Annotated in this window: 47 protein-coding genes and 1 tRNA gene (1 of these 48 cut by a window edge); 33 read left to right on the forward strand and 15 right to left on the reverse strand. The window is 68.1% G+C overall.

Annotated elements, in window-relative coordinates; genetic code table 11:
• From RVX_RS14955 to fliD, 24 genes are all read left to right on the forward strand, one after another.
• Positions 1-82: the end of a sialate O-acetylesterase gene (locus tag RVX_RS14955; protein ID WP_116307980.1), read on the forward strand. The gene continues 809 nt to the left of window position 1, outside the view; 82 of the gene's 891 nt are visible here — the last part of the coding sequence; its start codon lies off the left edge, out of view; its stop codon occupies positions 80-82.
• A gap of 939 nt (positions 83-1,021) precedes the next feature.
• A complete protein-coding gene (locus tag RVX_RS14960) occupies positions 1,022-1,402 on the forward strand; it encodes an NADH-quinone oxidoreductase subunit A (protein ID WP_007524319.1) in 381 nt (126 codons plus the stop codon).
• The gene (locus tag RVX_RS14965) at positions 1,378-1,941 is read left to right on the forward strand and encodes an NADH-quinone oxidoreductase subunit B (RefSeq protein ID WP_012612720.1); all 564 of its coding nucleotides are present in this window, start codon (positions 1,378-1,380) and stop codon (positions 1,939-1,941) included. The genes RVX_RS14960 and RVX_RS14965 overlap by 25 nt, the downstream gene beginning before the upstream one ends.
• Positions 1,938-2,543 (forward strand): NADH-quinone oxidoreductase subunit C, encoded by a 606-nt coding sequence (locus RVX_RS14970; RefSeq protein WP_116307981.1) that lies wholly within the window; start codon positions 1,938-1,940, stop codon positions 2,541-2,543. The genes RVX_RS14965 and RVX_RS14970 overlap by 4 nt, the downstream gene beginning before the upstream one ends.
• Positions 2,536-3,756 carry an NADH-quinone oxidoreductase subunit D gene (locus tag RVX_RS14975; RefSeq protein ID WP_116307982.1) on the forward strand — a complete coding sequence of 407 codons (1,221 nt, stop codon included), beginning with the start codon at positions 2,536-2,538 and terminating at the stop codon, positions 3,754-3,756. Before RVX_RS14970 ends, RVX_RS14975 begins: the two co-directional genes overlap by 8 nt.
• A gap of 6 nt (positions 3,757-3,762) precedes the next feature.
• Entirely contained in the window at positions 3,763-4,737 is a 975-nt protein-coding gene (nuoH, locus tag RVX_RS14980) for an NADH-quinone oxidoreductase subunit NuoH (RefSeq protein ID WP_007524327.1), read from the forward strand.
• A 206-nt stretch (positions 4,738-4,943) separates the two neighbouring features.
• Positions 4,944-5,552 carry a 4Fe-4S binding protein gene (locus tag RVX_RS14985; RefSeq protein WP_116307983.1) on the forward strand — a complete coding sequence of 203 codons (609 nt, stop codon included), beginning with the start codon at positions 4,944-4,946 and terminating at the stop codon, positions 5,550-5,552.
• A gap of 1 nt (position 5,553) precedes the next feature.
• Positions 5,554-6,060, forward strand: coding sequence for an NADH-quinone oxidoreductase subunit J (locus RVX_RS14990; RefSeq protein ID WP_116307984.1), 507 nt, complete (start codon positions 5,554-5,556; stop codon positions 6,058-6,060).
• The gene (gene nuoK / locus RVX_RS14995) at positions 6,057-6,371 is read left to right on the forward strand and encodes an NADH-quinone oxidoreductase subunit NuoK (RefSeq protein WP_007524333.1); all 315 of its coding nucleotides are present in this window, start codon (positions 6,057-6,059) and stop codon (positions 6,369-6,371) included. Before RVX_RS14990 ends, nuoK begins: the two co-directional genes overlap by 4 nt.
• Positions 6,371-7,870, forward strand: coding sequence for a monovalent cation/H+ antiporter subunit D family protein (locus tag RVX_RS15000; protein ID WP_116307985.1), 1,500 nt, complete (start codon positions 6,371-6,373; stop codon positions 7,868-7,870). Before nuoK ends, RVX_RS15000 begins: the two co-directional genes overlap by 1 nt.
• Before the next feature lie 9 nt (positions 7,871-7,879).
• On the forward strand, positions 7,880-8,137 hold the full coding sequence (locus RVX_RS15005; protein ID WP_116307986.1) for a hypothetical protein: 258 nt from the start codon (positions 7,880-7,882) through the stop codon (positions 8,135-8,137).
• The gene (locus RVX_RS15010) at positions 8,124-9,908 is read left to right on the forward strand and encodes a Na(+)/H(+) antiporter subunit D (protein WP_116307987.1); all 1,785 of its coding nucleotides are present in this window, start codon (positions 8,124-8,126) and stop codon (positions 9,906-9,908) included. The genes RVX_RS15005 and RVX_RS15010 overlap by 14 nt, the downstream gene beginning before the upstream one ends.
• A gap of 27 nt (positions 9,909-9,935) precedes the next feature.
• A complete protein-coding gene (locus RVX_RS15015) occupies positions 9,936-11,501 on the forward strand; it encodes a complex I subunit 4 family protein (protein WP_116307988.1) in 1,566 nt (521 codons plus the stop codon).
• Positions 11,498-12,925, forward strand: a complete 1,428-nt coding sequence (locus tag RVX_RS15020) for an NADH-quinone oxidoreductase subunit N (protein WP_116307989.1) — start codon at positions 11,498-11,500, stop codon at positions 12,923-12,925. Before RVX_RS15015 ends, RVX_RS15020 begins: the two co-directional genes overlap by 4 nt.
• 322 nt (positions 12,926-13,247) lie before the next feature.
• Complete coding sequence (locus tag RVX_RS15025; protein WP_116307990.1) at positions 13,248-14,459, forward strand: hypothetical protein; 1,212 nt, start codon at positions 13,248-13,250, stop codon at positions 14,457-14,459.
• 469 nt (positions 14,460-14,928) lie between these two features.
• Entirely contained in the window at positions 14,929-16,572 is a 1,644-nt protein-coding gene (locus RVX_RS15030; protein WP_116307991.1) for an FmdE family protein, read from the forward strand.
• A gap of 197 nt (positions 16,573-16,769) precedes the next feature.
• On the forward strand, positions 16,770-17,747 hold the full coding sequence (locus RVX_RS15035; protein WP_116307992.1) for an AraC family transcriptional regulator: 978 nt from the start codon (positions 16,770-16,772) through the stop codon (positions 17,745-17,747).
• A 250-nt stretch (positions 17,748-17,997) separates the two neighbouring features.
• Entirely contained in the window at positions 17,998-18,411 is a 414-nt protein-coding gene (locus RVX_RS15040; RefSeq protein WP_116307993.1) for a DUF2000 domain-containing protein, read from the forward strand.
• A gap of 473 nt (positions 18,412-18,884) precedes the next feature.
• A complete protein-coding gene (locus tag RVX_RS15045; RefSeq protein WP_116307994.1) occupies positions 18,885-19,121 on the forward strand; it encodes a zf-HC2 domain-containing protein in 237 nt (78 codons plus the stop codon).
• Complete coding sequence (locus tag RVX_RS15050) at positions 19,096-19,764, forward strand: flagellar hook assembly protein FlgD (RefSeq protein WP_043609001.1); 669 nt, start codon at positions 19,096-19,098, stop codon at positions 19,762-19,764. The genes RVX_RS15045 and RVX_RS15050 overlap by 26 nt, the downstream gene beginning before the upstream one ends.
• Positions 19,765-19,797: 33 nt before the next feature.
• Complete coding sequence (locus RVX_RS15055; RefSeq protein WP_116307995.1) at positions 19,798-21,375, forward strand: flagellar hook protein FlgE; 1,578 nt, start codon at positions 19,798-19,800, stop codon at positions 21,373-21,375.
• Between the two features lie 134 nt (positions 21,376-21,509).
• Positions 21,510-23,582 (forward strand): flagellar hook-associated protein FlgK, encoded by a 2,073-nt coding sequence (gene flgK, locus RVX_RS15060; RefSeq protein ID WP_116307996.1) that lies wholly within the window; start codon positions 21,510-21,512, stop codon positions 23,580-23,582.
• A gap of 37 nt (positions 23,583-23,619) precedes the next feature.
• The gene (flgL, locus tag RVX_RS15065; RefSeq protein WP_230404814.1) at positions 23,620-25,113 is read left to right on the forward strand and encodes a flagellar hook-associated protein FlgL; all 1,494 of its coding nucleotides are present in this window, start codon (positions 23,620-23,622) and stop codon (positions 25,111-25,113) included.
• A gap of 45 nt (positions 25,114-25,158) precedes the next feature.
• Positions 25,159-26,892, forward strand: coding sequence for a flagellar filament capping protein FliD (fliD, locus tag RVX_RS15070; RefSeq protein WP_116307997.1), 1,734 nt, complete (start codon positions 25,159-25,161; stop codon positions 26,890-26,892).
• 366 nt (positions 26,893-27,258) lie between these two features.
• On the opposite strand, the gene RVX_RS15075 is transcribed toward fliD, so the two are convergent.
• On the reverse strand, positions 27,259-28,143 hold the full coding sequence (locus tag RVX_RS15075) for a flagellin (protein ID WP_116307998.1): 885 nt from the start codon (positions 28,141-28,143) through the stop codon (positions 27,259-27,261).
• A 247-nt stretch (positions 28,144-28,390) separates the two neighbouring features.
• Positions 28,391-28,936, reverse strand: coding sequence for an RNA polymerase sigma factor (locus RVX_RS15080; protein WP_230404816.1), 546 nt, complete (start codon positions 28,934-28,936; stop codon positions 28,391-28,393).
• Between the two features lie 327 nt (positions 28,937-29,263).
• On the opposite strand from RVX_RS15080, the gene RVX_RS15085 reads away from it, so the two are divergent.
• Positions 29,264-30,070 carry a response regulator transcription factor gene (locus RVX_RS15085; protein ID WP_116308000.1) on the forward strand — a complete coding sequence of 269 codons (807 nt, stop codon included), beginning with the start codon at positions 29,264-29,266 and terminating at the stop codon, positions 30,068-30,070.
• Positions 30,051-31,916 (forward strand): sensor histidine kinase, encoded by a 1,866-nt coding sequence (locus RVX_RS15090; protein ID WP_116308001.1) that lies wholly within the window; start codon positions 30,051-30,053, stop codon positions 31,914-31,916. Before RVX_RS15085 ends, RVX_RS15090 begins: the two co-directional genes overlap by 20 nt.
• Before the next feature lie 211 nt (positions 31,917-32,127).
• On the opposite strand, the gene RVX_RS15095 is transcribed toward RVX_RS15090, so the two are convergent.
• The 5 genes from RVX_RS15095 to RVX_RS15115 all read right to left on the reverse strand — a co-directional run bounded on the left by RVX_RS15095 (position 32,128) and on the right by RVX_RS15115 (position 37,555).
• Entirely contained in the window at positions 32,128-32,520 is a 393-nt protein-coding gene (locus RVX_RS15095) for an EF-hand domain-containing protein (RefSeq protein ID WP_116308002.1), read from the reverse strand.
• An 89-nt stretch (positions 32,521-32,609) separates the two neighbouring features.
• Entirely contained in the window at positions 32,610-34,151 is a 1,542-nt protein-coding gene (locus RVX_RS15100) for an efflux transporter outer membrane subunit (protein ID WP_116308003.1), read from the reverse strand.
• Entirely contained in the window at positions 34,148-35,374 is a 1,227-nt protein-coding gene (locus RVX_RS15105; RefSeq protein WP_116308004.1) for an efflux RND transporter periplasmic adaptor subunit, read from the reverse strand. Before RVX_RS15105 ends, RVX_RS15100 begins: the two co-directional genes overlap by 4 nt.
• A gap of 98 nt (positions 35,375-35,472) precedes the next feature.
• The gene (locus RVX_RS15110) at positions 35,473-36,393 is read right to left on the reverse strand and encodes an ABC transporter ATP-binding protein (RefSeq protein ID WP_230404817.1); all 921 of its coding nucleotides are present in this window, start codon (positions 36,391-36,393) and stop codon (positions 35,473-35,475) included.
• Positions 36,394-36,406: 13 nt separating this feature from the next.
• Entirely contained in the window at positions 36,407-37,555 is a 1,149-nt protein-coding gene (locus tag RVX_RS15115; protein WP_116308005.1) for an ABC transporter permease, read from the reverse strand.
• Between the two features lie 347 nt (positions 37,556-37,902).
• Between RVX_RS15115 and RVX_RS15120 the strand changes: the two genes are divergently transcribed.
• From RVX_RS15120 to RVX_RS15130, 3 genes are all read left to right on the forward strand, one after another.
• A complete protein-coding gene (locus RVX_RS15120) occupies positions 37,903-38,694 on the forward strand; it encodes a response regulator (RefSeq protein ID WP_116308006.1) in 792 nt (263 codons plus the stop codon).
• The gene (locus tag RVX_RS15125) at positions 38,691-40,172 is read left to right on the forward strand and encodes an ATP-binding protein (protein WP_116308007.1); all 1,482 of its coding nucleotides are present in this window, start codon (positions 38,691-38,693) and stop codon (positions 40,170-40,172) included. The genes RVX_RS15120 and RVX_RS15125 overlap by 4 nt, the downstream gene beginning before the upstream one ends.
• A gap of 525 nt (positions 40,173-40,697) precedes the next feature.
• Positions 40,698-43,028, forward strand: a complete 2,331-nt coding sequence (locus tag RVX_RS15130; protein WP_116308008.1) for a methyl-accepting chemotaxis protein — start codon at positions 40,698-40,700, stop codon at positions 43,026-43,028.
• 223 nt (positions 43,029-43,251) lie between these two features.
• Here RVX_RS15130 and RVX_RS15135 read toward each other — a convergent pair whose 3' ends face one another.
• The 3 genes from RVX_RS15135 to RVX_RS15145 form a co-directional block, all read right to left on the reverse strand.
• The gene (locus tag RVX_RS15135) at positions 43,252-44,520 is read right to left on the reverse strand and encodes a type II toxin-antitoxin system HipA family toxin (protein ID WP_116308009.1); all 1,269 of its coding nucleotides are present in this window, start codon (positions 44,518-44,520) and stop codon (positions 43,252-43,254) included.
• Entirely contained in the window at positions 44,510-44,851 is a 342-nt protein-coding gene (locus RVX_RS15140; protein ID WP_116308101.1) for a helix-turn-helix domain-containing protein, read from the reverse strand. The genes RVX_RS15135 and RVX_RS15140 overlap by 11 nt, the downstream gene beginning before the upstream one ends.
• A 229-nt stretch (positions 44,852-45,080) precedes the next feature.
• A tRNA-Val gene (locus tag RVX_RS15145) sits at positions 45,081-45,156 on the reverse strand.
• Positions 45,157-45,445: 289 nt separating this feature from the next.
• Between RVX_RS15145 and RVX_RS15150 the strand changes: the two genes are divergently transcribed.
• On the forward strand, positions 45,446-46,600 hold the full coding sequence (locus RVX_RS15150) for a hypothetical protein (RefSeq protein WP_043609008.1): 1,155 nt from the start codon (positions 45,446-45,448) through the stop codon (positions 46,598-46,600).
• A 305-nt stretch (positions 46,601-46,905) separates the two neighbouring features.
• On the opposite strand, the gene RVX_RS15155 is transcribed toward RVX_RS15150, so the two are convergent.
• From RVX_RS15155 to RVX_RS15170, 4 genes are all read right to left on the reverse strand, one after another.
• Complete coding sequence (locus RVX_RS15155; RefSeq protein ID WP_116308010.1) at positions 46,906-47,148, reverse strand: hypothetical protein; 243 nt, start codon at positions 47,146-47,148, stop codon at positions 46,906-46,908.
• Between the two features lie 27 nt (positions 47,149-47,175).
• Positions 47,176-48,840 (reverse strand): polysaccharide biosynthesis/export family protein, encoded by a 1,665-nt coding sequence (locus tag RVX_RS15160; protein ID WP_116308011.1) that lies wholly within the window; start codon positions 48,838-48,840, stop codon positions 47,176-47,178.
• 106 nt (positions 48,841-48,946) lie between these two features.
• The gene (locus RVX_RS15165) at positions 48,947-49,348 is read right to left on the reverse strand and encodes a DVU3141 family protein (RefSeq protein ID WP_116308012.1); all 402 of its coding nucleotides are present in this window, start codon (positions 49,346-49,348) and stop codon (positions 48,947-48,949) included.
• Between the two features lie 266 nt (positions 49,349-49,614).
• On the reverse strand, positions 49,615-51,165 hold the full coding sequence (locus RVX_RS15170) for a sigma-54 interaction domain-containing protein (protein ID WP_116308013.1): 1,551 nt from the start codon (positions 51,163-51,165) through the stop codon (positions 49,615-49,617).
• Positions 51,166-51,686: 521 nt separating this feature from the next.
• On the opposite strand from RVX_RS15170, the gene RVX_RS15175 reads away from it, so the two are divergent.
• The 3 genes from RVX_RS15175 to RVX_RS15185 are packed head-to-tail and all read left to right on the forward strand — an operon-like array spanning position 51,687 to position 55,934.
• Positions 51,687-53,558, forward strand: a complete 1,872-nt coding sequence (locus RVX_RS15175) for a 4Fe-4S dicluster domain-containing protein (RefSeq protein WP_116308014.1) — start codon at positions 51,687-51,689, stop codon at positions 53,556-53,558.
• Between the two features lie 31 nt (positions 53,559-53,589).
• The gene (locus RVX_RS15180; RefSeq protein WP_116308015.1) at positions 53,590-55,302 is read left to right on the forward strand and encodes a tetrathionate reductase family octaheme c-type cytochrome; all 1,713 of its coding nucleotides are present in this window, start codon (positions 53,590-53,592) and stop codon (positions 55,300-55,302) included.
• A gap of 2 nt (positions 55,303-55,304) precedes the next feature.
• Positions 55,305-55,934, forward strand: coding sequence for a cytochrome b/b6 domain-containing protein (locus RVX_RS15185; RefSeq protein ID WP_116308016.1), 630 nt, complete (start codon positions 55,305-55,307; stop codon positions 55,932-55,934).
• Between the two features lie 366 nt (positions 55,935-56,300).
• Here RVX_RS15185 and RVX_RS15190 read toward each other — a convergent pair whose 3' ends face one another.
• Positions 56,301-57,509 (reverse strand): histidine phosphatase family protein, encoded by a 1,209-nt coding sequence (locus RVX_RS15190; RefSeq protein ID WP_116308017.1) that lies wholly within the window; start codon positions 57,507-57,509, stop codon positions 56,301-56,303.
• Positions 57,510-57,671 lie beyond the last annotated feature (162 nt).

A 57,671-nucleotide genomic window follows, 5' to 3' on the forward strand; every position in this document is an offset into this window, starting at 1 on the left:
CCACTTCACCGACGAGGGCGGCGACATCGTGGCCGGCCTGTGGATGGACGCCATGCTCGATGCGGAGCAGGCGGCCCGATAGACGTCGGCCTCGCCCGGCTCTCCCACCCCGCCGCATCCCATGGGATGCCCCGCCGCGCACGTCCGCCATGGAGCGCCATGCCGCCCCCTGGAACGCATGCCGCACCCCGTCGCGCCAGCCGCGCTCGCTGGCCTTCCGCCCTTTCCGCCTCCCTCCGCCGCCGTTCCCGGCGGTCCTTTCCACGCGCCGCAACCGGGTTCTCCATATAGGAAGCCACGGCGAAACCGGCATGCTCCCACAAAATAATCTTCTTTCGCCGTTCAACCAAAGCGGTTGTCCGACCAGACAATTTCTCGCGTTCCGCCGCGCAACACCCGGCATCCGGCCTGTTGCCCCGTTTCTTCCCTGCCGGGGCGTGGGGTTGCGCGCTGCGCAAGCCCAATCCCACGTGAATTTCCAAACATGGTAGCGGTTACTGACATTGCGTGTTATACGGATGATAGACCTTTAGTCCGTTCGGTACGCGAACCAGCCGCCGCCCCTCGCCGGGCGGGCCTTTTCGCGTACCCGGCAGATGCCGCGGCATCGTGTACCGGGCAATCGCCGCAGCATCGCGCCCGGCGGGCAGCAGTACCGCGCGTCCGTGACCCCCGTCATTTCCGGCAGGCGCTGGATGGGGCAACGGTACGGGCAAAAGGCGCGCCGCCAGACGGGCGCCCCGCCGCGCACAAACGCCGGGTGAACAGGCACCATGCACAGCGCAGCAGCACGCAATAGCCGGTAACACTAATTTGACAAACGTAACACCGTGAGGTAACCCACCAGCACTCCACCATCCTCCGCGTTCCGCCCACCATCGACGGGCGAACGCCAACCCGGCGGACACGGTCGCCGCCGGCGCGCACCGCATGTCAGGCGCTCCTGACATGGCATGCGCACGCAACGGGCAATCCAATGCCGCGGCCGCGCCGTGGTTTCACTGGTTTCCGGAGGTGACCGATGGTCTTCGACATCCTGCATCTTGCTATCATTCTCTTCCTCATCGCGGGGCTCGCGTTCGCGGGCGGCCCGCTCATCCTCGCCATGCTCGTGGCTCCACGGGCGCGCGGCGGCGACCTGGGCATGTCCTACGAATGCGGCATGCGCCCACACGGCAACGCCTGGTCCCGCTTCGGCATCAACTACTACGTCTACGCCCTGCTGTTCATCGCCTTCGACGTGGACGTGCTCTACCTGTTCCCCGCCGCGGCTCACTACCACCTCACCGTGGGCTGGTCCGCCTTCGTGGAGATCTGCCTTTTCCTGTTCTTTCTCGTGCTTGCCCTGATCTATTTCCGCGCCAAGGGGGTGTTCACATGGCCGCGCAAGATTGCCCTGTAAGACCGCCGGTCATCGCACCGGCCACGGGCGGGGTCGATGCGCCCATCGTCAACGTGGCGCCGGTGCAGAAGATCCTGGACGTGTGCCGGGCCATGTCGTTGTGGCCCATGACCTTCGGCCTGGCCTGCTGCGCCATCGAAATGATGGCCGTGGGCATGGCCCGGTTCGACATCTCGCGTTTCGGGGCCGAAGTGTTCCGCCCCTCGCCGCGCCAGTCGGACCTGATGATCGTGGCGGGCACCGTCACCCGCAAGATGGCCCCGGCGCTGGTGCGCCTGTATGAACAGATGCCCGCGCCGCGCTACGTCATGGCGCTGGGCAACTGCGCCATCTCGGGCGGGCCGTTCAACTTCGAGGGGCAGTACGCCATCGTCGAGGGCGTGGACAACCTGGTGCCCGTGGACGTCTACGTGCCCGGCTGCCCGCCCCGGCCAGAGGCGCTGCTGGAAGGACTGTTCCAGATCCAGCACAAGATCACCGGCCGCCGCTGGTGGCCGGTGCCCGCCGAAATCTCCGGCTCGATGGGGGGTGGCGCATGACGCCCGAAACGGCTTCCCAAACCCCCGACGTGCTGCTGGCCCCGCTGGACCCCGCCTACCTGGCCGATGAAAACCCGGCCCGCACCGGCCTTCGCTGGTCGGCCTTCCTGGCGGCCGACGCCCTTCCCCGCGCCGCCGCCCTGCTGCTGGAGGCGGGCTGGCACCTGGAGGACATCTGCGGGCTGGACGTGCGCGAAGGGCTGGCGGCGGTATACCACTTCGACCGCATGGCCGCGCCCGGCCGCCTGGCCATCCGGGTGATGGTGGACCGCGCCGCCCCCATGCTGCCCTCCATCGCCGACATCCACCAGGGCGCGGAATGGCACGAGCGTGAAACCGCCGACTTCTACGGCATCGCCTTCACCGGCAACCCCAACCCCGCGCCGCTGCTGCTGCCCGAAGGCATGGAGGGGTACCCCCTGCTGAAGGACGCGACCGCCCGCTCCCCGCTGGCCGCCCTGCTGGCCGTGCCCGGACGCGAGGACACGGTGCTGCGCAAGGCCGAGGGGTTCACCCTGCTGGAACCGACCGAGGACGCCAAACCCGCCAAGGCCGCCAAGGCCAAGCCCGCCGCTGGCGAGGAGGGTTCCGACAATGCATAGCGCCGACACCCTCCGGTCGCGCCCCACGTCCTGTCCCGCCGCTTCGGCGGACGGAGGCTGCGCCGACGACCAGATCGCGGGCGACGGCTACACCTGCCGCTTCGAGCGGGGAGCCCGCCCGGAATCGCTCATCCTCAACATGGGGCCGCAGCACCCCTCCACCCACGGCGTGCTGCGCGTGCTGCTGGAACTGGACGGCGAATACATCGTCCGGGCGGAACCCGTGCTGGGCTACCTGCACCGCATGCACGAGAAGATGGCCGAGGTGAAAACCCCCGCCCAGTTCATGCCCAACATGGGCCGGGTGGACTACCTGCACGCCCTGGCCTGGAACTGGGCCTACGTGGGCGCGGTGGAAAAGCTGGCGGGCATCGAGATTCCCGAGCGGGCCGAGTACCTGCGGGTGATCACCTGCGAGCTCAACCGCATTTCGTCGCATCTTCTGTGGTGGGGCGCGTACCTGCTGGACCTGGGGGCCTTCACCCCCATCATGTACGCCTTCGACGACCGCGAAATGCTGCTGGACCTGTTGCAGCTCATGACCGGCTCGCGCCTGACGTACAGTTCGTTCCGCTTCGGCGGGGTATACACCGACGCCAGCCCCGCCTTCGTGCAGGGCGTGCGCCAGTTCGTTCCGCACCTGCGTTCGCGCCTGCCCATGTACACCGCGCTGGTGACGGAAAACATCATCCTGCGCCGCCGCATCGAAGAGGTGGGCGTCATCCCGCCGGACATGGTCACCCGCTACGGGGCCAGCGGCCCGGTGGCGCGCGGCAGCGGCATCGCCTACGACGTGCGCCGGGCGGAACCGTACTCGGTGTACGACCGCTTCGACTACGAAATCCCCACCCGCGCCGAGCAGTGCTCCATGGCCCGCTACATGGTGCGCATGGCCGAAATCGAGCAGAGCCTGCGCATCATCGAGCAGGCCATCGAAAGCCTGCCCGAGGGCGAGCACATGCACCCCAAGGCCCCCAAGCCCAGTTTCAAGCTGCCCGCCGGGGAATCCTACTTCGCGGTGGAAGGGGCGCGCGGCAAGATCGGCGTGTGGATCGCCAGCGACGGCGGCAAGACGCCCTACCGCGTCAAGCTGCGCGCGCCGGGCTTCTCCAACCTGGCCCTGTTCGCCGAATGCGCGCGCGGCACCCTGCTGGCCGACGCCGTTGCCATTCTTGGCAGTCTCGACATGGTCATCCCCGAAATCGACAGGTAGGCCGCCATGAATGCAACCATCTCCTTCGATTCCGTGCTGCACGTGGTGCTCGCGCTGGTGGGCGTGGCCGTCTTCGTGGGGCTGAACGGGCTCTTGCTCGTCTACGCCGAACGCAAGGTGGCGGGCTTCATCCAGCGCCGCCCCGGCCCGTATGAAGTGGGTCCGCAGGGCATATTGCAGGCCGTGGCCGACGCGCTCAAGCTCATCGGCAAGCAGTTGGTGCGCCCGGACCGGGCAGACCCGCTGCTGTTCTGGATGGCCCCGGTGCTGGCCTTCTTCCCGGTGCTGCTGCTGTTCCTGCCCCTTCCCTTCAGCCCGCTGCTCACCGGGTGGGACGTGAACCTCGGCCTGCTGCTCATCCTCGCCTTTGCCGGGTTCAACGTGCTGGCCCTCTTGCTTGCCGGGTGGGGGTCCAACAACAAGTACGGCCTGCTCGGCGCGGCCCGCGCCGTGGCCCAGTCCGTGGCCTATGAAATCCCCCTGCTGCTGGCCGTGCTGGCCATCGCCTTCCAGGAAGGCACGCTGAGCCTCTCGTCCATCGTGGCGACGCAGGGCAGCATGCCGTGGCAGTGGAACATCGCGGTGCAGCCGCTGGCGTTCCTCATCTTCCTCATCAGCGCGCTGGGCGAGACCAACCGCGCCCCCTTCGACCTTCCCGAGGCCGAATCGGAACTGACCGCCGGGTTCCATACCGAATACTCGGGCATGGGCTTCGGCATGTTCTTCCTGGCCGAGTACGCCAACATGATCGTGGCGTGCAGCGTGTGCACCGTGCTGTTCCTGGGCGGCTGGAAAGGGCCGTTCCTGGACGGCGCATGGTGGTTCCTGGCCAAGGTGTACGCACTGCTGCTGGCCATGATGTGGTTCCGCTGGACGTTCCCGCGCGTGCGCTTCGACCAGTTGCTGAACCTGAACTGGCGGTGGCTGCTGCCCCTCGGCGTGCTGAACCTGCTGGCGACCGCGTTCGTCATGAAGCTGTAGCGGCGGAACGGTGTTTCCGGAAAGGAAGAGTCTCCGGGGAGGGGACCTTTTGTAAAAGGTCTCCCTCCCCGGACCCCTCCCCCCAAAACTTTCATGTGTGGACGGACAGCCCACAATGAAGGGGGGTGCGGGGGCAAGGCCCCCGCCCGCCGGAGGCGTACAAGAACAGTACGCACCCACTCCCGCCTCCAAGGAGGAAGGAAAGAATGGCATCAATCTTCCGCACCATCGCCGACCTGTGGAGCCTTGTGGTGGGGCTTGCCATCACCGGCAAGGAATTCTGCAGGCCCGGCGTCACCGTGCACTATCCCCGGGCAGAGGTAGCGCCCGAGTCGGCCGCCTCGTTCCGGGGCCCCATAGAACTCATCGGGCTGGACAAGGAACCGTCAAAGCCCAAGTGCATCGCCTGCATGCTCTGCGTGTCGGCCTGCCCCAGCAACTGCATAACCGTCACCCGCGCCCCCACCCCCAAGCCCACGCCCGAGGAACTGAAGGCCATGGCAGAGGCGGAAGCGCGAGGCGAAAAGCCCAAGAAGCCCGCGCCGCCCAAGGCGCCCGGAACCTGGACCTACGACTTCTCGCTGTGCAGCCTGTGCGGCAGCTGCGTGGAGGCGTGCCCGGTGGATTCCATCGGCTTCTCGCACGACATCTACATGGTGGGCACCAAACGCGAGGACTTCGTGTTCGACCAGCTGGCGCGCCTGGCCCGCAAGCCGGCGGCCCGCAAGCCGGAACCGAAGAAGGCCGCACCGGAGCCTGCTTCGGCCCCGGCCCCCGCGCCCGAAACCGCCGCAACCCCCGCAAGCGAGGCATGACATGGAAACACCGGCAATCCTCGCCTTCGGCTTCTACTTCCTGGTCATCGTGGTCGGCTGTTTCATGGCCGTGGGCAGCGCCAGCCTGGTGCGCGCGCTGGTGGGCCTGGTGGCCACTCTGCTGGGCGTGGCGGGCATGTACCTTCTGCTCAACGCGCCGTTCATGGCCTTCATGCAGATTCTCATCTACGTGGGCGCCATCTGCGTGCTGATCTTCTTCGCGCTGATGCTGGCCCGGGCCGACGCGGACGGCGACGAGGCGGACCCCGCCCCGGCCCCGCGCGTGTTCAAGGGCGTGCTGGCGGCCATGCTGCCTGGCGCGCTGCTGGCCCCCATCCTGCTGCTGCACCCCACGGCGTCGCACCTGATGCCGCCGGACGTGCCGCTGGCCGACCTTGGCCGCAGGCTGATGGAGGACTACGTGCTGCCCTTCGAACTCATCTCCGTGGTCCTGCTCATCTCCATGGCCGGGGCCGTGCTGCTCGTCTGGGAAAGGAGGGACAAGTGAAACCGCTCGTGCTCTATCAACTGGCCTCCCTCGTGCTGCTGGGCGCGGGCCTGGCGGGGCTGGTGAAGCGGCGCACGCTGGTGGGCATGCTCATTGCCGTGGAGCTGATGCTCAACGGCGCGGGGCTGTCCATCGTGGCCGCCACCCAGCTTACCGGGGCGGACCCCGCCCTCGGACAACTGGCCACGCTGCTGGTCATGGGCCTTGCGGCGGCTGAAGCCACCGTGGCGCTGGCCGCCATCGTGGTGGTGTTCCGCCGCTTCGGCCATACCCGCACCGACGCCCTGACCACCCTGAGGGAGCAGCAGTGATGACAGCGCCCAACACCATCGAAACCGCGAGCCTGCTCGTTCCGCTCATCATCACCCTTGTGGCCCCCTTCGCCATCATGCTGGCGCGGGGCAACGCCAACCGGCGCGAGGCCATGTCGTTCATCGCCGCCGCGCTGACCTTCCTTTCGGTGCTGCAACTGGCGCCGGGGGTCATCGGCGGGGCCATCTACACCTACACCGTCACCACCATCCTGCCCGGCGTCAGCCTTACCCTGTGCGCCGACGGGCTGGGCATGATCTTCGCGCTCATCGCCACCTTTCTGTGGGGCTTCGCCACCAGCTACAACATCGGGTACATGCGCGGGCTGAACGAACACGCCCAGACGCGCTACTACACCTGCTTCGCGGTGGCCATCTTCGGCGCGGTGGGCGTGGCCTTCTCCGCCACGGTGTTCACCCTGTACCTGTTCTACGAGGTGATCACCGTCTTCACCTACCCGCTCGTCGCGCACCACCAGGATGCAGAGGGGTTTGCCGGGGCGCGCAAGTACCTGGTATACTTGATGGGCACCTCCAAGCTGTTCCTGCTGCCCGCCATGGTGCTGACCTACGTGCTTACCGGCACGCTGGACATGCGCCTTGGCGACGTGCTGAACGGCATGTTCCCGCCCGATGTCATCGCCGCCCACCCCAACCTGGTGCGGCTGACCTACGTGCTGTACATCGCGGGCCTGGCCAAGGCGGCCCTGGCCCCGTTCCACAACTGGCTGCCCTCGGCCATGGTGGCCCCCACGCCCGTCTCGGCCCTGCTGCACGCGGTGGCCGTGGTCAAGGCGGGGGTGTTCTCCGTCAGCCGGATCATCCTGTCCGGCTTCGGGGTGCAGACCATGGACGTGCTGGGCCTGGGCATTCCCACGGCGTGGCTGGCGGCCTTCACCATCATCGGGGCATCGCTCATCGCCCTGACCAAGGACGACATCAAGGCCCGGCTGGCCTATTCCACGGTCAGCCAGCTGTCCTACGTGATCATCGGGGTGGCCCTGCTGACGCCATCCGCCGTGCAGGGCGGGCTGATGCACATCCCCCACCACGCCTTCTCCAAGATCACCCTGTTCTTCGGCGCGGGGGCCATCTACGTGGCCACGCACATCAAGAAGATCAGCCAGATGAACGGCCTTGGCCGCCGCATGCCGTGGACCTTCGGGGCCTTCGGCCTGGCGTCCCTTTCCATGATCGGCATGCCGCCGGTGTGCGGCTTCGTCTCCAAGTGGTACATCGTCAACGGCTCGCTCCAGGCCGGGCAGACCGCCCTGCTGGTGGCCCTGTTGCTGTCCACCCTGCTCAACGCGGGCTACTTCGTGCCCATCTTCTACCGGGCGTTCATGCTGCCGCCCGCCCCGGACGCCAACATAGAGCAGTACACAGAGGCCCCCGCCTCCATGGTGGTGCCGCTGTGCCTGACCGGGGCCATATCGCTGCTGCTGGGCCTGTATCCGCAGGTGTTCCTGAACTTCATCCAGGCGTTCGGCCACTTCTAGGAGCGCACCATGAACGGACTCGGAGCATTCCTTGAACGCCAGCGCGAACTGCGCGGCGCATGGCTGAAGGCCCTGTACGGGGCGCTGGCCGCCCTCGTGCTGCTGAACCTGTTCATCGGCCCGCACGAGCCGCACTTCGGCCTCGATGCCTACCCCGGCTTCTGGGCGCTGTTCGGCCTGGTGGTGGGCGTGCTGATGGTGGTGATCATGAAGCGCATGGTGCAGCCCGTCATCGTGCGCAGGGAGGACCACTATGGAGACATCTAGTTTCATCCACCCCGCCATAGGGTTCCTGGCCCTGGCGGCGGTGCTGCCCTTCCTGCGCGGCAAATGGTGGAACTGGCTGCTGCCCGCCCCGGCGGTGCTGGCCGTGTTCGCCGTGTTCACCATGACCACCGGCGACCACCTGACCCTGCACTGGCTGGGGCAAACCCTGCTGCTGGGCCGCGTGGACAAGCTGTCGCTGGTCTTCGCCCAGGTGTTTGCCGTGATGTCGCTGGCGGGCATGCTGTACGCCATGCACGTGGAGGACCGGGGGCAGCACATCGCCGCCGCCCTGTACGTGTCGGGCGGGTTCGGCTGCGTGTTCGCGGGCGACTACCTGACCCTGTTCGTGTTCTGGGAACTGATGTCCATCGGCTCCACCTTCCTCGTGCTGCTGAACCGCACGCGCGAGTCGGTGCTGGCGGGCTTCCGCTACTTTCTCTACCACACCGCCGGGGGCCTCTTGCTGCTGGCGGGGCTGCTGCTGCGCTACAAGGCCCTAGGCACGTGGGAGTTCACGGCCATGGCCCCGGCGGCCAACGCCCCCCTGTACGAATGGCTGATCCTGGCCGGGTTCTGCGTCAACGCCGCCGTGGTGCCGCTGCACGCATGGCTGCCCGACGCCTACCCGCGCGGGACCGTGACCGGCTCGGTGTTCATGTGCGCCTACACCACCAAGACGGCGGTGTACGTGCTGGCGCGCGGCTTCGCCGGGTGGGAGATCCTGGCGGCGGCGGGCACGGTGATGGCGGTATACGGCGTGCTGTACGCGTGCATCGAGAACAACGCCCGGCGCATCCTGTCGTACCACATCGTCTCGCAGGTGGGGTACATGGTGGCGGGCATCGGCGTGGGCACGGCCATGACGCTGAACGGCGCGGTGGCCCATGCCTACGCGCACATCCTGTACAAGGGCCTCCTGTTCATGGGCACCGGCTGCCTGCTGTACGCGGCGGGCACGGCCAAACTGGACAAGCTGGGCGGCCTTGCCGCGCGGCTGCCGTGGGTCATGGTGCTGTACATGGTGGCGGCCCTGTCCATCTCGGGCATGCCGGTGTTCAACGGCTTCATCTCCAAGACCATGACCATCACCGGCGCGGCCGAGGCGCACCAGACGCTGGTGGCCCTGGGCCTGGAAATCGCGGCGGTGGGCACGTTCATCTCGGTGGGCATCAAGCTGCCCTACTTCGCCTTCTGGGGCGGCAAGCCCACGGACAACGACCGTGCGCTGGCCCCCATCCCGTGGAACATGTACGCGGGCATGTCCGTGCTGGCCGTGCTGTGCATCCTGCAGGGCGTGGCCCCGTCCATCCTGTACGCCTACCTGCCCTTCGAGGTGGAACACCCCTACGTGCCGTGGTCCGTGTGGCACGTGCTGCAATCGCTGCTGCTGTTGGGCTTCTCGGGCCTGGCCTTCTACCTGCTGCGCAAGGTGATCACCCCGCACGAGGGGCTGAACCTGGACGTGGACATCGCCTACCGCGCGGTGGGCACCGGGGCGCTGCGCTTCGTGTGCCGCCCGCTGGCCTTTCTGGACGACCGCTGGACCGAGGCCTACCGCGTGGGCGGCCTGCGCGGGCTGATGGGCATCGCCCTTGGCTCCGTGTGGTTCGACCGCAAGGCCATCGACGGCGTGGTGGACGGCAGCGCACGCACGGTGCGGGGCATCGGCGGGCTGGGCGCGCGCACGCAGAACGGCAGTCTTCAGGATTATCTGGGACTGGCCGCGTTCCTTGCGCTGTGCGTGTTCGGCCTGGTCTGGTATCTGGGCTAGCCGCAACGGGACCCACAAAAAACGGAGATGCCTGTGTATCCTGACATACCGGTCCTCAGCATCCTGATCTTCCTGCCGCTGGTGGCGGCGGCGCTGCTGCTGCCCCTGCGCGACGACGAGACCGTGCGCCGCGTGTCGCTGGCGGCGTCGCTCATCGGTCTTGGCGCGGCCTGGCCGCTCATCGCCTTCAACCCCGACGCCGGGTTCCAGTTCGTGGAGCGCGCGGTGTGGGTGGCCCGCTGGGGCCTTGAATACCACCTGGCCGTGGACGGCATCAGCATCCTGATGGTGTGGCTGACCCTGTTCACCCTGCCGCTGTGCGTGCTCTGCTCGTGGACGTACATCGGCAAGCGGGTGAAGGAGTTCCACGTCTGCCTGCTGCTGATGACCTCCGCCTGCATCGGCGTGTTCACGGCCATGGACCTCGTGCTGTTCTACGTGTTCTGGGAGGCCATGCTCATCCCCATGTACCTGCTCATCGCGGTGTGGGGCGGGCCGGAGCGGCGCTACGCGTCCATCAAGTTCTTCCTGTACACCCTTGCCGGGTCCACCCTGCTGCTGGTGGCCATCGTGGCCTTCCGCATCGCCGGGGGCACCTTCTCCATCCCCGACCTGATGACCCAGACCTTCGGCTTCCGCTTCCAGTACTGGGCCTTCCTGGCCATGGCCCTGGCCTTCGCCATCAAGGTGCCCATGTTCCCGTTCCATACGTGGCTGCCCGCCGCGCACGTGCAGGCCCCGTCCGCAGGCAGCGTGATCCTGGCGGCGGTGCTGCTGAAGATGGGCACCTACGGCTTCCTGCGCTTCTGCCTGCCGCTGACGCCCGAGGCCAGCGTGCACTTCGCCCCGCTGATGATCGCCATCTCGGTGGTGTCCATCCTGTACGGGGGCGCGGTGGCGCTGGGGCAGACCGACATCAAGAAACTGGTGGCCTATTCGTCGGTGGCCCACATGGGCTTCGTGACGCTGGGCATCTTCCTGTTCCAGAAAAGCGGCGTGCAGGGCGCGCTGTTGCAGATGCTGAACCACGGCATCGTCACCGGCGCGCTGTTCATGATGATCGGGGCGCTGTACGAACGCAGCCACAGCCGCGACGTGGCGGACAACATGGGCCTTGGCAAGTACCTGCCCGCGTTCATGTTCTTCTGGGGGCTGTATGCCCTGGCCTCGTTCGGCTTTCCGGGCACCAACGGCTTCGTGGGCGAGATCCTGGTGTTCGTGGCGGCCTTCCAGCAAAGCCTTACGGTGGGCGCGCTCATCGTGCCCGGCGCCCTGCTGGCCGCTGCGTACATGTTCCGGGTCAGCCTGCGCATGGCCTGGGGCAGCCCGTCCACGGCCAAGACGTGGAACGACCTGAACCGCCGCGAATGGACCTACCTGCTGCTGCCCGCCGTGCTGGTGCTGTGGATAGGCCTTGCGCCCGCGCCCTTCCTGCGGCTGATCGACCCTTCCATCGACCGCCTGCTGGCCGACCTGCGCGGCCGGGCACCGGTGAAGGAAGCGCCGCTGGCGCTCAATCACGCGGACGCCCCCCGGCATGAACCGCCCGCAGCCCTCGCATCCGCCGCCATCACCAAGGAGGTGCGCCAGTGAACCTCGACCTTGCCCTGCTTGTTCCCGAATGCGCCATGCTGCTGCTGGTGGCCGTGCTGTTCGTGCAGGCGCTGTCCGCCGGGCCCGTCTCGGTGTCGGCCCACCGCTGGCTGCCCCTGGGCGCGCTGGCGGTGACTGCCGCCACGGTGGTCGGCCTGCCTGCCGAAGGCATGCTGCTGTGGGACGCCTACAAGGTGGACGCCCTGTCGCAGTTCTTCAAGCTGTGCGTGGCTGGCGGTTTCTGCATCGCCGTGCTCAACGCCACCCGCCAGCCCACGCTGGAGGAAGGCAAGCGCGCCGACTACTTCCTGTTCCTGGGGGTGTCGGCGTGGGGACTGATGCTGCTGGCCTCGTCCGCTGAACTGGTAACCCTGTACCTTGCGCTGGAACTGTCGTCCTACAGCCTGTACGTGCTCATCCCCCTGCGCGGGCGCACCCGCGAGGGGGCCGAGGCGGGCGTCAAGTACATCCTGTTCGGCGCGGCGGCCACGGCCATCTCGCTGTACGGGCTGTCCTACATCATGGCCGCCCAGCAGACCACGTACATCGCGGCGCTGGCCGCGCGCGACTGGTCGTGGGCGGCAAGCCCCATGGCCGTGGTGGGCCTGTCCCTGTTCCTGTGCGGCATGTTCTACAAGCTGGCCCTGTTCCCGTTCCACTTCTGGTGCCCCGACGTGTACCAGGGGGCCAGCAACGAGACGGCGGCCTACGTGGCCACCCTGCCCAAGCTGGGCGCGGTGGTGGTGCTGGTGCGCCTGGCCGCCGTGCTGCACCCCGGGCTGGAAGTGACCACGGCCATCGCCTGGCTGGGCGTTCTTTCCATGACCTTCGGCAACCTGTGCGCGCTGGCGCAAAAGGACGTGAAGCGCATGCTGGGCTTCTCGTCCGTGGCGCACGCGGGCTACGTGACCGTGGGCCTGGTGTCCGGCACGGCAGAGGGGCTGGCCGCCGCCGCGTTCTACGCGCTGGTGTACGTGGTCATGAACCTGCTGTGCTTCTGGGTGGTGGCCCGGGTGGCCGTGGACGGGCGCAACCTGGTCCTGTCCGACCTCAACGGGCTGCACCGCCGCTCGCCGGTGCTGGCCTTCGCCCTGGGGGTGGGGGCCTTCGCCCTGGTGGGCCTGCCGCCCACGGCGGGCTTCATGGGCAAGCTGTTCCTGATCACGGCGGCGTGGAACCACGGGTACAACTGGCTGGTCATCGCCCTGGCCCTGAACAGCGCCATCGCCATCTATTACTACCTGTCGCTGGTGCGCCACGCCTACACCGAGCCTGACGAAAACGCCTCGCTGCCCGCGCCCGACCAGAGCGCGTTCAGCCTGGGCGGCGCGGTGGCGCTGGCCGCCGCCACGCTGGTGCTGGGCATCGTGCCCGCGCCGCTGTTCGAGAAGGCGGTGAAGGCGGGCATGGCCCTCTTCGGCTAGGGGCTGTTTCCAACTTGTCTTTTCGCCCGTTGGCGTCGTCAAACTTCGCCTGCCATTTCGGTCAAATACGAAAAGAGTATACTCCCTCATGGCAGGCTCGTTTTCCTCGCCAACGAACAAAAATCCTTCGTTGGAAACAAGCCCCTGAAAACCACCGACACCCCCCGGTTCCGCACCACGGAACCGGGGGATTTTTTACACTTTCAAAGGCGGTGCGCGCTCGACATGCCCCGCGACCTTCCCCTAGCATGGGTGCATCCGCGCGGGGCGCAGCCTCTCCTTCTTTCCCGTTCCCCGCGCCATAACCCTCTGGAGACCCGCCATGTCAGCCCCCACGCAGCCCACCCCCCTCGCGTCAGGCATCCGCATCGCCCCGGACTCCGGCCCCGTGCTGGTGGCGCACCTGGGCGGCCCCAAGACCGGCAGCAGCGCCATTCAGGCATTCTGTGACCACAACCGCACCCCCCTGTTCCGCAACCACGGCATCCTCTACCCCACCCTGAACCCGGACCGCGTGCCCGACGACGTCCGCCCGGCCATCCCCGGCGACCCGAACTTCGAACTGCCCCACCACGGGGCTGTCATCATGGGCATGGAACCGGACGCACAGGACGACTATCTCGCCCGCGCGGTGGACGCCTGTCGCGCCACCAATACCCCCATCCTGCTGCTGAGCCTGGAAGCCCCCAGCCTGCCCTCCTATGCGGACATGGTGCGGCGCAACGCCGCGCGCCTTGGCGTGCGCGCCGTGGCCGTGTGCTACGTGCGGCGGCAGGATACCTGGATGGAGGATGCCTGGAAGCAGTGGGGCCTGAAATACGACCAGTACGCCACGCCGGACGACTTCGCCCGCGCCCTCATGACCCGCGAATTGGACGACGTGTTCTTCCGCGCCGCCGTCTCGGTGCTGGAGCATGCCTGGCTGGATACGGTGTGGGGCTTCATGGAACCCGGCGACGTGGTGGTGCGCCCCTACGAACGATCCGCCCTGCCATGCGGCGACGTGGTGGCCGACCTGCTGGGCCTGCTGGGGGTGGGGTCCATCGCGCACCTGCCCCCGCCGCCCGCCACCAACTTCAACACCAACCACGGCTTCACGCCGGAGGCCATCAGGCTGCTGCGCATGGTGCGGCCCATGTTCGACGGGGTGTTCGACAACGGCCCATACGCAATGCTGTACGATGCGCTGCCCCGTGCCGCCGCCGCCCCGTTCGGGCATGTGGGGTTGCTGTCGCCCGGAATGCGCATGGCGGTGCTGGATCACTACGCCCCCTGCAACCAGCGCCTGGCCCGGCGCATCCCCGGCCACGAAGACGGCATGCTGTTCCGCGAAACGCCGGCCCCCGATGCGCCGTGGTGGCCCGACCGCGAACTGGCCGCCCCAGAGGTGGCCACCATGCTCATGCAGTGCATCCACCGCCAGCACGCGCGCCTTGGCGAGCTGCAGGGCCGCATCGAACGGCTGGAACGGTTGGAGAGAATGGCCCGCCGCAGGCTGGCCGCGCTGGACGGGGGATTGGACGCGCCGGAATGAGACGCCGGGAAACGTGCCAGCATAGCGCGCCGCCCGAAGGCAACGTCCACGCCGCCAGACGCACCCCGCACGCTTCCCAGACAATGCGTGACCATGGCCGACAGCCACTGGCATCACGGCACCTCAGGATTCCCCATGGTGACCCCTGACGACTCGTGACGACCCGTGCTGACCCATGGGTTTCAATGTCACGCCAAATGGCCGTTCCGTGACTCGCACGCCAAAAGCTGCTAGTGTCCGGCCCCAAGGCGGGAATACCACGGCAACACTCCGGCATTGCCGGACAAATCGGGTCACCCGGGCCAGTCTCCACAGACAGGCCGCGTGCGTGGCCCGCACGATTCCGCGCGGACACGCATCCATGACCATGGAGGGGATGCAATGCGCGCGAATGCCGCTCCACGCAGCATCCCCGGCCGGTTCCGCCGCCGCGCCGCCCACGCAACCTCTGCCTTCAGGAAACCACCACATGCTCATCGGTCCGCACACCCACGACGAATTCATGGAAGTGGCGCGCAATTTCCACGGCTACCCGGCCCCCGGCCTGATCATCGGCGGCTACATGGTCGAATTGGCCCGCCAGGGCCTGCCGGAAGGCATCCTGTTCGACGCCATTTCCGAGACCGAACAGTGTCTGCCCGACGCGGTGCAGCTGCTCACCCCCTGCACGGTGGGCAACGGCTGGCTGCGCATCATGAACTTTGGCATCTACGCCGTTTCGCTGTTCGACAAGCGCACCGGCGAAGGGGTGCGCGTGCACCTGGACGTGGACAAGATGGGTCCATGGGGCGAAATCCGCACCTGGTTCCTGAAGCTGAAGCCCAAGAAGGATCAGGACACGCCGCTGTTGCAGGCGCAGATCAAGGAGGCGGGACCGGACATCCTGACCGCCCGGCCCATCACCGTGCGGCCCGACAGGCTGGGCCACAAGGGCAAGGGGCTGGTGGGCCGCTGCCCGCTGTGCGGCGAATACTATCCGGTGACTTCCGGCGGCATCTGCCGGTCGTGCCAGGGCGAATCGCCCTATCATGCGGGACCCGGCTTCGCCTTCGAGGGCCAGCCAGCCCTGCGCGCCGTGCCCGTGGCCGAGGCCGTGGGCAAGCGCGCCCTGCACGACATGACCCGCATCGTGCCCGGCGAGCACAAGGACGCGGAATTCACCGCCGGGCAGGAACTGACCGCCGGGGACATATGCAGATTGCAACTGATGGGGCGCAATTCCATCTACGTGCAGGACGCCGCCGATGCCGATGACGCCTGGGTGCACGAGGACGAGGCCGCCAAGACCTTCGCCGCCATGCTGGCGGGCGAGGGCGTGGCCATGCGCGAAGACCCGCGCGAAGGCAAGGCCAACCTCACCGCCACCCGCGACGGGCTGCTGATGGTGGACACCGAACGGCTGGAACGCTTCAACCTGGTGCCCGACGTGATGTGCGCCACCCGCCAAGGCTACAGCATGGTGCTGGCGGGTGCCAAGGTGGCGGGCACGCGGGCCATCCCGCTGTATCTTTCGCGCGAGAACTTCATCAAGGCCACGGCCATGTTGCAGGACGGCCCGCTGCTACGGGTGCTGCCCATGCGCGCCGCGAGGATCGGCATCCTGGTCACCGGCACAGAGGTCTTCCAGGGGTTGATCCAGGACAAGTTCGCGCCCATCATCACCCAGAAGGCCCAGCGCCTGAACTGCGAGGTGGTGAAGACCGTGTTCGCCCCCGACGACGCGGCCCTGATCACCCAGGGCGTGCGCGACCTGATCGCCGCCGGGGCGGACCTGGTGGTGACCACCGCCGGGCTGTCCGTGGACCCCGACGACGTGACCCGCAAGGGCCTGATGGACGCGGGCCTAACCGACATGCTGTACGGCCTGCCCATGCTGCCCGGCACCATGAGCCTTGTGGGGCGCATCGCCAGCGAACAGGCCCCCCACCCCGTGCAGGTGGTGGGCGTGCCCGCCTGCGCGCTGTTCTTCAAGACCACCGCGCTGGACATCCTGCTGCCGCGCCTGCTGGCCGGGGTGGAAATCACCCGGCGCGACCTGGCCAAGCTGGGCGACGGCGGCCTGTGCATGGAGTGCAAGAGCTGCACGTATCCGAAGTGCCCGTTCGGGAAATAGCACCCGGACGGCATCCCGCCCGAAACGAAACCGGGGCAGCCAACGCTGCCCCGGTTTTTTCATGCGCCGGACGTGGCCCGCGCCCCACTGCGCCGTCGTGCGCTCCCCGCGATCCCGTCTGGCGCATCCCGTCCGGTGCATCTCGCCCGGTGCATCCCCACTTGACGCCCCCGCCAAGCCCCCCGATACTCCCACCCATGAGCCGCACCCCGCGCAACGCCGCCGTCCGCTTCTGGCGCGACCCCGATCTGCCCGAGGTGGAGGTGCGCCAGTCGAGCTACAACGAGGAAACCTTTCGCCGCCACACCCATGCCGCGTATTCCATCGGGCTCATGGACGGCGGGGCCGCCTCGTTCATGCTCGAAGGCGCGCCGCACCGGGCCGTGGCCGGGCAGTTGGTGCTCATCGAGCCAAACCGGGTGCACGCCTGCAACCCCGACCGCGACACCTTCTTCGCCTACCGCATGTTCTACGTGGACGCGGCATGGCTGACGGAACTGGCGGCCGAGCCCGACGCCCCTCCGGCGCCGGGCAAGCAGGATGAACCGGCCCGGCCGGACGCCGCCGGAGAGGGCGCCCGCCCGGCGGGGGCGCCGCGCTTCCGCGCCCCGGTAGTGGAATGCGCGGAAACCGCCGCCGCGTGGTCGGCCCTGTACGACGCGGTGACGCGCGGCGGATCAGCGCTGGAAAAGCAGTCCCTGCTGGCGCAGGCGGCGGAACTGCTGCTGGCCCGCCACTGCCTTGCGGACCATGCCATGCCCCCTGGGCATGCGCCCGGCAACGCCCCGCGAAAGCAGCCCGCGCCCCCCTCGCCTCCGGCGGAAACCGCCGAGGTGGTGGAGGCGGTGCGCCGCCATCTGCGCGACCACGTGGCCGACCCGGTGCGCCTGAACGACCTGGCCCGTCTGGCCGGGCGCAGCCGCTGCCACCTGCTGCGCATGTTCCAGCAGGCCACGGGCCTGCCCCCGCACGCCTACCAGACCCAGTTGCGGGTGGAGGCGGCAAAGGGCCTGCTGGCCGCTGGCCACGCCATCAGCCATGTGGCGGCGGAAACCGGCTTTTCCGACCAGAGCCACTTCTCGCGCGTGTTCCGCGACCTGACCGGGGCCACCCCCGGCCAGTACCAGTTGGGCGGCGAAGCCGTCGGACCCGCCGAGACCGCTCCGGCGGACTGACCCGCCACCCGCCGCGCCTGCCGTCACGCCCCCCCGGCGGCGCAGCCAGCGCGTTCATCCCCGGGGTTCTCCCCTCACCCGCCGCAACTTCCTTCCATACGCGGCTGCTCCCGGATGCTAGGACCGGATGCCAGGTACGGGTTGGCGTGTCCGCACGCCAGCAGCCCCTGCCCATTCTGACCCATCCTGTTCCGCCACAACGGGATGCCCCCTGCCAGGCGGCACCCCCCGCATCCCATGGGAGACCCGCATGAACCTCGATTCCACCAAGTTCGCCATCGTGCTCGACGGCGGTCTGCCGGGCGGCGTGGCCGCCAACGCCGCCGCCGTGCTGTCCCTGTCCGTGGGCCGCGCCTTTCCGGACATCGTCGGCCCCGCCGTCACCGACGGCGACGGGGGGGCGCACCCCGGCATCACCCAACTGCCCATCCCCGTGCTGCGCGCCGCGCCCGAAGCCCTGCCCGACCTGCGCCGCAAGGCCGCCGAACGCGGGCTGTACTGCGTGGGCTTCACCCACACGGCCCGCACCGCGCGCAGCTACCAGGCCTACACCCTGCGCATGGCCGCCACCCCCCATGACGACCTTGGCTTCGTGGGCATCGCCATCGTGGGCGAGCGCAGCGCCGTGGATGGCTTGTGCGGGGCGCTGCCCACGCTGCGCTGAAGCGCCTTCTTCACCCGCCCCCTCGTCAATCCCGGCACGGCACGCCGTCGCCGCCTCCGCGCATCGCCCACCCCACACCCGCATCCCTCAAGGGCCGGACCAGTTCCGGCCCTTGCTCGTTTTCGTCCCTTTTCAGGTGCGGACATGCTTCGCGCCGCCTGCCGCGCCCCGCGCAGCCCTTCGCTCTCACTCGACGCCGCCCCCCCCCCGCCTCTAGCCCCCCGTGTGGGGCTCCCAGCCTGAACCCCGCGCATTCCCACGCCATCCCACCCTTCTCCGTAAAGCCGTCTTTACATCTCTTTCCGTCTCTTGATGGGCAATCCGCACCGCTCCTTCCGTACATACCAGCAACAGGGCCTTCACACCTCAGCATGGAAGAGCAGCCCATGAGACAGCAACGGCACCGCACAACGGTGCTTCACGGAATCGGGGAAGGACTGTGCACGGATAACTCTCCGTGTCCCGGCAGCAACATGATCGCCTGCTACCTTGAAAAAATGGCCACGCCTGCGGAACGCAAACGCCTTGAATCGCATTTCGCGGCGTGCAGGGCATGCAGGGAAGACCTTCTGGAACTGCGCAAGATTCTCAAGTCACCGGAAGTGAAGACGCCTTTCGAGGTCATCGAAGCGGCGCTGTCGCTCGAAACCACGCCCGACCCCGAACAGGGAACGGAGAGCAGCAATGACTACCGTCTCATCCTTGTCTAGCACGTCCTCTTCCTCGTCGACGTCCAGCAGTTCCACCACGCTCGACTCCGACGCCTTCCTGGAACTGCTCATCGCCGAACTGCAGAACCAGGACCCCACCAACCCCACCGACTCCACCGAGATGATCAACCAGATCGCCTCGTTCTCCACCGTGGAGCAGCTGTCGGCCCTCAACGACACGGCCACCTCCATCTACGACTCGCTGACCGCCATGAGCCTGAACTCCGCCGTGAGCTTCATCGGCCAGTCCGTACTGGCCGAAGGCGACGACATTTCCAAGACGGACGATGCCACCACCTCCGTCTCCTACACGCTGGAATCGGACGCGGACACGCTTACCGCCCACGTCTACGACTCCGACGGCACCATCATCAATTCCATCACCATCGGCGCAACGGACAGCGGCACCTACACCTTCACCTGGGACGGCACCAACTACACCGGCGAAGAAGTGTCCAACGGCACCTACAGCGTGGTGTTCGAAGCCTACGACGCCGACGGCGACAGCCTTGAAGTCTCCACCATGGTCGCGGGCACGGTGTCCGGCGTCTCCGTGGAGGACGGAACGACGGTGCTCACCCTGTCCGACGGACGCACCGTCAACCTTGAAGACGTCTACAGCGTCGTCTCCTCCGACGCATAACACCCAGCACGCGCACCGACGCGGGAGGCCGCCATGGGTCTTTCCTCTTCAATGTACACCAGCGTCTCGGGGTTGCAGAGCACTTCCGAGTCCATCAGCGTCATCGGCAACAACCTCGCGAACTCCAGCACCACGGGCTACAAGTCCATGTCCATGCTGTTCGAGGACGTGTTCTATTCCTCCCTCACCACGTCCAGCGGGCTCGACCAGGTGGGCAACGGTTCCACCGTCTCCACCATCTCCACCGACTTCTCGCAGGGCTCGTACCAGGACACCTCCGAATCCATGAACATGGCCATCGGGGGCGAAGGGTACTTCATCGTGGAAGACGCCCAGAACGACGGGCAGGTCTACTACACCCGCGCGGGCGACTTCACCTTCGACGACGAAGGCTACCTGGTGAACTCCTCCGGCTATCAGGTGCAGGGCTGGGCCGTGGACCCGGACACCGCCACCTCCAGCGACCCGGCAACCACCGGCGCCCTCGGCGACATCCAGCTTGAAAGCCGCACCGCACCCGCGTCGGCCACCACCAACGTCACCCTGTCTGTGAACCTGGATTCCGACGGCGAGGACAACGCCACCTCCACCACCGACCCGTACTTTTCGCTGCTCACCGAATGGGACGGCAGCGCCGACGACCCCCTGGGCACCACCGACTACGAGTACCAGACCACCATCACCGTGTACGACGAGGCGGGATCGGCCCACGAGCTGACCGTGTATTTCGACCAGGTGGAGGATTCCACCACCGGCACCACCACCTGGGAATACATCGTCACCATGGACCCCAGCGAGGACGTGCGCACCATCAACGGCCAGAGCGTGTCCGGCACCTCGGCCGCCGGGCTGCTGATGGCGGGCACCCTTACCTTCGACGCCACGGGGGCGCTCACCTCCACCACCGCCTTCACGCTCAGCTCCACCGCCACCGGCGACCTGACCGACCTTTCCAACTGGACCCTGGCCGAGATCTCCGCCGACGGCCTGCCGGTATTCTCGTGCAACTTCTCCGGTTCCGACAACGCCAGCACCACCGACGAGGCCGACGCCATAGAGATCGAACTCGATTTCGGCGTGTCGGCCAAGTCCACCACCGACGGCTGGGACACCACCGTGACCAGCGCGGCGGACATCGGCACCGACGGCACGCTGCTGTTCGGCTACACCTCCACCGCCTACGACACCGACAGCTCCACCAGCCACGATTCGGCCAGCAGCACCGACAGTTCAAGCCAGGACGGCTACGCCACCGGCTACCTGACCAGCTACTACGTGGACGAGGCCGGGGTGATCTACGGCACCTACTCCAACGGCCAGACCCAGGCCCTGTTCATCGTGGCCTTGGCCAGCTTCGACAACGACCAGGGGCTGAACCTGGAGGGCGGCAACCTGTACTCCGCCACCACGGAATCGGGCACGGCCAACATCGGTCAGGCAGGCCAGGGCATTTTTGGCAGCATCTACGGGGAAAAGCTGGAGGAATCCAACGTCGACGTCTCTGGCGAGATGGTGGACCTCATCGTGATGCAGCGCGCCTACCAGGCCAACAGCAAGGTCATCACCACCGTGGACGAAATGCTTCAGACCGCCCTTGGCCTGAAGCGCTAGCGCCTTCGGGGCGCGCGTGGGGTTCGTCGACCCCGCGCGCGCCGCGACGGGCCTTCCGGCGCTGCCCGTCTCCGTCCGGGCCATCGCCGGAAGGCCCCCACCCGCAACGCACGGGCTTCCCGTAAGGACGCGCCATGTCCTCGCTCAGCTCCATCTTCAACATCGGCTCCAGCGCGCTCTCCAACGCGCAGATCGGCATTTCGGTCACCAGCAACAACATCTCGAACGCCGATGTCGAGGGCTATTCGCGCCAGACGGTGCAATACACCACCGGCCCCACCACCAGCAGCGGGGGGCTGACCTACGGTTCCGGCGCGGAGGTTGCGGAAATCACCCGCCACTTCAGCGAAACGGCCGAGGCCCAGTACCTGGACAGCAGTTCCAGCGCGTCCATGTGGGAAACCATCACCAGTACGCTCTCGTCCGTCGAGACGCTGTTCGACGACAGCGACGACGACGGCTACGACCTGTCCACCGCGCTGGACGCCTTCTGGACCAGCCTCGACGCGCTGGCGGCCGACCCGGAAAGCGAGGCCGCGCGCACCGAACTGACCGGCTACGCCGAAACGCTGACCACGCTCATCAATTCCACCAGCGACAGCCTGGAGGCCGTGCAGGAAGACCTGAACGACCAGATCGAACAGCAGGTGGACGAGGTGAACGACCTGCTGGACACCCTGGCAGACCTCAACTCGCAACTGGCGGCCGACCCGGAGAACTCCACCCTGCTCGACAGCCAGGCCACCGCCCTGCGCGAGCTTGCCACCTACCTGGACCTTTCGGTGGTCTACAACGACGACGGACAGGTCACCGTGTACACGGAGGAAGGCCAGACCCTGGTGCAGGGCGACGTAACCTACACGCTGGCCTACGAAGGCCCGCAGGCCAGCATGTCGCTGACCTCGGCCTCCACCTTCGACGGGCAGATCTACTTCGAGGGCGAGAGCAGCTACGAGATCGCCATAGAGGTGGTCAGCGCGGGCAGCACCGACGGTTCGGCGGGGGCGGCCACCTACAAGGTGTCGCTGGACGGCGGCGAAACCTGGCTCACCGACGACGACGGCAACACCCTGGTGTTCACCGCGTCCGGCGAGGACGACAAGGTGACCGTGGCCGGGGTGTCCATCTGGTTCGGCTCGTCGTCCGATTCCAGCGCCACGGCGGGCGGCAGTCTGGCCGTGGGCGACGACTTCACCGTCATGGCGAAGTCGGGGGTGTACTGGTACGAGACCACCTCCAGCAAGGTGAACATCACCCCCATCGACGTCACCAGTTCCGACAGCAACAACCGCCTCACGGGCGGCAGCCTTGCCGGGCTGCTGGCCACGCGTGACCAGTACGTGGGCGGATACCTGGAAGAACTGGACGCCCTGGCCGAGGAACTGGCCTGGCAGGTCAACTACGTGCACAGCCAGGGCGCGGGGCTGACCAACTATTCGTCCGCCACTTCCGAAAATTCCGTGGACGACGCCACGACGGCGCTCTCGGACAGCAGCCTTGCCTACGCCGACCGGCTGACCTCGGGCACCCTGTCCATCTCCGTGTACGACGACGACACGGGCGATGTGCAAACGCTGTCGTCCATCACCATCGACCCCGCTTCCGACAGCCTGGAAGACGTGGCAGACGCCATCAACACCACCTTCTCCGGCCTGCTCACGGCCACCATCAGCGACGGCCAGCTCACCATCACCTCGGAAGACGGCTATTCCTTCCAGTTCGCGGGCGACACCACCGGCACGCTGGCGGCGCTGGGCATCAACACCTTCTTCTCGGGTTACGACGCGGGCACCATCACCGTGTCCGATGCCGTGCTGGACGACCCCAACCGGGTCAACGCCGCCGTGGTGGACGCCACGGGCGAGGTGCTTTCCGGCGATTCCACCTGCGCCAACAATCTCGCCGAACTGGCCGACGCGGACGTGACCCTGGACGTGTACGGCGCATCCACCTCGCAGACCCTCAGCGAGCATCTGGCGTCGCTGGTATCCGACGCGGGCACCGACGTGGACACCTCCGCCCGCAAGTACACCTACTACAGCGCCCTGGCCGAGAACGCCGACGAGCTGCAGCAGTCCGTGTCCGGCGTGAACACCGACGAAGAGCTGATCAACCTCACCAAGTACCAGCAAGCCTACAGCGTGGCTGCCCAGCTCATCCAGGTGGCCAACGAGATGTTCGAGACCGTCCTTTCACTCAGGGACTAGCCGAAAACCGCCTTCAGGTACCCCGCCGGAGCACGCCATGCGCATCTCTACAAGCATGACCTATGACAACTCGCTGAAATACATGACCAGCCTGCAATCGCAGATAAACCGCGTGACCATCCAGATGGCCACGCAGCAGAATATCAACTGCCCCTCGGACGACCCCTACGGAACCGAGGTGGTGCTCGACAACACCTCGCTGCTCAGCCACCTGACCCAGTACCAGAGCAACCTGGAAACCGCGCAGGGCTGGCTTTCGCTGGCCGACGACACCCTGGGCGACGCCAGCACCGTGCTCACCAAGCTCATCGAGCTGGCCGAGCAGGCCGCCAACGGCACCCTGTCCGAGGCCAACCGCGAGGCCGCGGCCGAAGAGGCGCGCGGCCTGTACGAGCAGCTCATCACCTACGCCAACACCGAGTACAACGGGCAATCCATCTTCGCCGGGCGCGATTCGGGCGGCGACGCCTACACCCTGGGCCTGGGGGCCACGGTGACCGGGGCCACCCTGGCCTCCGGCGCGGGCAGCGCCGTGCTTTCGGTGGATGGCGAGGCGGACCAGAGCATCAGCATCGAATTCACCGGCGACGGCACCGTGGGCACCGACGCCATCACCTACCGCTATTCCAGCGACGGCGGGGACACCTGGACGGAGGCCACCCTGGCCGCCGGGGAAACCACCCTTTCCTGCGACGGCGTGGAAGTGAACATGCAGTCCGGCACCGGGGTCACCGCCGTGTCCGACGACGACACCAGCGCGGGCACGCGCATCACCGTGCGCCCTGCCGCCATCTACACCGGCGACGCCGACGACGGCGCGCAGGTGACGGCCCAGAGCAACACCGACGTCACCGCCACGGCCACCGGCACCTTCAGCGATTCCGTGGTGGTGCGCATAGAGGAAGACACCACCGTGGCCGGGCCGGTTTCGTACAGCTATTCCTCCGACGGAGGGCTTACCTGGTCCGACGTGCAGAGTTCCGACGACGGCACCCTGACCGTGCCGGGCGGCACGCTGGAACTTTCGGCGGGCAGCGGCAGCGACCTTGCGGCGGGCGACACCTTCACCGTCACCTCCGACTCCACCGACCTCACGGTGCGCGTTTCCACCTCGTCCAGCATCGCCATCAACAGCTGCGGGCTGGACGTGTTCGGCGGGCTCTACAGCGCCGACGGCGAAAGCTATGCCAGCACGGGCGAGGGCGACCTGTTCGAGGCCATCGGCCAGTTCATCGGCTACCTGGAGACCAACAACGAGGAAGGCATCGCCGAAAGCCTGGAGGCCCTTACGGCAGGGCAGGCCACCATGCTTTCCGCCGCCAGCGACATCGGCGCGCGCGAGGTGCGGCTGGAGCACATCGAGACGGCCAACACCCTGCTGACCGAAACGGCCACCAGCACGGTGAGCAACACGCTCGACGCCGACACCACGGCGCTGGCCACGGAACTCTCCAAGCTCACCACCATCTACGAGGCGGTGCTCAGCACCTCGTCCGCCGTGATGAATCTGAGCCTGCTCGACTATCTCTAATCCGTCCGTAGCCCGGCTGTAGTCGACGGCAACCACGGAGGCACCATGTCCGATTACTGGTCCGGCTCCATCACCTTCACCGGCCTGAACACCGGCACCGACTGGGACGAGATCATCGAGGCCCAGATGGCGGTGGAGGAATACCGCTACAACAGCATGACCGAGAAGGAGACGGCGTACGAAGAGCAACTGGCCGCCGTGGAAGACCTGGAAACCCAGATGACCACGCTGTACCAGACGCTGCAGGACTACGACAGCGTCTCGGACTTTCTCACCAAGTCCGGCTCCTCGTCCGACGAGACCAGCCTGACCGTCTCGGTGGACAACGAGGCGGAGGCCGGCACGCACAACGTGGTCATCAACCAGCTGGCCCAGAACGACATCTGGAGCAGCGACGACGGGTACGCCTCCACCGACACCTCCATCACCGACACCGACCAGACCTTCTCGCTCACCTACGGCGACGAGACGTACACCATCGACGTTCCGGCGGGCACCACGCTCGAGGAATTCGTGGACCTCATCAACAACGCGGACGGCAACAGCGACGATGTGCGCGCCAGCGTCATCAATGAAGGGGATGCCTACCACCTGCAGATACGCGGCATGGACCTTGGCGCGGACAACACCGTGACCATCAACGACACCGGCTTCGACGCCATGGGCGCGGACGCCTTCACCAACACCCAGAAGGCCCAGAACGCCCAGATCAAGGTGGACGGCTTTCCCGCCGCCGACGACGAATGGATAGAGCGCGACACCAACTCCATCGACGACGTCATCGACGGCGTGACCCTGCAGCTCAAGACCACCACCGGCGATGAAGGTACCACGGTCACCGTGGAACTGGACACCGACGCCATGGTGGAAGCCGTCGAAACCGTTGTCGAAAGCATCAACACCATCCTGCAGTTGCTCATGGACCTGCAGGATCAGGGCACGGTGTCCGAATCGGTGTCCACGGCCACGGCGTCCGACTCGGATGACGACGACGATGACGATGACGACAGCGCGGCTTCGGTGCTGGCCAGCAACTACGGCATCGACCTGGTGCAGAACAGCCTGAAGAACATCCTGGCCACCAAGGGGCTGGGCTTTTCCTACTACGACGCGGACGCGGACACCGGTGACCTGTTCACCAGCCTTTCCACCATCGGCATCTCCACCGACGCCGACGAGGACTCGGAAACCTTCGGTCTTTTGGTCATCGACTACGACGAACTGGAAGAAGCCATCGACGAAGACCCGGAAGCCGTGGCCTCGCTGCTGTCCTCGGATTCGACGGGCTCCACCGATTCCAGCGACTTTTCCTTCGACAGCTCCATCTCCGGCACCACGGTGGCGGGCGACTACGAGGTGTCGTACACCATCGAGAACGGCGAGATCACCTCGGCCTACATCAACGGCAACGCCGCCTCCATCTCTGGCTGGACCATCACCGGCGCGTCCGGCGAGGACGAGGCGGGCCTGGCCCTCACCGTGGACAACACCGCCGACGGCGCCTACACCGGCACTGTGTACCTCAAGCAGGGCAAGATAGGGCAACTGGTCGACACCCTGGAGGACATGACCAGCACCGAGGGCACCCTCCAGATCATGGAGGACAGCTATCAGGAAATCCTGGACCAACTGGCGGAATCCATCTCCAAGGAAGAGGAACGGCTGGACCTGGTGGAAAGCCGCCTGCGCACCCGCTATTCCAACCTGGAAACCCTGCTCACCAGCTACGACAGCCTGTCGACCACCATCGACTCACTGCTGGCCTCGCTGGATGACTGACCGGGGGCACGACGGCGCGCGTCTGCCGCACGTTCGGCCAAGGCGCCGCTAGGACGCGGCAGCAAGGGGGACCCCCGACACCGGGCGTCCCCCTTGCTGCGCCCGCCCCCCGAAAGCGCTCCCCGTCGTCCGCCCACGGTCGCAGTCCGCGCGTCTCGCCCGCCACCCGATGCGTCACCCGATGCCTGAGGCGGCGCGCATCCGGGTGCTTTCGGCGCGTCCCCTCGCCCATCCGCTGGCGCACGGCGCGCAAAAGGGGCCGGGCATATGCCCGGCCCCTTGCCGTATGCGTGTCCGCAGTTTCGCCGTTTCCCCCCCCACCATCGGACAGCGGGCTTCCAGCGGCCCACTCCCTCCGGTAGACGCCTAACCGATCAGCGAAAGCGCCATCTGCGGCAGCGAGTTGGCCTGCGACAGCATGGCCACGGCGGTCTGCGCCAGCACCTGCTGCTTGGTGTACTCGGTCATTTCCATCGAGACGTCCACGTCCGAAATGCGCGATTCCGCGGCGGAAAGGTTTTCGGACTGGGTCTCGAGGTTGGTGATGGTGGCCTCCAGCCGGTTCTGCATGGCGCCCAGCGAGGCGCGGATCTGGTCCTTGGAGATGATGGCGTTGTCGATGGCGGTCAGGGCGTCCTGCGCCGCCTGCTGGGTGGAGATGCTCGCCCCCGCGCCGGTGGTGGTGTTGCCAAGGCCCAAGGCCTCCGCCGACACCGAGCCGATGCGGATGTTGTAGTAGTCCTGCGCGCTGTCGTTGCCCGAGCCGAAGTGGATGTGCAACTGGCCGGTGGAGGTCAGGCCCGAACCGTCGTAGGTCTGGCCAGACAGGTTGCCGTTCAGCAGCGCGATGCCGTTGAAGTCGGTGGCGCTGGCGATTCGGGTGATTTCCGAGGCCATGGCCTGGTATTCCGAATCGATGATCAGGCGCTGGTCCGAGTTATAGGTGCCGGTGGCGGCCTGTTCGGCCAGTTCCTTCATGCGGATGAGCTTTTCGTCGATGGTCTCCATGGCGCCGTCCGCCGTCTGGATCAGCGAAATGGCGTCGTTGGCGTTGCGCACGCCCTGATTCAGCGCGCTGATGTCCGAACGCATCAGTTCGCGAATGGCAAGGCCCGCAGCGTCGTCCGCGGCGGAGTTGATGCGCAGGCCGGAAGACAGGCGCTGGGTTGACTTCTCAAGCTTGCTGTACGTTGCGTTCAGCGTATTGGCCGTGGTGAGCGCCGTAAAGTTGTTGTTGACTACGAGAGACATATGCTTTCCTCCATGAAATATACACTATCCTTGTGTGCCTCTGCCGTGCATGCAGCGCATGCTTGATGACCTTATCGACGGTCTTGCACCGCTCTCTTAATTTTTAAAATTCCATAAGCACCGGCAAAATCACGCAATTAATGTTCATAACAGTATCTTTGCATTACTTTGCATTGCCTGTGGCGTCTGCCTTTGGCACAAAGAAAAGGCCCGGAGTGTTCCGGGCCTTTGCGTTGCGCGGCGCGCATCACAGGCAGAAGTGGTGCCGCAGCCGCGCAAGGGCGTTCTGCTTCAGACTGCGCACGGTCTTGGGATGGATGTCCAGCGTGCGCGCCACTTCATCGGTATCGAGGTCGTCCTGAAACAGCAGCCGCAGCACCGTGCTCTGCCGTCTGCTCAGCAGACCGGGGGGCAGGTCCAACTCTTCGTGGGCGTCAGGCGCGGAGCCTGCCGGGGTGGGGGCATCCGCCCACAGCCGTTCGGCCAGTTCCTCTTCCACGTAGGGCTCGTGCCGCACCATCCGCTCGGTGCGACGCGCGCGCAGGCAGTCGAGCGCGGTGGAGCGCGCCACGACGCTGAGCCAGGTGGCCATGCCCGCCCGCGCGGGATCGTAGGTGGACAGCAGATGAAACTCGTCGCTGACGAGACGGCAGAACACCTCCTGCGTCACGTCCTGCGCATCGAGCCCTGCGGCGGCCCCGCCGTTCCACTGAAGGGTGTAGTGCACGGCCTTGTGGATCACCGGGGCATAGACGGACACGAAACGACGCCATGCCTTTCCGTCGCCGGTCATGCATGCCGTTATGTCCGTAGCGGTTCCTGTATTGGCTTCCATCTTCATCTCCAGTCGTGCGTTCTGTGGAGCCGGAATTGCGGCAACCGGGTCCATGCACCACGCCGGAAATTGTGGAAAAGCCAAGTCCCGCGCATTGCGGGTTGTCTGTATGTATACGCGCGCCCGCCCACATTGTCCGTTCAGGGCGGGTAGTGTTTTGAAAGCGTCGGACACACTAGTTTACATTGTTTTACACTCACGGAAATCATTGGGGCGTGATTCTTGCACTATACCGGTCGCAAGCGGCAATCGGGAAATATGTGCCACCGCCCAGAGGGTGACATCATGGATCGAGTCTTGTTGATCGACGACGACAAGGAACTCTGCGCACTGCTTACGGAATATCTCGCTCCCGAAGGGCTTGCCGTGGAACCCTGCCACACCGGTGGCCAGGGCCTCGCGCGGGCGTTGTCGGGCGACTATGACGCGGCACTGCTGGACGTGGCCCTGCCGGATACCAGCGGCTTCGACGTGCTCGGCACCATCCGTTCGCGTTCGGCGCTGCCCGTGCTCATGCTGACCGGGCGCGGCGACGACGTGGACCGCATCGTGGGGCTGGAGATGGGCGCGGACGACTACGTGCCCAAGCCTTTCGTGCCGCGCGAACTGCTGGCGCGCCTGCGCGCCGTGCTGCGCCGCACCCGCACCCACGGCACGGCGGCGGGCGCGGCTGGCCTGGGCGCGGCCGTGGGCGGCGTGGGGCCGTACCGCAAGCGCAACCTTTCCTTCGGGGGCATCACCGTGGACCGCTCGGCCCGCACGGCCCTGCGTGACGGCGCCCCCCTGCCCCTGACCCCGGTGGAGTACGCCATTCTCGTGCTGCTGCTGGAGGCCGAAGGCGCCACCGTCGCGCGAGAGGACATTTCGCGCGGGGTGCTGGGACGCGAGATACTGCCCTTCGACCGGTCCATAGACGTGCACGTCAGCAACCTGCGCAAGAAGCTGGGCCCCTGCGACGACGGCCAGCCGCGCGTGGGCACGGTGCGCGGCATGGGCTACTACTTCCGCGTTTCGCCCACGGAATCGACCTTCGGCGGCCAGGACGGCGCGGAACCGCGCTTCGGGACCGGGCATGAGAACGTGGCCGGTTAGGCTGCTGGTGCTGCTGCTGGTAGGCTGCGGCATCTTCACCCTGGGCACGTTCATCCGCATCCGTCTGGAGACGCGCCCCAGGCTCGGACCGTTCCAGATGAACGTCATGCTGCTGGACCTGCTGGGCGAGCGCGTCTCCGAGTACATGGCCGAAGGACGCGCGGACAAACTGAACGCCCTGCTGGACACCCTGCGCAAGCGCGGCGTGCACGTTGTGGTGCACGACGCCGGGCTGCAGCCGTTGGCCGACAACGGCCCGGTTTCGCCGGTGCCCTTCTTCGACGCGCCGCCCAGGCCAGGCGTGGCGTGGGACAACGACGACAGGAACGGCACACCCGCCGATGTCGCCGATTCGTCGGCCTCCGTTCCAGATGGGGGCGACCGCCCCGGCGCGCCCGCCGGGGAAAGGGCCGTCGCCCCGGGCGCGCCAGGGGATTCCCCTTCCTCGCCCTACGGCGGCCCGCCCCCGCACATGTCCTGGCCGGAGCGCATCCGTGCGGCCCTGGAAGGCCGCGTGCCGCCCATGCCCCCCCCGCTTTCCGGGTCGCCCATGCCGTCCGGTTCAGCCCCCCCTCCGCCGCCCCCCTCCGCCACGCAGGATCCGGAAACCGAGGCCGCCGTGCAGGCGGAGGCCCGCGAACAGGCCGAGGACGCGCGTGCCACGGGCGCGACCCTGCTGGATATCCCCCCCCCGTTCACCTTCCGGCCGGTGATCCTCATGGCCGACCCCATCGACCTGCCCGGCGGCGGGCACGGGGTGCTCACCCTGCGCAAGGACATGCCCGCCCCGCCGGACATGCGCCTGCCGCCCTTCGTGCTGCCCCTGGCCATGGCCATGGTGCTGGCGGGCGGCGTGCTGCACCTGCTGCTGCGCCAGACCAGCCGCCCCATAGACGAGGTGGGCAGCGTGCTGCAGCGCTTTGCCCGGGGCGACCTGCAGGCGCGCGTCAACGGCGACGTGGCCTCGCACGGCACGGAACTTGCCCGCCTCGCCAACGATTTCAACACCATGGCCGAACGCACCGAAGAGCTGTTGCAAACCCAGCGCCGCCTGCTGCACGACGTGTCGCACGAAATGCGTTCGCCCCTGTCGCGCGTGGCCCTGGCGCTGGAGATGGCCTCGCGCACGGTCTCGCCCGAGTCGCAGCGCTTTCTGGAACGCATCCGCCACGACGCGGAGCGCCTTTCCGCGCTCAGCGCCCACCTGCTGGCCACCGGACATCTGGATCAGCAGAAGGAGGACGCGCCGCCCGCGTGGTTCGACCTGCCCGCACTGCTGGTCCAACTGGTGGAGGAAACGGACTTCCAGGCCCGCGCCGAGCGCAAGCGGGTGGAACTGCGCGTGGATGGCGCGTGCGCCCCGTTCCACGGCATGCGCGAGATGCTTTACGGCGCGCTGGACAACGTAGTGCAGAACGCCCTGAAGTTCTCGCCGCCGGACACGCGGGTAACGGTATCGCTGTCCTGCGAGGCCGCCGGAACCTGCGGCGCGCCGCCGCAGGCCCACGTGCCGGAACCGGAACAGGCCGGCCGGAACGGCAGGAACGACCGCAGCAACGGGAGCAACGGGGTGGCCGGGACCAACGGCGGCCCGGTCCGTTCCGCCTGCCCCCATCCGGCGCGCTACGCCGTCATCGCCGTGCAGGACCAGGGGCCGGGCGTGCCCGAGGCCGATCTGCCCCTGCTCTTCGTGCCGTTCTTCCGGGCAGGCAACGCCCCGCGCGGCACGGGCACCGGGCTTGGCCTGTCCATCGCCCAGCGCGCCGTGGAACTGCACGGCGGGGCCATTTCGGCGGAAAACCTGCCCCAGGGCGGGTTGAAGGTTGCCTTCCGCCTGCCCGCGTAGCCAGGCCGCGCCCTGATATCGCGCCCTGATATCGTGGCCGCCGCCCCGGCGTGGCCGCCCCACGGCCGCCTTCCGCGCTCCACCCGCACACTCTCTCCATCCGCAAAAGAACCGCCCCGCACGGCAACGTGCGGGGCGGGCAAAGCCAGGCAAATTTTGCCGGGCGGCTTCTTTACATTTCTTTACTGGGTCAAAACTTCCCGCCTTATCGTCACGACGGCTGCCGGGCCTGCCGCCGCTCCCGCCCGTAGCGCAGCAGTTCCGCCTTGCTCAAAAGGCCATCGCCATCGGCGTCGATGGCCGTGAATTCGCGCGCCACCACGGGCAACCCCGTTTCGGGATGGCCCGCCTCGGTGCGGGTGAGTCTGCCGTCGCCGTCGCGGTCGGCTATCTCGAAGCGGCTCGCGGCGCGCGCCCGGTCAGGGGCGGGGGCAGGGGCAGGGGTGGTCGCCCCCTCGGTGGGCGTCGCGGGCTGGGCCTCCCCTATGGCCGGGGCCGGTTGCCCGGCCGGGTCGGCGGAGGCGGAGGCGACGCCCGTGAATTCGCCGTGCAGCAGCAGGCCGCAAAACAACGCGGTGATGAGGGGAACACGGGACTGGTTCATGCGATTCTCCTGAAGCGGCCCGTCGGGCCGCGTGTGCCATATGGATGATGGGCGGCCTGTGCGGCGACGCCGGAAAATGGAAGGCCCGCCTACGAAACGGGCGAGACGGGCGACGCCACGGGCGAGGCGGACGTCGCTCCGGGCGCGACGGCCTGCCCCGTGCCATCCGGCGCTTCCCAACCGCCGCCCAGCGCCCGGTACAGGGTGACGGCGCGGGTGGACAGCACCGCCCTCGCCCGCACGTGGGTAAGGGCGGCGGTGGCCAGTTCACGCTCGGCGTCGGCCACGTCCAGGAAATCGGCAAGTCCCGCGCGATAGCGGTCCCAGGCCAGGACCAGGGCCGTGCGGTCGGCCTCCAGCACGGCGGCCAGGTCGGGCAGCCTGCGCTGCTGGCGGTCCACGGCGTACAGGGCGGTTTCCGCCTCTTCCACCGCCGTGCGGGCCGTGGAAAGGTAGGTCAGCGCGGCCTGTTCGCGCCGGGCGTCGGCCTGTTCGATGCGCGCGGCGGTGGCCCCGGAATCGAACAGGGTCAGGCCCAGCGCCGGGGCCAAGGACCACACCCCGCTGCCCGAGGACAGCAGCTTGTTCACCGTGGACGCCTGCGAACCCAGCGCCGCCGAAAGGCTGAGCGTGGGCCAGCGCTCCGCCGTGGTGGCGGCCAGGTCCGACGCGGCCGACGCCAGAAGCCGCTCCGCCGCGCGGATGTCCGGGCGGCGCAGCAAAAGGTCGGCAGGCAGCCCTGCGGGCACCTGGCGCGCGGGCGCGGGAATGGGGGCGGCCTTTTCCAGCGTCGGGCGCAGTTCGCCGGGGGCGGCGTCCACCAGCCGTTCGATGCGGGCCAGGGCCGCCCAGGCGTTGTTCTCGTAGTCGGCGGCGTCGGCCAGCGAGGAATGCCACAGCGCGGCGGCCTGGGCCACGTCGATGTCCCCGGTCAGGCCCGCGTCGCGCCGGGCGGTGACCAGGGCAAGGGTTTCGGCCCGGCTGGCCGCGATGTCGCGGGTAAGGTCCAGTTCGTTCTGGGCCTGGCGCAGGGTCACGTACTGGGTGGCCACCTCGGCCAGCAGGGCGACCAGGGTGTCGCGGCGGTCCTCTTCCGCCGCCTGGGCGTCGGCCACGCGGGCCTCGCGGGTGGCGCGCAGTCGCCCGAACAGGTCTATTTCCCAGGCCAGATCAAGGCCCGTGGCGTACACGTTGCCGTTGCGAGAGCCGGTGGACTGCGCCTCGCCCGTGCCCGCACGGCTGCGCGTGGCCGAGGCCGAGCCGGTGACCGTGGGGCCAAGGTCCGCCCCGGCCTCGCGCGCGGCGGCGCGGGCCTCGCGCACCTTTTCGGCGGCGATGCGCACGTCGAAGTTGGCGGCGGCCGCGCGGGCCAGCAGGCCGTCCAGCACCGGGTCGCCGAAGGCGGTCCACCATTGGGCCAGCGAAGCGCCGGACCGTGCCGCGCTTGCGGACGCGGGGGCCGCCTGCGCGCTCCACGCGGCGGGCATGGCCGGGCGCGGCGCGGCGGCCGTGGGGGCGCAGCCTGGGGCCAGCGCCACGCACAGCAACGCGGCGAGCGCGCGAAGCGATGCGGACGGCCACGCCGTGGCCACGCCCCCCCGCGCGCGCCGGAAACCGAACGTCGCGTTCATCCCCGCACCCCCACGCCGCGCGCCGCGTCCTTGCCGTTGGTCCGGGCCCTGGCGTCGCGCACGGGCACCACCACCTCTGGCAACGCAGCGGACTCGCCCGCCTGCGCGGGCCGCACGGACTGCACCGGCCAGGCGGAGTGGCCGGATTGACCGGATTGACCGGACGGGCCAAATGGGGCGGACGGCGCGACGCCCGCCGCGCCGGAGCGCGCTGCGGTGGCGGAGCCGCCCTTGTTCCCGTCCTTCCGGCCGGGCTGTTTCGCCCCGGCGGCGGCATCGCGCCCGGTGTCGTCGAAGTACACGTCCACCTGCTGGCCCACGTAGGCGGCCATGTCGCGCGTGTCGAAGGCGTACAGCACCTGCAGCACGCGGATGTCCACGCGCTCGGTGGTGTCGCCGGTCAGCGATGTCTTGGGCAGCACGTAGGGCTCCACCCGCACGAAGCGCAGCGGCGCGGAAAAGTCGCGGTTGCCCCGCAGGAACACCGTGGCGGGCATGCCCGCCCGGTAGCGCCAGGCGATGTTCTCGTCGATGTCCACCCGCACGTGCAGCCGGGTGACGTCGCCCAGCATGACCAGCGGCGTGGAAAGCGCCCCGGCCGTGGCGTATTCGCCCTCGCTCACGTTCACCTGCAGCACCGTGGCGTCCATGGGCGCGCGCACGCACAGCCGGTCCAGGTCCACCTCTATGGCGCGGGCGGCGGCCTCGGCCTGGGTCACGTCGGCCGTGGCGGAGGCCAGCGCCGCGCGGGCCGTTTCCTCCGCGTAGCCGCGCTGGGCCGCTTCTTCCGCGCTCACGGCGCGGCCGTCGCGCAGGCTGCGCACCCGCGCGGCGTCGGCGCGGGCCTTTTCCAGGGCCACGCGCGCCTCGACCACCTTGGCGCGGGCCACCACCAGCGCGGCCTTCTGCTCGGCCAGCGCGGCCTTGCGCTCCCGGTCGTCCAGGCGGAACAGCAGGTCGCCCTTGCGCACCGCGTCGCCCACGGTGACGGGAATCTCCACGATGACCCCGGACGTGGGCGTGGCCACGCCCACGTCGCGGCTGGCCGCCTCCACGATGCCGGAGCCGCTGATGTATTTTTCGTAGGGCGGCGCGGCCGGGTCGGCCACCGGGGGCACCGGGGCCGGAGGCGCGGACGTGCGCGAGGCGTACACGATGCCCGCCACAAGGCCCGCCAGGGCCAGGGCGGGCAGGACGTAGGTAAGGATGATGTTGCGTCGCATGGTTGTCCCTGTCTTTGATCTCTTGGTGAATCTTGAAGAATATCGGGGCCGGGCCGTTCCGCACGCGGGACGGCCCCGGGGGTGCGGTTCGCCGTGCGCTATGGACGGGCGGCGGCAGGGCGGGATCCGTTGCCCCCGTGCGGGGCATCGTCCATTGCACCGCCAGCCGCAGCAACCGGGCTTGCGCACGGCGCGGCAGCGGGCATGTCCTCGCCGTCTGACTCAAGCCCAGGACCGGTCGCGCCATGCCCCGCCCCGGCCAGCGCGCCGGGCGTGCCCACGCGGGTCACCCGGCCGTCGTCCAGTTCGGCGATGCGGTCCGCAAAATCGAAGATGCGCGCGTCGTGGGTGACGATGACCAGCGCGCGGCCGTCCACGGTGCCCACCCGGCGCAGCAGTTCCATGACCCGCTGGCCGTTGGCGTGGTCCAGGGCGCTGGTGGGCTCGTCGCACACGATGAGCTGCGGCTCGTGCACCAGGGCGCGGGCAATGGCCACGCGCTGCTGCTGCCCGCCGGAAAGATCGCCGGGGGCGGATTCCGCCTTGTCGCCAAGGCCCACCAGATCCAGCGCGGCTTCCGCCTTGCGCATGGCCTCGCGCACGGGCGCGCCGCTGATGCGCAGCGGCACGGAGACGTTCTCGGCCGCCGTCAGCGCCGGGTTCAGGTTGTAGGCCTGGAACACGAAGCCGATGTTGCGGGCGCGAAAGGCCGCGCGCGGCCGGGGGGCCAGCGCGGTCATGTCCTGCCCCAGGATGCGGCAGCTCCCCTCCGTGGGGTCCAGAATGCCCGCCATCACCGAGATGAGCGTGGTCTTGCCGCAGCCCGAGGGCCCCACCAGCATCAGCAGTTCGCCGCGTTGCACGGTCAGGTCCACGCCGCGCAGGGCGTGCACGGCGGTGGCCCCTTCGCCGTAGCGCTTGCGCAACCCGGCGCAGACCACGGCGGGGGCGGCCTCGCCTTCGGGTACCGGGGAAAGGGCAACCGCGCCGGGGCGCGGGCGCATGTCCGTATTCGTCATGGAAGGCTCCCTGCTATTGCTTGAACACGATGGCCGGTTCCAGCCGCAGCACCTGGCGGATGCTGAGAACCGCCGAAACCAGGGTGATGGACAGCACCGCCCCCCCGCCCACCAGCAATATGGTGGGGGAGAGGCGCATGCCCATGGGGTCGCCGGGCAGGTTGCCCATGATCATGGCCATGCCCACCCCGATGCCGAAGCCGGTGCCCGCCACCAGCAGCGCCTGCGACAAGATCATCAGCAGCAGGGTGCGGTCATCGGTGCCCATGGCCTTCAGCACGCCGAAGTGGCGCAGCGCGTCCTGGGTGAAGTTGTGGAACATCAGCCCGGTGACCACCGCGCCGATGCAGAAGCTCATGAGGATGGTGGTGCCGAAGTGCATGATGATGGCCGTGCGCTTGATGAAATGGCGCAGGGTGCGGGCGCGGAAGTCGTCGGCGGTCAGGGCCGTCAGGCCCGTCTCGGCCGCGATGCGCGCGGCGAGCCTGCGGTGGTCCTGCCCCTCCTGGGCTTTCACCAGCACGAAGGACATCAGCTTGCGCTCGCTCTTGTTGAACAGCTTGACCCGCGAATAGGTGGTGTAGAGCATGGGCTGCGACTGAAAGGTGGGGGTGGCGTTGGCGACGCCCACCACCACGGCGTGGTGGTCGTTGACCTCCAGCCCGTCGCCCACGGCCAGCGGGCGCATGCCGCCAGCCACCTGCACGGCCAGGCGCTTGGCCGCGCCCTCGGCGTCCACCACCACGGCGTCGCTCATGCGCAGGTCGGCCATGCTGCCGGATTGCATCACGCCCGGCGCGCCGATGAGCGACACGTCGTCCACGCCGATGAGCCCGCAGCCCACGGTGTTGCCGTCGGGCAGGCGCGCCTTCAACTGGCCCTTGTGCAGGGGCACGGCCCATTCCACCCCGCTCACGCTGCGCACCAGCGACAGGCGTGTGTCGGGCATGGCCTTGGATTCATCCACCGACTGGGCCTGGGGATCCATGACCCAGATGTCGGCGATGGCGATGTCGTCGATGAGGCCGTAGGTGCGGGTGAGGATGCTGGCGAACACGGCGGGCTGCTGGGTCATGATCAGCGAGGTGAAAGCCAGGCTGAGCACCATGCCGAGGTACTTGCCCCGGTTGGCGAGCAGCATCTTGAGAGCTATCTGGTACATGCGGCTTCCGATGGCTGTTGGCGTTGCGCGTTCCTTTCGCAGGGGCGGGGGGGCGGAACAGGAGGCCGAAGCGCCGACGTTGCAGGCGGCTGGCGGCCCGCGCCGGGACCATCCCGGCGCTCCGAGGAGGAAGGGGAAAACCCGTCCGCCCCGCTTGCCGCCCCTGCGGAAAGGAACGGCGCGTGAGGCTGGGTCTAGCCCCGTCGCGTGGCCGCAATATGTGTTGCACGTTGCCGCTCCGTTGCCGCAACAGCCAAAGTGTTGCCGCATATTGCGCCCCGCGCGGCGGAAACATTGTGTTGCAAAAAACCCGTGCACGGCGTCCGGGGCGGCGCTATAGGAGGGCCATGAACACCCCGGAACACATCCTTGTCGTGGACGACGACCCCGAAATCCGCGAACTGCTCACCAGCTTTCTGGACAAGCACGGCTTTCGCGCCGAATCGGCCGCCGACGGCGTCGAGATGTTCCGCATGCTCGAGGTGGGGCGCTACGACCTCGTGGTGCTGGACGTGATGCTGCCCGGCGACGACGGGCTGACCCTGTGCCGCAGGCTGCGCGCCCGTTCCGACCTGCCGGTGATCATGCTCACCGCCCTGGACGACGACACCGACCGCATCATCGGGCTGGAACTGGGGGCCGACGACTACGTGGCCAAGCCGTTCAACCCGCGCGAACTGGTGGCCCGCATCCGCACCGTGCTGCGCCGGGCCCGCGCCCTGCCCGAGAACATCGCCAAGGCCGAGCCGGAGGCCATGTCGCGCACCATCCGCTTTGCCGGATGGACGCTGGACACGGTGCCCCGCCACCTGGTGGCCCCGGACGGGGTGGTGGTGAACCTGAGCGGCGCGGAATACCGCCTGCTGCGGGTGTTCCTGAAGTATCCCAACAGGGTCATGAGCCGAGACCAGTTGCTGGACCTGACCCAGGGCCGCGCGGCCGAGGCCTTCGACCGGTCCATCGACGTGCTGGTCAGCCGGTTGCGCACCCGCCTGCGCGACAACGGGCGCGAACCGCAGATCATCAAGACCGTGCGCGGCGACGGGTATTATCTGGCCACTGAAGTGGAGCGCGACGCAGGGGCCGATGACGCTTCCGTCTCCGCTCCCGACGCCGCCACCGGCCCGGCCAGCGCATGAGCCCCGCCTCCGCCACGCAGGCCGCACGCCGGTCGTTCTCCGTCGGAAAACTCCTTTCCGCCCTGCCCCCGCGCACCCTGCGCGGCCGGGTGGTGCTGGCCCTGGTGTGCGGCATCATGCTCATCCAGGTGGTCAGCGTGCTGTATGTGGTCTCGCGGGGCGGGCCCTTCGTCTACAGTTCCGTGGCCCGCCAGGCGGCCATGCGCCTTGCCGGGCAGGCCCTGCTGCTGGACGCGGCCCGGCCGGAGGCAAGGCCGGGCATGATCGGCCAGATGGTGCAGGGCGCCAGCCGCATCGCCCTTGCCAGCACGCCGCCCGCCATGACCACGCCCGGCATCGCGCCGGATGTGTACAGTTCCATTTTCGAAGACCACCTGAGCGGGCTGCTCGCGTCGGGCATGCAACTGGTTTGCCGGGTGGACGGCATCGCCCGCGATGTGGGCCGCCGCCCGCCGCCCCCCCCAGGCCGCACCGACGACGGCCACTACGACATCGGCTACACCGTGGGTGTGCGCCTGCACGACGGCATGTGGGCGGTGTTCACCCACGTGCTGCCCGAGGGTGACCGGCCGTGGATACCCCAGCCCATGCTGTTGGACCTGGGCTGGCGCATCGTGGGCGTGGCCCTGCTGGGCCTGGTGGTGGTGGGCTGGATGACCCGCCCCCTGCGCATGCTGGCCGACGCCGCCGACGAATTCGGCGCGGGGCTGGTGCGCGCCCCCCTGCCCGAGCGGGGGCCGCTGGAAATCCGCCGCGCCGCGCAGGCCTTCAACCGCATGCAGGACCGCATCCGCCAGTTCGTGGACGAGCGGGGGCGGCTGCTGGCCTCCATCTCGCACGACCTGCGCACCCCGGTCACCCGCATGCGGTTGCGCGCGGACCAGGTGGAGCCGCGGGAACTGCGCGAGCGATTCGTGGCGGACCTGGACGAGATCAAGAGCCTGCTCTCCACCACCATCGACTTCGTGCGCAGCACCGACAGCCGCGAGGAAACGGCCGAGGTGGACGTGACCGCCCTGCTGGAAAGCCTGGTGGAGGACTGCCGCGACCTCCATACCGGTCACGCCGGGCAGCCCGAGGTGCGCATCACCCTGCACGGCGCGGACGGCGAACGCGCCACCTGCCTCAAGGCCCAGCCCCTGGCGCTGAAGCGCTGCCTGTCCAACCTGCTGGAAAACGCCGTGCGCTACGGCGGCGGGCAGGTGGACATAGAGGTGCGCGAGGCGGGCGACATGCTTTCCGTGGCCATCCGCGACCTGGGGCCCGGCCTGCCGGAACATTACGTGGACACGGTGTTCGAGCCGTTCTTCCGCGTGGAGCATTCGCGCAACCGCCAGACCGGCGGCAGCGGCCTTGGCCTGTCCATCGCCCGCAACATCGCCCGCCAGCATGGCGGCGACATCACCCTGGCCAACCGCCAGAGCGGCGGCCTGGAGGCGCTGCTGCGCCTGCCCCGCGCGCCCCGGGCCGGGGCATAGCCCGGCGGACGCGCGGGCGGCCCCGCCGTTCGCATCCCCGATCCTTTCGTCTTCCGCCGCGCCACCGGCGCAGCACACGCGGCACGGGTTGCCGCACCCTTCCGGACATGCCGCCCTGGCATGTCCCCTTCATGTTGGCCCTTCCTGCTCACCCTTCCCACCGCGTCCACGACCACGAGCCTGCCGCGCGGTCCCCAGCCTCCCGCCGCGCGCTTCCGCACGTTTTTTCCGTGCGTGCCACGCCTCCATGCGCCGACCGACATGCACCCCCCGATATCCCACCCCCAGGACGCGCCGCGTCCCAGCTGAACTATTCACTGCAAATACGGATAGTAAGGCTTAAAAATACACAACATGCGGAAATCGTGGAGGAACATGATATCATATATCCCTGCATATGCCCGCATTAGAAAGTGATACGGTGCCATCCACTGGAAAATACATTAAAATTGCCGCTCACATATTAACTTAATCTGGATTGCGGCCGATGGAACGGAGAGGACGTTCCATCACCAGGGAGGCATCATGCGGGGCAATGCGGGATTCTTCGACAGGTTGAACACCAGGATCGGCGCGCTGGTCGTCACGCTGCTGGTCATCGGGTTCGCGGGGCTTGGCTGGTACGTCGTGGCATCCACCATGGATCTTGCGCTGGACCTGCAGCGCTCCGGATCGCAGGCGCTGGTCCGGACGGCCAAGACGGCCACGGACATCTATCTGGGCAACCAGAAGAAACTGGCCATCGCCCTGGCTCGCCAGCGGGCTGTTATCGAGGCGGTGGTGGACGGCCAGGACGAAAACGGCGTGGCCCAGAACCGCTTCCGCGACTATCTGAAGACGTACGGCGAGATTTGGTCGGCCTACGCCTTCGACAAACGCGGCGTGGTCATCGTCGGGGCCAACAACGGCGGCGTGGACGAGCGGGGGCAGGACAAGACCAAGCACCCCGTGGTCCGGCAGGTGCTGGACGGCAGCGAACTGGCCCTGGACAAGTCGGTGCAAAAGGCCGAAGGCGACCGGCTGGTCTTCCGCATGGCGGTGCCGCTGCGCGATGCCTCGGGGGCGCTCATCGGCGGGGTGCAGGTGGCGTTCGACTTCAACGCCTTCACCGAAAGCGCCATCTCGCCCATCAAGATCGGCGATACGGGCTACCTCTATCTGCTGGACGGGGACGGCACCTTCATCTCCCACCCCGACCCGGCCACCCTGCTGCAACCCGGCAAGGATCTGCCCTTCGTGCGCGACATGCTGGGCAAGCAGGATGGCGTGCTGGAATATGATTTCAAGGGGCAGCGCAAGCTGGCGGTGTTCAACCGCATCGCCCAGACCGGCTGGATTCTGGCGGGCACGGTAAACGAATCGGAACTGCTGGAGGACGCATACTCGCTGCGCAACGTGGTGGCGGGCATCGCGGTGACGGTCTGTATCCTGCTGGCGACCGCCATGGTGCTGGTGGTGCGCAGGCTGGTGGTGGTGCCGTTGCAGGCCGTGGGGCGCTTTGCAGCGGACATTGCCGGGGGCGACTTCGGCACCAGCCTCGAGGGCAACTTCACCTGCGAACTGGCGGATCTTGCCGACAACACCCGGCGCATGAAGGACCGCATCAAGCACGAACTGGGCTTTGCGCGGGGGGTGCTGGAAGGCATTCCCACGCCCTGCGGCATCGTGGCGCCCGACTTCACCATGTCCTGGGCCAACACCCAGATATGTGAACTGCTGGGCAGGCCCAAGCCGCCCGCCGAATATTACGGAATGAAATCCGGTGAGTTCTACTGGTTCGACCCCAACCGCGAAACGATGTCCGACAAGGCCATCAAGGAGCGGCGCACCCTTACCGGGCAAACCGTGTGGACGTCGCAGGACGGCAGGCGCACCGTGCACATCAGCGTGGTGACCACGCCGTTCTACGACATGGACGGCGGGCTGCTGGGCTCCATCTCGTTCTGGAACGACATCAGCGAGATGGTGGAAAGGCAGCAGCAGATCGAGGCCCAGCGCGACCGCATCGCCGAGGCGGCCCGTGCCGCCATGGACGTTTCGGCACGGCTGTCCACGGCGGCGGAAGAACTTTCGTCGCAGATAGAAGAATCGAGCCGGGGCACGGAAAACCAGAAGACCCGCGTTGCCGAATCGGCCACGGCCGTCGAGCAGATGAACGCCTCGATCCTGGAGGTTGCGCGCAGCGCGGGCAGCGCCGCGGAAAACGCCGACCTCGCCAAGTCGCGCGCCGAACAGGGCGAGCAGGTGGTGCAGGACACGGTACGCTCCATCCGCGCCCTGCGCGACCGCATGTCGGAAATGGGCGGCAGCCTGCACGAGCTGGGCAGGCAGGCCGACGGCATCGGGACCATCATCGAGATGATCTCGGACATCGCCGACCAGACCAACCTGCTGGCGCTGAACGCGGCCATCGAGGCGGCCCGCGCCGGGGACGCCGGGCGCGGCTTTGCCGTGGTGGCCGACGAGGTGCGCAAGCTGGCGGAAAAGACCATGAGCGCCACCGGAGAGGTGGGCCAGGTCATCCGGGCCATTCAGCAGGTGACCCAGAAGAGCGTGGACCTGATGGGCCTGGCCGACGCCGAAGCCACCGCCTCGGCCGACCGCTCCGCCCAGTCCGGCGCGTCGCTGCGCGAGATACTGAGCGTTTCGGTGGACACGGCGGACATGGTGCGCTCCATCGCCTCCGCCGCCGAGGAACAATCCGCCGCCAGCGAGCAGATCGCCCGCGCCACCGAGGAACTCAACGTCATCTCCGGCGAGACGGCCGAAGCCATGAACCAGTCTGCCCTGGCCATCGCCGAGGTGGCCCGCATGGCCGAGGAACTGCGCGCCATCATCGAGGGCATGAAGTCGTAGCTTGGGCGGCGGGATACGTTCTTTCCCGGATGCTCCGGGCAGATGAAAAAAGGAAAGGCTCCCGGTAACGGGAGCCTTTTTTATCGGCGGCGTGGCCCGCCCCATGGCCTGACGCCAGAACCGCCTAAGCGGATGCCCCCTCGGCCCGTACAGCGAGCCGGGGCCACTGGGGCATGCCGCCCCCCACGGAACCGGCCCCAGGGCGGCACGCAAGGCGGCATGATCACCGGCCGGATACGAGGGCGAAGCGGTCTTCCAGTAGTGCGATGTCCGGCCCGGACACGCCGCACTCCGTGAAATGTGCGCGCCAGTCCTGCATTTCCCGCCGCATGTCCGCAACCATGGCCTCGGCCTCGCCCCGGCGCAGGCCGAACGGCTCCGGCATGCTCAACACATTCTCGATGGACGCCTCGCGCCCCATGCGGCCGCAGGCCAGCGCCAGTTCCGGCTGACGAAAGCCGACCTGCGCGGGCACCACGTCGAAGACCGGGGTCATGGAAATTCCGCTACGGCGCACGAAGAACGCGTGATTTCTGGGGTGGTCGTCCACGTTACGGCACAGCACGTTGAACGCCATGCGCCGGAACAGTTCGTGCCCGGCCCGCTCGTCGCCATGCTGCCGCGCGACCTGGGCAAGGTCCTGATACGAGCCCCAGTCCCCGTCCTCGCTGATCCTGCGGTTGAGCGTGAACCCGGAAACGAAGTGTACCGGCTCGCCGTCTTCGTCGCGGTCGAAGCGGCGCACCAGCAACACCCCGACGCCGTCCACCTCTTCCACCCGGGTGCGCGCGGCGGCAATGCCGCACCGCGCGGCCAGGGTCATGGTGGCGTGTTCCACGCGCGGCTCGTTCCACACGTCGCCCCGCTTGGGAAACTTGGCGATGCACTCGACGCCGTCCACGGACACCAGGGCCTTGGGCCTTCCGCCGCCAACGCTCAAGGACGATGCCAACGCCCGCAGAAAGACCTCTTCCGGCAGCCTGCGGCGCAACGCATCGAGGTTTGCGTCGTCATCAACCCTGTCCACCTCCGCCACCACGCGCGCAACCCGGCCAAGGTCGGCCTCGTGCAGGGAAAAGACCTCGCCCGTGGCCCACGCGGCCATGGACGCCGGGCCGTCCGGCGAACCGCCGAACGCCAGCGCGCCTATCCGGTTGCGTGAATGCGCCGCTGTCAGCACCTCCACCTCGGTCAACGTGCCCGCAGGACGCCCGGCCAGCAGCCCCAGCAGCTTGCGGCCCCATTTGTCGGGGGCGGCATCGCGCAGGGCCGGGAAGATGGAGGTTCCCGGCGGCGTCACGGCCACCTGCGGCATGTACAGCGGCAAGGACACCGGGTCGATGGGGATGGCATCGGGCAGGACCGCGTAATTGCGGCCATAACCCAGGGTGCATCGCCGCCCCCCGGCGTACTCCGCCAGCAGGGCGGCGGGGACATAGCCCCTGCCCTTCAGCCAGACGAAAATGTAGATGGGGCCGCCCTCAGAAGTCATATCTGGTGTCCCGTGCATCCCGGACGCGCTGCGGCAGCTTCGTTTCCGCCAGGAACTTGCCCTGCTCGTCCCGGTCAGGTGCGGCCACCAGCCGCAGGTCGCCCTCCAGTTGCAACACCCATAGCACGCTGGCCAAAATGCCCAGGCCAACCCCCGGCTCACCAGACTCGATGCGTTGAATGGTCCGCCGCGAGGTGTGCGCCAGTTGCGCAAGCCGAAGCTCGCTGAAACCGCGCCGCTTGCGGGCGACCTGAATATTTCGTCCCAGTTCGGCGCACAGGGCCACCAGTTCCGGGGGGAGTGACCCGCCTGATCTTTTCGCTGTAGTCATGACTAAAATATTACCCATTAAACGCTTTAATGCAACATATTTGATTCATTTGAGCGGAAAAACCCGAAGTGCGCCACCACACGCCCTTAAAAAACGAGGCCGCGGCGCATGGTCCGCGTGCATCAGGGGCCGTGCCAGGCCGTCCTGGGCGGGCTAGCCGACGCAGTGCGGACAGGCCAACGCAAAAAAGGGGTTCGTCCGGCAAGGACGAACCCCTTCATTTTCGGTATGGTGGGCGGTGAGGGGATCGAACCCCCGGCATTCGGCTTGTAAGGCCGACGCTCTACCAGCTGAGCTAACCGCCCGGATGTCCCCGGCGGCAAGGCCGCCGTGGCGGCCCCGGTGTGTCGGAGCGGGCCGCGATGGGATACTGCTCATAGTGCAGGGACGGCGGTCATGTCAAACCCCCCGCGCTTTTGCACTGGACAATGCGCCGCCGGGTATCTATGTAGCACTCGCGCGGCCTGACGCCGCGCCCCCGCGCCGCCCCGTGCCCGCCGGGCCGCCGTTTTTTCGCGGCGGCGGGCACCCGTGCCCGCGCCGCGCTTTCGCGATCACTTGCGAACCGGCCGACGGACCGTGAATCCGCCCCGCATGCCCCCCACCGCCCCCCGCACGTTGCGGCAGGACATCTCCCTGCTGCTCCGTTCCGCGCCGCCCAAGGCGCGCGCCGCCATCCTCGCCCTGCTGCCCGCCGCCAAGGCGGTGCTGGACACCGGCTGGCGGCCCGACATGCATGCCGCGCCCATCCGCAACTGGCGCGACCTGATGCAGCTGCTCTCCGGCCTTACCGCCCAGCGGCACGACGCCGAAACCCTGCTGCGCGTCACCAGCGAGCTTCTGGGCATCGCCGATGAAATGGCCCCGCCGGAAGTGGTGCTGCGCGAAAGCGCCGCCGTGCTGCTGCGCGCCTTCCACGCCGACATGTTCGTCTGCCGACTGCGCGACGACGAGGGCGAATGGCAGATCATCGCGGCCGAACGCGAGGACGGCGGGCCCATCCCGCTCTTCTCGCCGGTGCTGGAAGAGGGCCTGGCGGGGCACCCGGTCATGCGCGCGGTGTGCGACGGCACCCGCCACGTGCTCTCCAACAACCTGATGGGCATGGACCGGGGCGGCGACTCTTACGACTGCATGGCCTACAAGGTGGGCTACCGCTCGCGCCTGGCCTTCGTGCTGCGCGACCGGGGCGGCCGCCCGCCCTTCGGGCTGGTGCTGCTGTATTCCGAGCGCGAACACGGCTTCGACAGCTACGACGCCCGCTTCCTGGCCAAGTGCTCGCGCATCGTGGCCCTGACCACCGGCAGCCGCGTGGCCGTGGCCCGCGACGCGCTGGAAAAGGCCGCCGGGGCCGTGGCCCACCACGGCAACAACGCCCTGGCCATCTTGCGCAACCACGCGGAATACTGCGCCGAACTGCTTGACGACATGGCCGACGACTGGGACGACGCCATGCACGCCGCCGACGATCTGCGCGAACTGCTGCCCGAAGGCTCCAAGGCCCACGCCGCCGCCGCGCGGCTGGCCGACGTGTTGCACCGCATGGACACCACGCAGCTGACGGAACAGCTGGACGGCGTGCTGCGCTCCACCCGGCGCATCGCCCGCATCATCGACGCGCTGGAGGAATCGGCCGAACGGCCGCGCCTGATGCACTACGTGCTGGGCCGCCACGTGCTGGACCTGGGCAACCCGGCGGACGAGGAAGAGGAAATGGAAACCCTGCGCAAGACCTGCTGCACGGCCTGACCCTGCGTCCCGTCCCCCCCGTCGCCAACCTGCGGTGGTCCAGCCACTGTTCCCCGGCCACACTGCCCTACCTGCCAGCTTCATCCACCTGCCTGACAGGGTGCCCCCCTCGCTTTCCCTCGCAACGAACACATTCTCCTCCGGACATCCGGACGGTGACCGAGCACGAAAAGAGCGCCGATGGATGCGATCCATCGGCGCTCTCGCGTTGCGGCTTCACAAGGGGGGCCGTCCGGCCCGGCGACCGGGCTCCGCTGCCCGTCAGACAGATAGTGGCTGCCTTGGCCGGGCCTGGCTGACCTTGGCTAGTCTTCGCGCCCGCCCCCGGCGTTCTCGTCCTCTATCAGGCGGCCCTTGTGCTTGGGGGCGTCGCGCCGCTTGCGGCGCTTGTCCTCCTGCACGCGGGTGCGCAGATCCAGCGGCGCGTCCAGCAGGGCATCGCGCCGGGCGGCGCGCAGGGCGCGGCGTTCCTCGTCGGTGAGGCCCGCTTCCGAAGCGTCCTTGCCGGTACGCTTCATGTCGGCACCCTTCATGTCGGCATCCTTCATGTCCGTCTCCCCGCTGGCCCGGCGGGCCTACAGACCGATGACCACCTTGGTGGCCACGGCGATCTGGTAGAGAATCTGCGACATGTCCTTCACCGTCTGCAGGTTCTTGGAATCCACGCGCGGCAGCACCAGCAGCTGGTCGCCCGCCGCGATGGTGGTGTCGGCGGTGCGGAAGACCTCGCCGTTGGGGCGCACCAGCAGGATGGTGCCGGTATCCGCGCGGTTGGTGTAGCCGCCCGCGCCGCGCACGTAGTCCTTCAGGCGCTTGTCGCCGTTCCACACGATGGCCTGGGGCATGACAACCTCGCCGGTCACCAGCACCACGTCGCTCTTTTCGGGGATGACGATGACGTCGCCGTCCTCCAGCGCGATGTCGGCCACCTTGCCGCCGCTGCCCACCACCACGATGCCCTCGGGCGTCACGTTGCGGGCCTTTTCGGCGAACTTGCCGATCATCTCCGCCTCGTGGTTGCGGATCTGCGCTTCTTCGGGGCTGGCCGAGGTGGCCGTGAACGAGCTTTCCTCCAGCCTGCGCAGGGCGTCCTCGATGGCGCGCTTCTGGCGGGCCGCCACGCTGCGCCGCTTGATGTACAGGCCGGTCAGGTCGGCCCGGTCGGCGTCCACGGCGATGTACTGCTGCACGTCGCGCAGGCGGGCGGTGCGCTTGAGCGGAAAGCGCGACGCCCCCCGGATGGCGCCTTGCACCTCGACCATGATGGTGTCGCCGGGGGTGTCGGCCAGAAACTCCACCCGGTCGCCGTCGGCCAGCGGCAGGGTGCGGAATTCGCGCAGGGGCAGGTACAGGTTGAACGGCGCGCCGTTGCGGGTGCCCACGATGCTGGCGTGCGAGGCCGTGGCCAGCGGGTCGGCCATTTCTGCCAGTTTCGCCCCGGTGGCCTCACCCTTGCGGAATTCAAAGCGCGCGGCGTTGCGTATCTCGCCGCTGGCGGACACGGCCGGACCCTTCTCGCCCACCACGATGGTGTCGCCGTCCTGCAAGCGCACCAGCGGCAGCGCGCCCTTGAGCGCGAAGGGGTACAGGTCGAAGCTGCCCATCTCCGCCCCGCCGCGCAGCAGGCGGATGGTGCGGTAGCTGCCGCGCCGGGGGTCGATGCCGCCCGCCCGGTCCAGGAAGGCCAGCACAGAATCGGACGGCGCGCCGTTGTACCGGCCCGGCTTCATGACGAACCCGGTGACGAAGACCGACACCGGCCGCCCGTCCATGGGGCTGACGTAGACCTGCACGTTCTCCACGCCCGATGCGCTGAGCTTGCTGCGGATGGCCTCGGCCACCTGGGCCTGGGCCAGGCCCGCCACGGGCACGGCCCCCAGGTCCTGCAACTCGATGTCGCCCGCGTCGGTCACCGTGACCACGCCGTCGTAGTTGCGGTCGCCCCACAGGCGCAGCACCAGCCGGTCGCCGGGGGCCAGTTCGCGGGCCTCGGCGCTGCGGGCCTGCCCGAAGTTGCCCTGGAACAGGTTGGCGGCGAAGGGCGGCAGGTCCGACGTGACGGATGCGGCGGCCGCCGGGGCGGACGCGGGCGACTTGGCTTCGGCCGGGGCCGCGAACGCGGCCCCGCGCGCCGGGCCGAATGCCGCGGCCAGCAGGAACAGGACGAAAAGAGCGGGCAACCACGCCGCGGCGCCGGTGCGGCGCGACGTGGCGCGGGGGGAAAACAAGGCGGTGTCCATGACGGGTGTCCGTAATTGGCTACGCCGGGCGCGGTGTGCACCCGGCGGATGAAGACGTGGGCAGGCCCATGACCAATGTTCTGGCGGAAACGGCGCGGCAGGCCTGCTATTGCGCGGGGCGGGAAATCCCCTGTCCCCAGATGCGGGGGGCCATCTGCCACGCTACGTCGTCGCCGCTGCCAGCCGGGCGGCAGGCAATGACCACCTCTGCCTCGCCATGCTCGGAAAGCAGCGTGGCCCGGCGGCATTCCTCGCCCATGGCCGAGATGAACGCCCCTTCCACCACCACGCGGATGCCGGCGCCGAATTCCGGGTCGTCCAGCACGGCGGATGATCCGGCCGGGTTGCGGGTCATGAAGTCGAGAATGGGCTTGGCGGGCAGGGCCTGTTCCTGCTCCTGCGGCGCGGGCTGCTGACGCCCCCCGCAGGCGGCGAGCAGGGCGGGCAGCACGCACAGGGCGCACAGGGCCAGCACGGCGGCGGGACGGAAGCGGCGGATGGCGAACATGAAATGAACCTCGGGTGCGTGGGGAGTGTGTCGGTGTGGTGCGCCCGGTGTGCCCGGTGTACCTGACGTGCCCGGCGGACACGGTGCGCGTCCGTGCGGATGCCGCCTTCTATACTCCCGGCAACGGGCGGCTGTCCACTGGCGCGGGGGCGTCGGGCCGCCGTCACGCAACGGCTTTGCAATAAGAAGGACAGGGCCGGGGGCAAGATGCAGGGGTGTCTCGGCCTGCCCTTCCCGCAACGTCCGCCCGCATGAAACCGGGCGGACTACCCCGCCACGGCCTTGCGCACGTCGATGCCCAGGCGCAGCATGCGGTTGCGCACCGTGCCCCGGTGCACCCCCAGCAGCCGGGCCGCCTCGGACACGTTGCCCCCGGCGGCATGCAGGGCCTCCACCAGTTCGGCCCGCTCCCGTTCCTGGCGGGCCGGTCGCCCGCCAAGGGAATAGTGCCCGCCCGTCGCTGCGCCGCCTTCCCCAATCCGCAGGCCGTTGCCCTGCCCTTCCTCCACGGCCGGGCCGCTCTGTGCCTCAAGTCCGACCAGTCCCGAATGCTGGCCGAAGCGCCCGCCTCCGCCCACATCATGCCCGGCGTGCCCGGCGCTTCCCGCCGCCGCGTATTCCGGGTGCCAGATCGCCCCGGCGATGTGCTGTGGCAAGTGCTCCACCCCCAGCCGCCCCCCTTCGGCGATGACGCAGGCGTATTCCAGGGCGCTGCGCAGTTCGCGCACGTTGCCCGGCCAGCCGTAGGCCGTGAGCAGGCGCAGGGCCTCGGGCGTCAGGCCGGTCACGTCGCGGCCGTCCCGCTCGCGGATGCCCTTCAGGAAGTGGGCGGCCAGCAGGGGGATGTCCTCGCGCCGGTCGGCCAGCGGCGGCAGGTGGATGGGAATGACGTTGATGCGGAACAGCAGGTCTTCGCGAAACCGCCCGGCCCGCACCAAGCGCCCCAGGTCGCGGTTGGTGGCGGCGATGATGCGCACGTCCACCTCGCGCGAGGCGTTGTCGCCCACCCGTTCGATGCGCTTGGTCTCCAGCACGCGCAGCAGCTTCACCTGGATGGGCAGGGGGATGTCGCCGATCTCGTCCAGAAAGATGTCGCCGCCGTGGGCCGCCTCGAACCTGCCCTGCCGGTCGCGCACCGCACCGGTGAACGCCCCGCGCACATGGCCGAACAGCTCGCTTTCCAGAAGCGCCTCGTTCAGGGCCGCGCAGTTGAGCTGCACGTAGGCCCCGTTCTTGCGGCGGCCCAATTCGTGAATGGCCCGCGCCGCCAGTTCCTTGCCCGTGCCCGACGGCCCCAGCACCAGCACCGGGGCGTCGCTTTCCGCCGCCCGCTCGATGATCTTGAACACCCGCTGCATGGCGGGCGAGGTGCCCACCATCCCCGCGAAGCCCTCGTCCGAGCCCAGCAGGCGCGAAAGCTCCTCGATGCGCCGGTCCTTTTCCACCACGGCGGTGATGTCGGTGATGGTCTCCACCGCCGCGATGACCCGGCCATCCTCCTTCAGCACCTTGGCGTTCTTGAGCACGGTGATGGCCGTGCCGTCGCGCCGCACCAGGGTGCAGCGCTTGCGGTGCTCGTCCTTGCGGTCGAACAGGCGGCACCAGTGCCCGCCGCCCAGCGACCGCGAGCGCACGCAGGCGTCGCAGTTGAGAATGGCGCAGGTCTGCCCCACCAGTTCGCCCGCCTCGTAGCCGGTCAGCCGTTCCAGGGCCGGGTTGGCCATCAGGATGCGTCCGTCCGGCCCCACCAGGAAGAAGCCGTCGTTGATGGTGTTGATGACCTCGCGCAGGAAGCGGCTGGATTCAAGGGCGTCCATGACGGGTACTCCTTGGTGCGGCGGGCGCGGAAACTTGGGGCAGTGGGGGGGGGGAATGGGCCGCGCGCGGTTCCGGGGCGGTTACGGGGCGGTGCCGGGGCGATTCGATCCCGCCCACCCATGCAGCATCGGGGCCGTTGCGTGCGCCACGCCCTTGCACAAGCTACGGGCGCACGGGTGGACGAGGGAGAACAGGGTTTACGCCTTTCATTACGCGCGGATATGCACGACTCGCCACCCACGGCGCCATATGACCGGCCTGCCTTCCGGCGTGCGCGTGGCCCACGGCAGGGGCCACACCGTGACACCTGCCGCGCCACATGATCAATTTTTCATCACATGGCGCAGCATATGCCGAAAATTCACCACCAGGCAAGAAGGCTTTTGCGGCGCCAGCGATTATAAAAGACGCGCCACATCACCATGTTACCATCACAGCTCGCGCGGGCACGCTTCCTGCTCTCAAGGGGGTGTCTGGCACACAGCCGCGCGCGCCACTTCACCACCTGTACTCGGACACCATGATGACTTCACGCAAGACCGACGCCACTCCCCCCCGCCGCCTGTCGCGGCGCGGTTTCCTCAAGGGTCTCGCGGGCACCGGGCTCGCCGGGTCCGCCTCCCTCGCCACCGGCATGTTCCCCTCCACGGCGGAGGGAGCGGGCGCGGGTGGCAGCGCGCCCGCGCCCTCCGGACGGGAAGCGTCCGGAAGCGACGGCCCCTTCGCCACCCTCATCGACATTTCCGCCTGCGTGGGCTGCGGGGCCTGCGTGCAGGCCTGCCGCGACCGCAACGCGGCCCGCCATCCGGAACCGACCAAGCCCTTTCCGCCCATGTTCCCCGCCTCGGTGAAGGCCGAGGACTGGTCCGCCCGGCGCGATACGGACGACCGCCTGACGCCCTACAACTGGCTGTACATCCAGAGCGTGACCGAGCAGCACGACGGACGGCGCACGGACCTGAACATCCCCCGCCGCTGCCTGCACTGCGACAACCCGCCCTGCGCCAACCTGTGCCCGTGGGGCGCGGCCCGGCGCGAGGACAGCGGCACCGTGTCCATCGACGCGGACATCTGCCTGGGCGGGGCCAAGTGCCGCACGGTGTGCCCGTGGCAGATTCCCCAGCGCCAGACGGGCGTCGGCCTGTACCTGGACCTGCTGCCGCGCTACGCGGGCAACGGCGTGATGTACAAGTGCGACCGCTGCGCCGACGTGGTGGCGCGCGGCGGCGTGCCCGCCTGCATCGAGGCCTGCCCCAACGCGGTTCAGTCCATCGGCCCGCGCGACACGATCATCGCCGAGGCCCGCCGCCTGGCAATGGAACGCGGCTGGCACCTGTACGGGCTGGACGAGAACGGCGGCACCTCGACCATCTACCTTTCGCCCGTGCCCTTCGCGGCCATTCAGGCGGCGCTGGAGGCCGCGACGACGACGGCAAAGCCCGGTTCCGGTCAAGATGGCAAGCAAGACGGCGGGCAGAACGCCGGACAAGGGCCGACGCAGAACGCCGCCACACTGGGCTCCGGCAGGCCGCACTTCCGCGCCGTGGCGGACGCCATGCGCAACGAGACCATGCTGGCCGCCGCGCTGGTCACCGCACCGCTGGCCGGCGCCGGGGCCGCCCTGCTGCGCGTGGCGCGCGGCATCGGCGACATGATTCGTGAAGATGCCTGCACCGATGCCCGAAACATCGCGCACTGTACGGGCGCGCCCGATGCGCCCGATGCGCCCGATGCTTCCGACACGGCCGACAGCGCGGCCCGCCGCCTGTCCACCGCCGTCAACTGCCCCACCTGCCCTACCCGCACGAGGGACGCCGCCACGGATACCCCCGACCCCGCGTCCCCGTCCCACCCGCTGCCCGCGGCCCGCTGGCTGTGGATAGCCTGCGCCACCGTGCTTGGCGTCACCGGCATGGCCCAGATGCCCATCGCCGCGCGCTACGGCATTGCCGCCGTGCCCGGCCTTGGCTGGACCGCCGACTTTTATTTCACCCACCTGCTGCACTACGCGGCTGCCGCCGTGTTGCTGGCCCTTGCCGCGTGGCTGGCCGTGCGGGCCTTTGCCGGACCGCGCATCCGCCGCCTGTTCGCCGCGCAGCGTCTGACGGGCGGCGGCACGCTGCGCCTGTGGCTGGCGGCAGCGCTTGTCGTCACCGGGGGCATGCGGGTGGCCAAGAACCTGCCCGGCTTCGACTGGGGCCCCACCCTGACCATGTACCTGGACTGGACGCACCTTGGGCTGGCCGGTCTGCTGGGCTTGGCCTCGCTGGCGCTGGCGCTGACGGGCCGCAGCGCCTGGACCGTTCCCATCGGACGACGCACACCCCCCGCTTCCGCGCCCGGTACCGGCCCGTCATCCGCTCGCCATCACGAACATCCGCCCCGCGCGTAGCGCCGGGCTTACCCGCCGAAGGAGGAGTCCCATGTCGTCGCCACACGTTTCCGCCCACCGGGCACACGGCAGTTCGCCACCCGTTCTGCCAGCTCTGCCAGTTCTGCCGGTCCTGCTGCTCCTGCTGCTGTGCCTGGCGTCGGGCCTTGCCCTGACGCTTGCATCCGCAGCCCCGGCCCGCGCCGCGCAACTGGCCACCGAGGTGCCCGTCGGGGCCACCGGCGCGGTGAAGAAGCCGGAGGCCCATGCCATCACCGCAGACCATTCCCGCCACCCGGCCCTGCAACAGCCCTTCGCCACGCCGCAAGAGGTGACCAAGGCCTGCCTGTCGTGCCACAACGCCGCCGCGCAGCAGGTGCACAAGACCATCCACTGGACCTGGCTGGACCCCGCCGACCCGGAACGCAAGATGGGCAAGGGCGGCATAACCTTCAACAACTTCTGCATCGCCATCCCGTCCAACGAGCCGCGCTGCACCTCGTGCCACGCGGGCTTCGGCTGGAAGAACGCGCAGTTCGACTTTTCGTCGCAGGAAAACGTGGACTGCATGGTCTGTCACGACCACACCGGCACCTACAAGAAGTTCCCCACCATGGCCGGGCTGCCCGTCAGCGAACCCACCGAATTCGAGGGCAAGACCTTCAACCCGCCCGACTACAACGTCATCGCCGCCTCCGTGGGCCGTCCCACCCGCGACAATTGCGGGGTCTGCCACTTCTACGGCGGCGGGGGCGACGCGGTGAAGCACGGCGATCTCGACTCCACCATGTTCAAGCCCAGCCGTGAACTGGATGTGCACATGGACGTGAAGGGCGCCAACTTCACCTGCCAGCGCTGCCACACCACCGAGGCCCACGTCATCGCCGGGCGCACCTACAAGCAGCCCGCCTTCACGGAACGCAAGAGCGTGCTGGACGACGACCGAGTGCACCGCATCGCCTGCGAATCGTGCCACACGGCCACGCCGCACAAGGCCGGGCACAAGGCCAACGACCACACCGACAAACTGGCCTGCCAGACTTGCCACATTCCCGCCTTTGCGCGCGAAATGGCCACCAAGATGTGGTGGGACTGGTCCACGGCGGGCAAGAAGAAGGACGGCAAGCCGTTCGCGGAAAAGGGTCCCTTCGGCAAGCCCAGCTACGACAGCAAGAAGGGCGACTTCCGCTGGGAAAAGGACGTCATCCCCGAATACCACTGGTCCAACGGCCGCATGGAATTCCTGCTGCTGACCGACAAGATCGCCGACACCACCAAGCCGGTCGAGATCAACCGCATCGACGGCGACCCGGCAGACCCCAAGGCACGCATCATGCCCTTCAAGGCGCACCGGGGCCGCCAGCCCTTCGACGCGGGCAACAGCACCTTCGTGGCCCCGCACCTGTTCGGCAAGGACGACGCCGCCTACTGGAAGAGCTATGACTGGATGAGGGCCGTGGACGCGGGGCAGAAGTCGCTGAACCTGCCCTTCAGCGGCAAGCTGGAGTTCGTGGAAACCGTCTACTACTACCCCATCACCCACCAGGTGGCCCCCAAGGAAAAGTCCGTGGCCTGCGGCGAATGCCACAAGCCCGCAGGCAGCCGCCTTGCCGCCGTTACCGGCGTGTGGATGCCGGGGCGCGACCGCAACACGGGCGTGGACGCCGCCGGGTGGATCGCCGTGGCCGGGTCCGTGCTGGCCGTGGGCGTGCACGGGTTCCTGCGCCTGGCCGCGCGCGGCCGCAACAACCGCAAGGAGGACTAGCCATGCACGCCACCGAACGACTCTACCTGTACAGCCGGTTCGAGCGCTTCTGGCACTGGGCCCAGACCCTGCTCATCCTGGTGCTGCTGGTCACCGGCTTTGAAATCCACGGCACCTTCACCCTGCTGGGCTTTGCCCGCGCCTTTGCCGTGCACAACTTCTGCGCATGGTCGTGGCTGGTGCTGTACGCCTTCATCGTGTTCTGGATGGCCGTCACCGACGAGTGGAAGCACTACGTGCCCACCTTCCTGAAGCTGATGGACGTGGTGCGCTACTACCTTTCCGGCATCTTCAGGGGTGAGCCCCACCCCGTGCCCAAGAGCGAACGCGCCAAGCACAACCCCCTGCAACGGCTGACCTACCTCGGCATCGTCTCGTTTCTCGTGCCGTTCCAGATGATCACCGGCTTTCTCTACTACACCTACAACCAGTGGCCGCAGCTCGGCTTCGCGGGCAGCCTGACCCTGAAGGCCGTGGCCGTGCTGCATACCCTGGGTGCCTTCGCCTTCCTGGCCTTCGTCATCGTGCACGTGTACATGACCACCACCGGCCACACCCTTACCGCGCACATCGCCGCCATGTTCACCGGGTACGAGGACGTGCCCCGCAACGGCGTGAAGCCGGAGGTGTAACGGGGAGAACGGAAAGAAACTGATGAAGAATATGTGGGGGAGGGAGGAAACTTTGAAAAGTTTCCTCCCTCCCCCACACCCCCTCCCACCTTCCAAACTTTTCAATCGGGGGTAGACAGGCCGCCTATACTGATATGCAACTTGCATTTTCCGGCATATCCGTCCTGAAACTGCCTTTCTTCCTTATACGCCGCGCCGGTCTTACGGCGCGGCTGGCTGTGCGGAAACTATGCAAGGAATTACGAGTTTTTCTCGCCGGGCAAGGCGGCGCGCGGCGAAAAAATACGGATTCCGATGACAGGGTGGCCGCGACGGCAAACAAGCCCCCCACCGTGCGTGATTCACGCTTTCCCTACATCTCCCGCCTCACATGAAGCGCACCAGCTCGAACAGCTTTTTCCGCTGCGTGGCCACGATGTGGTAGTACTGCGTCTGCGGAATGAAGATGTACGGCACATCCTCCGTCCGCCGGTACAGAAAGTGCGACAGGATCATCCGGTTGATGGCCTGATGCCCGATGATCATCACCCCCGGCGCGCCCCCGGCCAGAAACAGCGCCCGCCGCACCCCCCGCTCCACCCGCTCGCGCAGGGTCACGTACCCTTCCCCGCCCGGATACACGTAGTGGTACTTGTCGCGCTGGCGGGCCGCAAAGGCATCCGGAAACCTGCGGCGTATGTCATCGTAGCGCAGCCCCTCGCACTCGCCCGCGTCGATCTCGTCCAGTTCCGGCAGGGCCATCACCGTGGCCCCCGGCCGCGCCTCGCGCAGGGGGGCCGCCGTCTGCGCCGACCGCTTGCGGGTGGAGGTGAAGATGTACGGCACCTCGATGTCCGCGAAATGCGCGGCCAGTTCCTTGGCCTGGGCCTGCCCGCGCAGGGTCAGGTCCGAATCGCCGCCGATGCGCCCCTCCACGTTGTAGTAGGTCTCGCCGTGTCGGACCAGGTACAGGTTGCGCACCCACGCGGACACCAGAATGTCCCGGATGCGATGGTAGTACGGCAGCCGCAGGCAGATGCGCTCGCCCACCACGCGGTTGTCCAGCGTGTCCACCCGCACCCAGCACGGCTCGTCGTCGCACGGGGCGTACATGCGCTCGTAGTACTGGATGCGCTTGGTAAAGCTGTCCATGGCCGCCTGGGTGGTCTCGCGCGCGAATTCCGGCATCTGCGTCTTGCGCCGGATGGCCGCGCCAAGGGCCACCGGGTCGTCGTTGACGCATTCCACGAACAGCAGCGGATGGTCGGTGAGCATGGACTGGATCATGGCCCGCCGGGCGCGGCTGGCGTTGGTGGCGTCCAGAATGGCCACGTGCCCGTCGCCCGCCAGATAATCGCGTGCGGCCATGATGTTCAGCCGGGCGATTTCCTCACGCCGGGCGCGGCCTTCCGCGTTGTCCGGGTCGTAGAATTCCGGCCGGGCGGAATCCAGACCCAGCATGGAACGGCGGATCTCGCCGTTGTTGAACACCTCGACGCGAAAATCCTCTGCCTCCAGCCCCTCGCGGATGCGGCGGGCCATGGTGGATTTGCCCCGCGCGGGCAGGCCGACCATGATGACGTACAGTTTGTTCATGTGGGAGGTCCTGTTGGGGAGAGAGATAGGGGAAAGGGGTGCGTTACTGGTAGCGGCTTCTACGAAGACGGTTGCGCCCTGATGTACCCGCTCGATTTCGTTATGCCTCCGGCGGGCAGAGGGTGTTGTAACGAACACCCCCTGCACCCCCGCGTTCCCTTC

The sequence above is a fragment of the Nitratidesulfovibrio sp. HK-II genome (assembly GCF_003402415.2).
Lineage (GTDB): Bacteria > Desulfobacterota > Desulfovibrionia > Desulfovibrionales > Desulfovibrionaceae > Cupidesulfovibrio.

Coding starts and splice junctions, on each gene's coding strand:
- RVX_RS15120 (WP_116308006.1), top strand. CDS start 37,903: ATGAACACCCCGGAACACATCCTTGTCGTGGACGACGACCCCGAAATC.
- RVX_RS15125 (WP_116308007.1), top strand. CDS start 38,691: ATGAGCCCCGCCTCCGCCACGCAGGCCGCACGCCGGTCGTTCTCCGTC.
- RVX_RS15005 (WP_116307986.1), top strand. CDS start 7,880: ATGAACGGACTCGGAGCATTCCTTGAACGCCAGCGCGAACTGCGCGGC.
- RVX_RS15025 (WP_116307990.1), top strand. CDS start 13,248: ATGTCAGCCCCCACGCAGCCCACCCCCCTCGCGTCAGGCATCCGCATC.
- RVX_RS15040 (WP_116307993.1), top strand. CDS start 17,998: ATGAACCTCGATTCCACCAAGTTCGCCATCGTGCTCGACGGCGGTCTG.
- RVX_RS15045 (WP_116307994.1), top strand. CDS start 18,885: ATGATCGCCTGCTACCTTGAAAAAATGGCCACGCCTGCGGAACGCAAA.
- flgL (WP_230404814.1), top strand. CDS start 23,620: ATGCGCATCTCTACAAGCATGACCTATGACAACTCGCTGAAATACATG.
- RVX_RS15075 (WP_116307998.1), bottom strand. CDS start 28,143: ATGTCTCTCGTAGTCAACAACAACTTTACGGCGCTCACCACGGCCAAT.
- RVX_RS15095 (WP_116308002.1), bottom strand. CDS start 32,520: ATGAACCAGTCCCGTGTTCCCCTCATCACCGCGTTGTTTTGCGGCCTG.
- RVX_RS15010 (WP_116307987.1), top strand. CDS start 8,124: ATGGAGACATCTAGTTTCATCCACCCCGCCATAGGGTTCCTGGCCCTG.
- RVX_RS15170 (WP_116308013.1), bottom strand. CDS start 51,165: ATGGACGCCCTTGAATCCAGCCGCTTCCTGCGCGAGGTCATCAACACC.
- RVX_RS15115 (WP_116308005.1), bottom strand. CDS start 37,555: ATGTACCAGATAGCTCTCAAGATGCTGCTCGCCAACCGGGGCAAGTAC.
- flgK (WP_116307996.1), top strand. CDS start 21,510: ATGTCCTCGCTCAGCTCCATCTTCAACATCGGCTCCAGCGCGCTCTCC.
- RVX_RS14970 (WP_116307981.1), top strand. CDS start 1,938: ATGACGCCCGAAACGGCTTCCCAAACCCCCGACGTGCTGCTGGCCCCG.
- RVX_RS15190 (WP_116308017.1), bottom strand. CDS start 57,509: ATGAACAAACTGTACGTCATCATGGTCGGCCTGCCCGCGCGGGGCAAA.
- RVX_RS15130 (WP_116308008.1), top strand. CDS start 40,698: ATGCGGGGCAATGCGGGATTCTTCGACAGGTTGAACACCAGGATCGGC.
- RVX_RS15165 (WP_116308012.1), bottom strand. CDS start 49,348: ATGTTCGCCATCCGCCGCTTCCGTCCCGCCGCCGTGCTGGCCCTGTGC.
- RVX_RS14990 (WP_116307984.1), top strand. CDS start 5,554: ATGGAAACACCGGCAATCCTCGCCTTCGGCTTCTACTTCCTGGTCATC.
- RVX_RS15160 (WP_116308011.1), bottom strand. CDS start 48,840: ATGGACACCGCCTTGTTTTCCCCCCGCGCCACGTCGCGCCGCACCGGC.
- RVX_RS15050 (WP_043609001.1), top strand. CDS start 19,096: ATGACTACCGTCTCATCCTTGTCTAGCACGTCCTCTTCCTCGTCGACG.
- RVX_RS15000 (WP_116307985.1), top strand. CDS start 6,371: ATGACAGCGCCCAACACCATCGAAACCGCGAGCCTGCTCGTTCCGCTC.
- RVX_RS15090 (WP_116308001.1), top strand. CDS start 30,051: ATGAGAACGTGGCCGGTTAGGCTGCTGGTGCTGCTGCTGGTAGGCTGC.
- RVX_RS15015 (WP_116307988.1), top strand. CDS start 9,936: ATGCCTGTGTATCCTGACATACCGGTCCTCAGCATCCTGATCTTCCTG.
- RVX_RS15135 (WP_116308009.1), bottom strand. CDS start 44,520: ATGACTTCTGAGGGCGGCCCCATCTACATTTTCGTCTGGCTGAAGGGC.
- RVX_RS14985 (WP_116307983.1), top strand. CDS start 4,944: ATGGCATCAATCTTCCGCACCATCGCCGACCTGTGGAGCCTTGTGGTG.
- fliD (WP_116307997.1), top strand. CDS start 25,159: ATGTCCGATTACTGGTCCGGCTCCATCACCTTCACCGGCCTGAACACC.
- RVX_RS14960 (WP_007524319.1), top strand. CDS start 1,022: ATGGTCTTCGACATCCTGCATCTTGCTATCATTCTCTTCCTCATCGCG.
- RVX_RS15155 (WP_116308010.1), bottom strand. CDS start 47,148: ATGAAGGATGCCGACATGAAGGGTGCCGACATGAAGCGTACCGGCAAG.
- RVX_RS15110 (WP_230404817.1), bottom strand. CDS start 36,393: ATGACGAATACGGACATGCGCCCGCGCCCCGGCGCGGTTGCCCTTTCC.
- RVX_RS15185 (WP_116308016.1), top strand. CDS start 55,305: ATGCACGCCACCGAACGACTCTACCTGTACAGCCGGTTCGAGCGCTTC.
- RVX_RS14975 (WP_116307982.1), top strand. CDS start 2,536: ATGCATAGCGCCGACACCCTCCGGTCGCGCCCCACGTCCTGTCCCGCC.
- RVX_RS15140 (WP_116308101.1), bottom strand. CDS start 44,851: ATGACTACAGCGAAAAGATCAGGCGGGTCACTCCCCCCGGAACTGGTG.
- RVX_RS15085 (WP_116308000.1), top strand. CDS start 29,264: ATGGATCGAGTCTTGTTGATCGACGACGACAAGGAACTCTGCGCACTG.
- RVX_RS15100 (WP_116308003.1), bottom strand. CDS start 34,151: ATGAACGCGACGTTCGGTTTCCGGCGCGCGCGGGGGGGCGTGGCCACG.
- RVX_RS14965 (WP_012612720.1), top strand. CDS start 1,378: ATGGCCGCGCAAGATTGCCCTGTAAGACCGCCGGTCATCGCACCGGCC.
- RVX_RS15055 (WP_116307995.1), top strand. CDS start 19,798: ATGGGTCTTTCCTCTTCAATGTACACCAGCGTCTCGGGGTTGCAGAGC.
- RVX_RS15105 (WP_116308004.1), bottom strand. CDS start 35,374: ATGCGACGCAACATCATCCTTACCTACGTCCTGCCCGCCCTGGCCCTG.
- RVX_RS15080 (WP_230404816.1), bottom strand. CDS start 28,936: ATGACCGGCGACGGAAAGGCATGGCGTCGTTTCGTGTCCGTCTATGCC.
- nuoH (WP_007524327.1), top strand. CDS start 3,763: ATGAATGCAACCATCTCCTTCGATTCCGTGCTGCACGTGGTGCTCGCG.
- RVX_RS15150 (WP_043609008.1), top strand. CDS start 45,446: ATGCCCCCCACCGCCCCCCGCACGTTGCGGCAGGACATCTCCCTGCTG.
- RVX_RS15180 (WP_116308015.1), top strand. CDS start 53,590: ATGTCGTCGCCACACGTTTCCGCCCACCGGGCACACGGCAGTTCGCCA.
- RVX_RS15175 (WP_116308014.1), top strand. CDS start 51,687: ATGATGACTTCACGCAAGACCGACGCCACTCCCCCCCGCCGCCTGTCG.
- RVX_RS15030 (WP_116307991.1), top strand. CDS start 14,929: ATGCTCATCGGTCCGCACACCCACGACGAATTCATGGAAGTGGCGCGC.
- RVX_RS15035 (WP_116307992.1), top strand. CDS start 16,770: ATGAGCCGCACCCCGCGCAACGCCGCCGTCCGCTTCTGGCGCGACCCC.